Below are 57671 nucleotides of genomic sequence, written 5' to 3'. Positions count from 1 at the left end.
TTGTTATTAGAGAAAATGGAAATGAGTATGGCATCGCCCCAATTTTTCCGTTTGAAGCCAATCCAGAGAAATGGATATTAAAAAACCTCAATCATTTACGAGTTACCTACTCAGATGGAAGGGAAGTAGCCTATAAAAAAGAAATTACCCCACTACTGGCTAAAGTAAAAGAGCTCCGTGAAAAAATACATTTAGGAGGAGAGTTTCTATACTTCAAAGAACAGCCTATACAGTTAGCGATGTATAAGATTTGGCTAAACTATGATAATAAGTACACGACTTTTTTAAAAGAAGAAGCTCAGAGTATAAAAACAGCCAATGAACTTGCTTTAAGAGATTATAAAGAACGTTTTGGAAAAGTAGTAGAAGAAAATAGGCTAGCAAAAAAACGCAAAAAAGACAAAATACAATTAGGGGTAGGAATCTCTGTAGTAGCTTTTTTGTTTGCAATACATATAGATTGAAAAAGAATAAGTTATGAGATATGAAGAATTTGATACAGTAAGTCCACAAACAGGATTATCGGGATGGTTTGACGGTTTTTGTCCCTCTAATAAAATAGCAGATGATTTAGTTAGAAAGTCAAGAGGAACCTGGGGACAACAAGCGGAGTGGAAACGCAAGATGGATGCCTTAAAAATTGGTCCACAGCAAGCGGAGTGGGAAAGTCAGAAAGAAGAAGTACGAAGATTAGATCGTGAGTTAAAAGAAGAGCGAAGAAATTTAGAACAAGAACGAGAGATCTCTTTAGCATTAGGACTCGGAGCTTGGTGTAATGGCGCGGTTAGTCGTCGAAAAAAAGCAGAAGAATCATTAAGTGTAGCAGAAAAAGCCTTAGGAGAAATCAAAGGGGCCTTTGAACTGTTAGAAAAGCAACAAACTGAAGGTATCAAAGAAGCTTCTGTGCTTATCAAGGAGAACCAGCAAAAGCTAGCTTTAATCAAACAAGAAATAAAAACGATTAAAGTCAAGATTGAAGTTTACAAAGCCAAACGAGATAACCAGCAACAAAACTTAGCTACTACTACACAGGAGAAATCAAAAGCAAAAAAGGCAAGTATTGTAGGGAAAGTAACAGAAAATGCACCTCTAATTATAGGAGTAATAGCCGTTGTAGGGGCAATTGTCTATGTGAAGAATAATAAGAAAACAAAAAGAACCAAGGCAGTTGTTGCTTAAAAAAGAAAGATTGATATGAGCATTTTAAAAACATATATGATGATGGGCGAAGATTCGGGGCTTGGAGGCTTTGATATTGGAACCCCAAGCTTTGGAGGAGGAGATACAGGATTTAATGGAGGCACAGGAATTTCTATTGATATCCCCGACTTTGATTTTGGAGGTGGTTCAAGTAGTAGTTCAGGTAGTTCCAGTGACTCTAGTAGTTCCAGTAGTGGAGGAGGCTTTTTTTCAAACATCACGCTAAACGGATTATTAGGAACACTCTTAAAAGGAGGCGCTACCTGGGCACAGATAGAGGCCGCTAAAAATGGTAAGAATGTATATGTCCAAGGATCAGGAGGTCAAAAGGAAAATATTACGCCTATGCTTATCTCAAAATTAGAGGAACAAGCAAAAGCGCAACAAACCACGGTGAACTCTTTAATGACCATGATGCAGGCACAAATGGTGAATAACAATACCCCTAAAGAGAAAAAAGACAAAACCCTTTTATATGTAGGTATTGGTGTTGGAACCCTTGCATTAGGAACCATTGTATATATGATAACAAACAAAAAGAAAAAGTAAAAATCATGACAAAACAAGAATTAAAAAACACGTTGTTAAGTTCATTTTCAATGACAACCGGAGGAATGGCCTCTAGAGTTATTGCAGAAAAATTGCCAATTAAAAACAACCATTTAAAACGAGGCTCATTAGTGTTAGTAGGACTTTTAGGAGCCTCAGTACTAGATAGAAAGTCTTTAGGGAAATCGGTGGTAAAAGATATGGCTTTAGGTACGGTGGTTACTCAGGCAGGCTACTGGATAAAAGAAGCCTTAGGAGAAAATGTAAAAGAAGGCGGGCTCTTTAAAACTGCTTTAGGAAGTCCCTCAGGAGATTGGGACAACCCAATACACTTAGGGAATCAGCAATTTTTATCAGGCTATGATTTTATACCAGATCAGTATGTAGAGGATATCTCTTTTGAACCAGTAGAGGAGTTCTCAGCATAAGTAACAAAAACAATAATCATTTAAAAATTAAAAAAAGAGAGATGGTAAATTTATTATCAAACAAGGAAGAGTTTTTAAGAGTTCAAGGATTCTTAAACAATAAGAAATCAAAAAAGAGATACGATTGGAATATTGGATCTATGAAATTAATGCCTACAGAATTGTATGCAAATAAAGAAATTACTGTAGGAGGTGGGAAAGTTGCTTTACTAAAAGGATCTTCAGTACGTTTAACGGGGACGACTAATTTTGATGGGAACAAATTAGAAGATGGTAGAATAGCTGTTATTGATGGAGTGGCGATTCATATTGCTATCGGCGATAAAAATAAGCCATCTCATTCAGTAGACTTCACTAAAAACGTATTACCTCCAGCCTTTAACTATGCAAACTTAACGTTGAAGCAAAATGATGAAGTTTTAATTAAGTTACCAATTACTTCTATTTTAAATGGAGCAGAAGGATTCGATGGAAACTACAGAGATTTAGGAGCCTACTCGTTGATCTTAGATAAGCATGCAGTAGAATTAGAAATTGAGTTTCCAGATGATGTTACTCCTCCTACTTTAGATGCTGGTAAATCGATTCATGTATCTACCATCTTTAGAGGTTTTGAGACCTATATCAAAAGATAATTAGAGCCAGTATTAATTTAAAAACTATGCACAAAAAATAAAGTTTGTGCATGGTTTTCTAATCTTTTTACCATGAAAAAAATATACCATAGAACTAAGATAAATGAGGTTCTGTTAACACCAGAAGATATTGTTGTTACGGGTGGAGATCCCTTCAAACCTTATCTTAAAAATCATGTCATAGATTCTCTGCCAGCAGGAAGATGTACAGGAGTCTATTTTAATGAATATCCATTTTCAGGTGGAGCCCCTTCAGGTCCTCCTAGTACTCCAAGTAGTGTTGCATTGCCTTTTATGTGGTCGAATACCGATATCAGTATTACTGACTCAAAAGGAATAGAGATTACTAGAGAAACGGATATTAGAGATTACCACCATAAAGCAGGAGGCTATATTGAAGGCTTCAAAAAAATAGACTTCTTATCCAATGACGAAACGATTCGTATCGATTGGCATACCCTTGGAAAGATGCCTGTATGTGGAGAGTTTATTTTTTTAATAGAACAAGAAGATTGTGAGTGTAAGTAAAAAAGCATTCTACGTGGCTGTTCCATATAGCAAGAACTTTGAGATCAATATTTCAAAAGTAAATAAAGGTTGTGGAGTGTACCGGTTAGAAGTGTTTGTGCCAGTAGAGAGTGTTCCACTTGTTTTAAAAGATGGATCCGGTCAAATTATAAGAGCTGATCATTCTTGTTTTGTTCTTGAAAGTACTATCCCGATCACAAACGGAATCTTAAAGTTCGAATTCCAAGAACAGACCAATTTAAAACCCAGTCAATCCCAAAAACAAGCAATCGTAAGGTATTTATATGTTCAATAATCAAAAGCTAGTAGAGGTATTAAAAGCGCATTTAAATGGTACCAGTTCTAATGCAGTGCATGCTATAAAAGTAGCGTGTAATGGCATAAAGCTGGCTAAAAAATCAGGAACTCGTCGTTTTGCTTTTACCAAGAATGATATTGAACAGAAATACGCTACACTACCTGCTTTTTTGGAAGAACTACCAGTAAAAGGATTTAAAGAAAATGTACAATTTACCTTACTTAAAATGTACACCAGGGATAACAAAACCACCTATCATACGGTAGCACAACTAACGGAGAATTTAACAGCAGAAAACATGGAATCTAAATCACCTACTATGAATCATTATAGCACACCCACACCTCAAATGGTACCACAAGGAGGGATGAACTTTTTAGGAGCCCCTGAGTTTATGAATAAGATGGTAGATGCAGATCGGGTAAATGATTATAAAAAGAGACTTAGTGATTTAGAGGAAGATTTAAAAAACCTACGCTCTGATAATAGAGGCTTACGAGAAAAGAACAACTCTTTAGAAATTCAATTAGCCACTTCCAAGGATCGTGAAGAATTACGAATTGAGCGTGTGAAGATGGATGTTAAAGGATGGCATGAAAGTCCTGCGTTTGATAAAACAATGGAAGCCTTAGGTGGTATTATTCCTAAAGTACTAGAGGTGGTACAATCTAAAAACCAAGTGCCAGCTCAATTAGGAAATCCAAACCTAACACTATCTCCTACAAAACAAGGCTTTCTTGAAAAAATACAATCAGAAAGCATCACCGATCAGCAGATAGGCCTGTTTAATTATTTACTGTCTAATTGGAATAAAAACTTTGTAGATAGCGTACTAGCATTAATAGAAAAGAAAGAAAATCATGAAGATTCAGAATAAAAAAGAAGCAATAAAAAAGCTAGAAACCTTACCAGATAAGGTACTAATACGATTGGCTGAACTAGCGCAAGAACCTAAGGCATTGGCCTACTTTTCATGCCCATTAAAATACGGAGCAGTGAAAGGATTCTTGAAATAATTGATTTGCTATGAAAAGGAAAAGCAGTGTGTCGAAAAGAGTTGGGAAAGTTGCTACTAAAGAAAACGCAAAAAAAGCAGTCAAAGAAACCGGTGCTTTTATAGAGAAGAATCAAAAGCAGTTATTGTATCTCGGTGGGGCTATTATAGTAGGCTATTTCGGGTATAAAATCTATAGAGGAATCTACAAAGGAGCGGAGGCTGTAGGAGATATTTTAGAGAATCCAGAAGTAGATACTATAAAAACGGAGCTAGTTGTTGATCCTAAAAATGTAACCATTACAAAAGCCCAGGCTGAAGTATTGGCAAAATCGTTATTAGATGCTTTTAACTATACGATTCTTTTTGGAAGTCCTTCTTCAGATAAAGGAAAAATTAACCAGGTGTTTGATACTATCAAAACAGGGGATGACCTGCGATTAGTTCATAAAGCATTTGGTTTTAGAAAACGAGCAATGGGAGGAACACCAACTTCTTATACAGGTAAAAAATTATCGAGAGCTTATGATTTAACCTACTGGTTAAAAGAAGAAGTACCTGGTTGGTTAAATGGAAGTTTGTATAGAAAGATAGAAGGACGATTTAAAACAGCAAATATCCCATTCTAAGAAAGGGGTATTAAAAAATAAAACTGATGAAAAAAGAAACCAATTTACCAATCTACGGACTCGCAGGCATGGCATGTCCTACAAAAGTAAGTACCAGTACAGAGGAGTTTGATACAAATTTAAGCAGAACAGAAAAGCAATGTGGATGCTCCTTAAATAGTCAAACTATTAAATACGCAATAAAAAAAGCACCAATGACAAAAAGAAGAAGAATTGCAAGCTCACAAATAATCGATAGTGTAACAGGAGAACATTTTCCAGCACAAACGGTACATGTTCAAAACACAACTAATGGCGAAGCTGGTACTTTAAATCCAAACGGAGCTTTTTCCATTCTTGCAGAACCAGAAGATGAGTTAAAAATAACGCATATCGGTTACAAGACTATTTTGATTAAAGCAATCAATTTAAAAGCGAGAACAACTCTACATGAAAACTCTGAGGAGTTAGAAGGTGTTGAAATTACTTCAAGCCCTAAGAAGAAAACAAACAATGCTCTTATAGGTTTGGGTTTATTGGCAGTGTTTGGAATTGCCTATGCAACGGCAGATGACAAAAAGAAACCAGTAAAGAAAACAAGTTAATGGCTGTTTTTGTTAAAGAGAACTGGCAGGCTATTGTAAATACGATAGGTGCTATTGTCATTTTCTTTTTGGGTTGGAAAACACGCAAAACAACTGCTAAAGAAGTAGAGTTTCTAGCCTATAAAAAGAAGCTTGAAACCTATGAAATGGAGTTTGAGATGAAAACAGAGATGTTGGAAAACTTAAAGAAAGATTATGAAGATCGTTTTGCATTTATAGAAAGTCATTTAACCAAGGTCAAGGAGATAAATAAAAAACTGCGAAACATAATTGAGGGACAAGATAAAATGCTCTCTAAATATGAGCAAAAACTTAAATCATTTGAAAATGCTTAAAAAAAACATGTATACAGTCCTTGTCTTTTTAATGATTATTGGATGTGGTTCAGTTAAGAGAGAGTTAGTAAAAACTGCTAAAGTTGAAAAAGACACGCTTAAAGTCGTTCATAAAAGCGAAAATATTAAAACGGTGAACCAGTCTATTAATGACCTGGTGTTTTTACCGGTGTCAGCTGGAGATAAAAAAGTAGATAGTTTACTGGCTACCCTTTTTGCCAATTTTAAAACCTATAAAAGAAGTGGTGCTAATAGTTATAATATTGAGTATAATAAAAAAGCGAAGGGCTTTGAGATTAGGAGCAAAATCGGAAAGACAGCAGATGTCCTGATAAAAAAACAAGATACAATTGTTAAGATACAAACCAAGGTAATAGTTAAAGAAAAAGAGGTGCTAAAAATACGGTACCGTATTCCTTTTTGGAGCTGGCTAGTATTTATAATTTGTATCGTGGGCGTTTATCTTTTATCAAAACTAAAAGTGATATAAGATGAAGAGTCGTACACTTTTGTTTGTAGGCGCTGGAATAGCTTTGGTGTCCTTAACTTCTTTTACCATAAAAAAGAAAGCACAAATAGAAAAGGTTATTGATAAGCTACAGTTTAAAATATCAAGTGTAAAAAACCTTCGTCTTTCTTTTAAAGAAATAGGAGTAGATATTGGCATTCAATTGATCAACCCAACCAGTGAAGATTTAACGATCAACACAGGGTTTATAAAAGCAAAAGTGATCCGAGTGTATGAAAAGTCAAGTGGAAAGCTACTTGCTTTTTCTAATTTGAATACCCACAAAATAGATCTTCCTAGTGGTGGATCTTTTGACTTACCACCAGCCCATATTAAAATCCCAATCATAACTGGAGCCCAATTATTATTAAGTGAGCTTAAAAAGAATAACAAAGAAGCAATCGCCAAGAAGTTAGCTTTTGAACTTGATATCACAGGGCTAGGATTTACAAAAACCATAAAATTTTAAAAAGAAATGGCACGCTATGAATATTTTAAAGCCTCTTTAGACCAGGCCGAAGGAGAGTATCAAAAATTAGAGAAAGATAAAGGAAACTATAACTCATTAAAACAATTAGTAGGTACTAATCATGGTATTTCAGCAAGGTTTTATGAAAAGGTAATAGGTCAACCTCCCACTGAACAAGATATGAGGAGTATTACCAAGCTAGAAGCTCATGTACTTTTTAAAAATGAATTTTGGGACAAGGTACGAGCTGACGAAATAGAAAGTCAGGCCGTAGCTGAAGTAATTGCAGATCACGCCATAAACGCAAACCCTAGAGTAACGGCTAAAATAGTTCAAAGAGTCTTAAACAGATATTTTGGTAAGAGTTTGACAGTTGATGGCGCTATTGGTTTTAAAAGCATTGAGGCAATAAATTCTGTAAATGAAACAAAGCTCTTTGAAAGAATTGCCCAGGAACGATTGGCCTATTACAAACGCTTATCAGATTTTCAATATTTCGGTAAGAGTTGGACAGGTAGAGTAGTGGCTTTAGGAAGAAAGTTTGGTATTGAGGTTAAAAAAAAAAGAATGTAGCGATTGTGCTAGGTGTACTGGGAATAGCAATTGCAGGTTACTTTATCTATAAAAATTCGAATGATTAATGATAACAACGAAAAAGTTTGAAGAACTACACAACAAAGAAGTTGAAAGAACCTATTTAATTTCTTTGTTAGAACAGGCTAGAAAAGAAAATAACAGAAGCGTTGTTTCAAGAATTTCTAAAATACTAAAGGACAATCCAAGTGTTGAACTATTTCGAATTTTTGTAAAAAAGACAAAGAACCAGGTACCTATAAAAAAGAAACGAACGGCTGTTAAAAAGGAGCTCGTGCCAATGGAGTTTTTGGCAGGACTTGATTATATAGAAGCGGATGATTCAGAGCTTGCTACAGGACTTGGAAAACCTGTTACTCCAGAACAGGTTTATAAGATGATCACTGAAAAGGTGATCAAAGGAGTGGAGAAAGCTAAAGGAAATCCTTCAATGCCTTGGGATGAAAGCTTTCTTGCCTCTGGAGGGTATTTAATCCCTCATAACTATTCTACTAAAAAAGCATACCGAGGCGTTAATATTCTACTGCTAAAAAATGGGAATCCCTATGCAGGGTTTAAGAGTCCTTATTTTCTAACCTTCAAACAAGTTCAAGAGTTAAAAGGAAAAGTAAAACCTAAAAGTAGGGGGTTAGAAGTTATTTATTTCACTCGACTATTCACCTTTAGTAACCAGGATAAAAAGCAAAGTTTCTCTACTTATAAAAAACAAAAGATGATCACTTTTTTAAAATCAAAAGGCTACAATGCAAACCAATTTGATTTACTAGTTAAGGTGATTCCTATTTTGAAATACTACAAGGTTTTTAATGCAGTAGATATTGAAGGTATTGATTTTGGATTAAAGAATTTATCAGCATTAGAAAAAGCAAAGCTTGGATATGTACAACCTAGTAAAGCAAGACACGATGATACAAAGAACACACTAGCGGAACTAATCATTAAAAACTTACCTACGCCAAAAATAAGTATCAAACACCAGGGAAATAGTGCTTATTATACTTCCAATGAAGATGCAGTGTACATGCCTAAATTTGAATCTTTTGATTCTGCGAATGATTATTACCGTGTACTATTCCATGAACTAATTCATTCAACAGGGCACATCAATAGATTAGATCGAGAACTAGGACATAAGTTTGGATCAGTGAAGTATGCAAAAGAAGAATTAATTGCAGAATTCGGATCTGTTTTTCTATCGGCGCAGGCTGGTATTTTATGGCATACCCATGGCGATCATGAAAAGTATATTAAAAACTGGTTATTGGCCATCTCTTTAATGCAAAAAGACAATACGTTACTTATGCGAAGCGCAACCAAAGCGCAAAAAGCAGTTGACTATCTATTACAAGTAAATAGTGAAGGAGAACCAAAGTTTTATGAAGAATTAAAAAAGGAGGTTACAACTCAAAAACCAAAACCAAAACCAAAAGAGAAGCCCAAACAATTAGTCCTGGCGTTAAATGGTATTTCTAAAAAATCGGAAACTATCGCATTTAATAAGCAGCTGTTGGAAGCTTCAAAAAAAGGCTATACCAATGACACTATTTTTATTTTAGGAACTCCAAATGGGATCCTAAAAAAACACATTGAGAACTTTATTATCTCTTTTGATGGGAAGACTTTACGTACAATCATAAAAGAAACTTCTAAGAATACCATAAGCTGGAACCATTTAATAGATCTACCAGATTCTATGAATAATCCACTGGCTATTTTTAAAGGTAAAACTTCAGGCTATGTTGTATTAACTGAGATTAAAGAAACGAGTAAAAAATCTTTACTAGTTGCAATACATATCTCTAAAGAATTAAAGCTTACTAAAATTACCAGTATCAATGGTACTTCAAGCTTATATAAAAAATGGATTAACCAGGGACTAGATTTATACATTAGTAAAAAAAGTAAGCTCTATAATTACCAAAAGCCACAAAAGAAAGAAACAGCTCCTTCATTAAATACTCCAGCGGTTGCTATTCAAAATATTGTTGTAGAAGAAAAAACGGAAATACCATGTGAAGAAATAGAAACCGTAATTGAAACAATACCTGCAGTAAAAGAAATTATTCCTGGTCCAACCCGAAGAAGTTCTTTGGCCAGTAAACGAGAAGAACGCAAAAACAAGGTTCAAGAATACTACACGATTTCAGATACAGCAATTGCTAGTTTTTTAGGGAAGATAGAAAGGAAAGAAAAAGAGAGTGTGGTAATTACCCTTACTGGTGGACAAGGATCCATGAAGACTAGATGTGCTTTTCGCTTTATGAATGCCTTTGCACAAAATTACAAGGTTGGGCATGCTAGTATTGAAGAGCACCCTGAAAGTACTTTATACTGGAATAAAGTAAACGATTACATAAACAATGTAGCACTAAATAATATTGAAAACCCTGAAATTGGAAGTAGTTCAGATTTAGACCAGGTAATACGAAACAATGATGTAATTATCATTGATAGTTTTGCTAAAATGCAGGAACTAGAAAAAGGGTTTGAAGTAGATAAAGATTTGCGTAAAAAGTATGATGGTAAACTCTTTATTGTAATATTTCAGCAAACATCTGATGGTAAAATGAGAGGAGGTACAAAGTCTCAATATGATGCAGATATTGTATTATTTACAGAAAAATTTGATGATTACAAACACAACTTTGTGTATGCTGATAAAAACCGTTATCAAAACCAAGCTTTAAATGAATTGAAGTATAATATTTATAACGGGGTTATTGTAAATGAAAATGAAGCTCTTGAAAATGATCATCAAGAGCTAGTTTTAAATGATGGTGAGGTGGAGTTTTAACGTGAAAACAATAGTTATAAAATGGAAAAAAATCGACTTGATGTTATTATTACAATTCAAATTTTAACCCGACATTAAAGTTATAATCATAAAATTTGTTAGAAAATTCTTTTTTTAATAAATAATCATAAGTTAATTGAAAAAATCCTTTTAAATTAAAGTACTTAAAAGTGAAAATATTATAATCGATACCTAAAGAAGGAGAAATACTACAAAATTCATTTATTTTATCATTATTTTGCTTATAGTTATAAAAGTTTAGTGCTAAGCCAACAAATGGTTCAATTTTCTTATCAAAGTATAAAGGAAATGTATAAAAAGAGTTTATTTCATAAGTAGAAGAATTACTTATTTCATAATTTTTAAATTCAAATCTATCAGGAATAAATAAAGGCATAGTGATTCCAATTTGAAAATTTTTAGTAATATTCGCTAATGTTGATAAATACAATCCCTTAGTTTTTTCTAGAGCTACTTCTTTAAAGGAAGAAACCCTAAAAGCCAGTTTTATTGAAAACCCACGACGTATATATAATTTGTGAGTTAATTTTGTAACATCACTTAATATGCTATCTATACCTAAAGTATAGAGGAATAATTTTTTTTCAGTTTTCTTACGAGGAAAATTGAAAAAAGTTTTATGTTTTATTATATAACCTCTGTTAGTAGAGCTATCTATTTTTACTAATTTAGTTAAGTGTTTTTTATGTCTATAACCAAAGTATTTATCCCCAAGAGGTTTATTAGAAATAATTAAGTTGTTTTTTAAGAAATTTAGTGAGTTTTCTGAGCTAAAATAAATATGTCCTATTTGGTTTCTCTTAGGATGTTTATTTCTCATTGAACCTTTATGTATACTATATATAACTGTATCCGTAGTTGTTATTTTATTAGGCTTTTTAACAGTTTCTAGATTAACAATAATTTCCTTTGAGTAGCTTACGCCATCATAAATTTTAAAGCCTATTTTAAAAGGCCCTTCTTTATCGATATAAATATTTTGTCTTGAGGAGTTGGCTTTTAAACTTAATTTATTAAAAGTTTGATATTTGTCTCCTTTTCTAGGGATGTTTCTCCAATAATAGATTATTTTTTTAGAATCTGTATCACCTGAATTTGTACCATCAAGAACTAAATATTTATTTAAAGGTATCTTAATTTTGGAGTTATTTAATATTATTTCATCGAATATTCTTAATTCTGAAATTGGTCTTTCATTGCTTCCTTTAAATAGCCTATCGATTGCATTTTTTATTTCAGATTTGTAGTTTGCTTTTTTTGGATTAATAAAAAAATTTTCGACTTTGATAACTTTATCTGATATGTTAAATGGTGTGTTTTTTTTAGAGTTTATAGTTTTGTATAATTGAAATTGAAATTCAATCAATTCTCCAAGAGTATTAGTTTTTACTGTTAAGAAGTAGTTATAATCTTTTAATATTTGAAATATTCTTTTTCTTATTTTTTTTTCAGTATCGCTATAAAAAATTCCTAACTCTTCATTTTCTGGTTTCTGAATTTGAATTAGCTTACTAAGTTCTGCTTGATATTTATTATCAGCTATAAATCGATTAAACGAATTTGTTGCCCTAAAATACTTATTTGATGTTTTAATGTTTTTAAGATTCTTGACTGTGTTTTCTATAAAAGGTTGAAGGAATCCTTCACCTTCTGAATAAATAAGAATTGAAAGAGGTTCTTTTGATGCTTGAGCACTTAGAGTGACATTCTCAATAAAAAAAATAAAAAAAATAAATATTAATTTTTTATACATTGGGTGATTTTATTAGAAAATGTATTTAAATTAAGATCAACAATAGCTTCTATATTTTTTTGTATATTACTATTAATGGATTCAATAGAGTTTGGTCTCATACTTTTAATTTTTAAATCTTTATAATTATAACAAATGTAATTATTAATTAAAATTTTAATATTACCTCCTGTATAAATATATACATTAGTATCTTTAGATAATAATTTGATTTGACCTGTATAGGTTATTTTAATTTTATTAGATGAATTACTTCTGATTTTAATGTTACTACTTCTCTCTATGGTTTTTATTAATTTTAAGTTATTTACAATGTTTATTGAGTAATATAGAGAGTTAGGTATTGTTTTTTTTGGTGCTATCTCTTTTATTGTGTTATTGTATTTCGTTACGGAGTTACTATTAATTGTGTTGTTTATTATTACGGGTGAATTATTAACCGTATTTCTTAGAGATACATCTTTTTTTTTAAAGAAAAAAATATAAATTGTAATTAGACTAACTAATATTCCAAGTATTAGTCCTATTTTTTTTAATTTCTTAAATAATATTTTCTTATTCTGTTTAGAGTTACTAGATATTGATTCTTTTATTTTTTTCACTTATTTAGTTTTTATCTAAAAATTTAATTATCATACCTCTTTTATTATCAGTAATTAAGCAATCTAATCATACATAAATTTTAAAGGTAAATTGTTGCTTACAAACTTCCTTGTTCTTGATATGTCATGTTAAATTATTTATTAAATATTCTATTTTATCTTTTGTTCTATAAACGCCAAATTTTATATTTAGCGGACTTTGTTAATATTCACAGAACTTTCGGTTTAGCACAAACGCCCTATGTTTTTTATACATTGTTAGGCACTGTTAGTCTTTCAACACATCTTTAAACTTATTAATAAGAATTTCAGAAGGAAGTTGATATGGTATTTCTCGGTGAGATATAGCAGTTAATCTCTCAGTCAGTCTGCGATTTACAAGCTCTAAACCATATTCATAATCTCGAATATTTGTTTTTTTATATTTATTTAGTTTAGTCAAATGTGAGTCTAATATTTCTCTAAAATTCTTATCCTTTTTCTTTAAATGAGGACTCCATAAAATCATTGTATCAATATCAATTACTGTTAAGCTTTTAATATTAGATGGATTATACTTGTTTTCTAATCTGCTTTTTGCTGATTCTAAATACCATTGATTTAACCTGTAATTTATACCTAAAGATTGAAAAATTCTATCGTGAACTAATAGAATAGGATAAATTTTCAAATTTTTATTTTGGTTTACGTAATTGTCAAACCTAAAATTTCCACTAAGTAATTCTTCAATCGTGTTTATAAGTTGCCCAATGCCGACTTTATGATTATTATCTCCTAAAAATTTTTGCTTGAGTACTTTATTAATTTTTTCAATATCACCAGAAGATTTAATTGATTTAGCAATCCAAACATCTTTATTTTCAAAAATAAACACTCTATTATTATGTCTTAAATAATAATCAGGTTCACCGTCTAATTCATTTTCAGTCTCATTTTTTTTAATAAAGTATCTTTCATAGAAAATTTCATCTAAGATGTTTTTCATAAGGAAATTTTCAGAAAACTCTTTATTGAAAAAACCTAAAAAATCTCCAAATTGAGATGTTAAATTTTCATCAGCTTCGTAGATTTCTTTTATTTTGTATTTAGTACTTCTATAAAATTTATCGACTACATAAAAATAATTTATTATAGAATAAGTTTTATCCTCTAACTTGTATAATGGGTTAATTTTAATATAAGTGAAATCAACGTCTGTATTTATATCATCCGATATCATAGAATTAATGAATTTTTCAGACTCATTATTATCTACTTTGAAGATATAATTATTGGTGGTTTTTAGTTCTAGTAATTTTCCAAACAAATATTTCATTTCTTTAAAGAAATCTTTTTCATTGTTGGTGTTAAAAGATTGTATTAATGAAGTTTTTAATTTTTCAAATTCTTTTTTTGAATTTAAAAAATTAAACAATTGTTCAACTTTTACTATAGTTGCATAAAGTGATTTTAAAAATTCAATATCGTCATTTTCAAAAATTGCTAAATCAGATATAGGAAAAGAAAATATTATACTATAATCAACTAGTTTTTCATAGTTAACTTCTGAAGTATTATTAAGCACTTGACTTCTATTAAGTTCACTATTTATTATAAGAAAAGCTTTAAATATGTTTATTTCATCATCATCAATTGAGTTATTGTTATTGTTTTCAATTAAAGAGGCTTTATTTGCTAAAATTAATTCTGATAATTTTAAAGAGCCTTGCTGCGAAATTACTTCAGGTTTATCTCTAATAGATTGTTTTTTGGTGTATTCAAATACTCTATTATATATATCTTTTGCGACTTCGGGATTAGAGAAAAAATTATCAAAATTTGGCAGGCTTTTAGTATTAAAAAAACCAATTATTTTTAATAAAGTCTCGCTGGATACTTTAGCTAAGTAATATAAAATATCTCTTTCTTCTTCTTCGGGGAAGATATATTCAAATTCTAATCGAATTGTAATTTTCATATTAAAAGATTGTGAATAAATTTATGAATAATTAATAATAACCCGTTTAGTTTTTTGTAATAGTGCCTAACGTGTTTGTATATGGTTTGTTGCGTGTTTCAATCACCTAATTTAGTAAATAATTACCGACCAAGAAAGTCCGCGAGGACTTTCGTAAGTAAGCAAAAAACCAGCAATAAATTATATACGGTGTTGTACACAGTTATATTGCTGCTAATCTCTTGTTCAATTTTTCAAAAGTAATTCCACCTGAATGTTTAATTTTCAAGTAATGATTTATAATAGGATTCGATATTCTCATTTCAGATTGGGGAAATGCATTTAGTTGAAATAAGAAAGCTGCAATTGTTAACTCTCCAAATTCTAAAATGTAAATACCTTCTCCAAATTCTTTAAAACTTATATAGCTATCCTTTTTACAATTAAAAATTATGCACTTCTGATTTATTACAATAAAATCAAATTGATATTCTCGTTTTATTTTATTTTTCTCATAGAATGCAACTGCTTTTTCAATAAGTAAGCTGTAATCTTTATAGGTTTTATTCGAAAAGATTATTGCAGGTATTTTTTTAGAATTATTTTTATATTTTTCAGTGTATTTATTTCCGAAATCTAATAAACTCGTGTTAACTCGAGTTAATTCCTTTACTGATTTTATTTGAGTAAGTGATCGCTCTATTTCAGATTCTGAATTCAAACTAGGTTTTAGTTCAATAGCAACATCAACCCCATCTGCTAAAATGATTGAAAATTGAGATTCATTAGTTGTTGTATATGGGTGACTTGGATTAAGTATTAAGCAATCTATCGACATACTATTACCTCCATAACTATCCCTTATATTTCCTTTTGCAACTCTGTATGGGAATGGGAAATACTTTTTCAGAAAGATAGTTAGTGCGTTTTCTCTTCTATCAGAAACTTCTTGAGGCGTACCTTTGCCTTCAATACTGGCTTTTTCGAAAAGATGATTTATTTCTTTTCCTTCAAACTTTAATAATTCAATTAGTGTGCTCAATATGCAGTTTTTTTTGGTAATTGTGTACAACTCGTTATATAGAGAACAAAGTTCTCGTTTATTTGGTTATAGTTCCGGATAAAAGGAACTTTAGGTAAATATATAAAGGGTATCTATGGTTACTTTACGGGTATCCATAGTTCTTTATTTTTAGTAAGTATATAGCCTAAAAAATGTAGAGATAACAATATAGTGTTCTAACAATTTTTTATCATTACCAAACGTAAGAAATATAATTGTTTTTCGCAAAGTGAAAATCAATGATTTTTGCTGGTTAAACAATTGAGAAAATACAACTTATTAACAAAAGTGTGTTCAAACATATTTTTGTTTTAATTTTGCAATATGTTTGCATTGGTTGATTGTAATAATTTTTATGCTTCCTGCGAAAGGCTATTTCGTCCAGATTTAAATAATAAACCAATCGTTGTTTTAAGTAACAATGATGGTTGTGTTATTGCACGTTCAAACGAAGCTAAAAAGTTTGGTATTCCAATGGGAGCTGTAGCTTTTAAATACAAGCCAATTTTTAAGCAACACAACATTCATGTGTTTAGTTCTAATTATCCGCTATATGCTGATATGAGTGAACGTGTAATGAATATACTACAACAATACACTCCTGATATTGAAATTTACTCTATTGATGAATCTTTTTTAAAGTTTGATGGCTTTGAAAAGCATTTTAATATTAGAGAGCATTGTTTAGAAATGAAAGATTGTGTAGGAAAATGGACCAGTATTCCTATTTCAATAGGTGTTGCACCAACCAAAGCATTAAGTAAAGTAGCAAATAGAGTTGCTAAAAAGTTTCCTACACAAACAAAAGGAGTTCACATTATAGATTCTGAAGAAAAACGAATTAAAGCACTTAAATGGTTAGCTATTGAAGATGTTTGGGGGATTGGAAGGCAATATGCTAAAAAGCTTCGTGCTTTGAATGTGAATACGGGGTATGATTTTACTCAATTACATCCTGATTGGGTGAAGAAAAATATGAGTATTGTAGGTATGAGGCTTCAAAGAGATTTGAGTGGTTTGCAAACATTGGAATTAGATGAAGAGGTAAAAGATAAAAAGAACATTGCTACTACACGTTCTTTTGCTAGTGATTTAATGAAGTTTGATGATATTAGAGAACGAGTTTCAACATTTGCTGTAGAGTGTGCTAAAAAGTTACGTAAGCAAGGTTCGTATTGTGGGTATGTAATTGTTTTTATTTCTACCAATAGGCATAAACAGGATGCGCAACAATATTCAAAGAGTACAGTAATTACGCTTCCGTATGCTTCAAATATTAATAATGATTTAAATACCTACGCTATTTTAGGATTAAAACGTATATTTAAAGAAGGTTATAAGTATAAAAGGGCAGGAGTGATTGTTGGAAATATTACACCAATGACTTCTCAGCAATTAACAATATTTGGTAATGAAGGGTATAAAATGCAACCGTTAATGAGTGCCATTGATAAGATGAATACCAAATATCATAAAGATGTTATAAAAATGGCAACTCAAAATCCAAACCGTACCTGGATCATGAGGCAGGGGAAGTTATCACCCAATTATACTACACGATTGAAAGATATAATTTCTGTAAAATAATGTGTTATCATATTTCAAATACTAAAAAAGTGCCTAGAAAATTAGAAGATAGATTCAATGCTACTTTTGAATATCCTGAAGCGTATGAGTCATACTATCATTTTAATGGTTGGGAAACAAAAAACTTATACATCATTCGTCAAGAAGATCCTGAAACAATAGATTTTGCTTCCTGGGGTTTATTACCTTCTTATTACGATTTATCAAAGCGTTCAGAGTTTTTACGAAAAACAAATACGCTAAATGCAACACGAGAACGTTTATTTGAAAGTCAATTGTATAGTCAGTTTATAAATTGGCAACGTTGTTTAATAATTGCAGACGGATTATATGAGCCACATAAAGATCCAGGAGTAAAAGGATCTATTCCTTATTATTTTCAAATGGAAAATCATCAGTTATTTGCATTTGCTGGAGTATATAGTGTAATTGATGATGGTATTAATCCGTTATATTCAGCAAGTTTAATAACTACGGAAGCCAATCCGTTGTTTAAAAAAATTCATAATTCACCAAACTCAAAAGGGAGCTATCGTATGCCATTAATACTTGATCAATCCGATGAATATGAATGGCTTCATTGTGATGATAATCAAGATACGATTAAAACCCTATTACATACGTTCACTAAAAATGAAATTGAAGCTTTTTCAGTTTCTCAAGATATTTTCAAAAGAGTTGATAGTAATAGAAGTGATATTTTACAGCCTGTTAGTTATTAGGTGTATTATAAATTATATTTGAACGGCTTTGGCTAAGCTGCGTTTTAATGCAGTTTAGGTGTTGTTGTAAGTAGTTCTATATTTTATATTTTTTCAATTAATTTCTAATATTTGTTCAGCACTTTACTTTTTTATACAGGTCAATTTCGGAATTATGAGCGTTTATATTAGAAATTTTAATCTCGTAGCAATCTCCAACTTTAACATTCATATTATATATTTCTACTGATTGGTTATATTTAGTTTCTTTAAAAACATAATAATATAAGGCTACATTTTTTCGAGAAGTCCCTCCTTTTTTAACATTTAGTTTGACTTCAGTTATTTTTGCACTTGATATTGAATAATCACTGTAAAGCTCCTTCTTTCTTTTATCAGCAAAATAGAAAATAACAGAAAATAAAACTATAATCAGTATTCCTCCAATTAAGATACTTTTCTTTCCGTCAGATAATTTATTATAAAATTCCATTTAGTGTACTTTTTCAATTCTAATTTTAAGTGCTACAGAGTAACGGTTTCGGCTATGAGTAGTTGCGTGGGTTAGCACTTAACTTAGCAAGTACACACCAAACTGATAATCCGCGAGGATTTTCAGAAGTAGGCGAGAACAAGCAATTACTTATAGCCATTGTTGTACCCAGTTTTTATTTTTTTAGTTTCATAAATTCAGTCGCATATCTTTCTGCAAGTTCTCGACTTGTCTCAATAGAAATTGTCTCTTTGTTGTAATTCGCTTTGTTAGTCCAATTGTATGAACCGTGAATCACAGTTTTTAAATCAATTATGCAGAATTTGTTATGCATAATGTTTTCATACATCCCCATTTTTTTAAATCTTTTTGTTTCAAAATGTTCTTCATAATTGAAACCCCACTTTCGATTAATCTCATCATCAAGGACAATCACTTGAACATTTATTCCTTGATTTTTCTTTTCAATTAATTTGTCAAAAAGTGGTTTGTTAGTGAACCAAGCAACAGTTACCCAAATTGTATACTTTGCCTGGTCTAAAGCGTCTAAAATTTGCTGTTGAATTTCCTCAAAATGAACTTCAACTTCGATTTCATCAGGAAGTTCCTCTCCAACAATAACATAAGTTCCTGAAGAGTTGTCTAACTTGTAGTTGTCGTGTTTTATTATTCCATTAATTTTTCCAACTGCCGAATCTATATCGGGATTTTCAACTTCTGAATAAAACCTTTCGTCAGCGAAAGTCAACAGTAAGCTTGAAAGTGCTTTTGTTCCATTAAATTCCGTTAACTTGTCAATTACATACTGATTTCGGCTTGCATTATTCGGAAGTCCACCATCTTTCCATTTATAAACATCTCTTGCTCCAAAAGAATTGAAAAATTCCACCAATTTTGGACCAGATTTATACTGTGTCAATGGGTCGTCTCCAGAGATAATTGTTCTTATGGCATTTATACTATGTTCTGATAGTTTCATTGTTGGTTCTTAAATTGGGTACAACTCGTTATATAGATAACAAAGTTCTCGTTTATTGGATTATAGCTCCGGATAAAAGGAACTTTAGGTAAATATATATAAAGAGTTTAAGGTTACTTTATGGGTATCCATAGTTCTTTGTTTTTAGTACGTATACAGCCTAAAAAATGTAGATATAGCAATTGAGTATTCTAACAATTTTTTGTGTTTCAAATTTATAAAATAATTAGTTAATCTTCCTAAAAAAAACAGCTAAAAGGGGGCAATTTGCTTACTGAGTACAAAATCCCCGCACCCCATAGTACAAATTTCAAGGTTAAATTTGTACTGTTCTCATGTTTTGTATCGGTGTTAGTTTATTGATTTTCAGTGTTATTTATTGTGTTTTTCTTATTGGAGAACAAAGGGAACAGTTTTTTCAGAAATAATAAAGCTATTATGTGAAAGTTTTACAAATTAACTACCTAAATTAATAATGTTGTCCATTTTGTTGATTTCTTCATTTAATATTGAATCAACTATGTGAACATAAATCATTGTTTCTCGAATATTAGAATGGCCTAAGTTTTTTTGTAGGTTTTCAATTCTTCCTCCAGAAATCAGGTAATTAGTAGCAAAAGTATGTCTAGCAACATGAAAAGTTAGGTGTTTTTTAATGTTGCAAGCTTTAGCTATGCATTTTAATTCTCTATTAATATGTTCATTGGTGTATTTTCCATTAAATACATTTTTATAGTTGATGAATTTTTTAGCGGACTGATTTAATTTGATTTTTTGAAACTTTCCAGTTTTTTCAGATTTGAAAGCTATGAAGTCACCAATGATATTGTCAATAGTTGCGTTTTGAATATCTGAAATTCTTAATCCAGTAAAGCATGAAAATAAAAATCTATCTAAAATATTTTTACATGATTCTGAAATAAATTTAGATTCTCTGTATTCGTAAAGGGTTTTTATTTCGTCCTTATTTAAAAAGGTTCTGTCTCCTTTAAAAGATTTTACAGTAATGTCTTCATAGCTAAGAGCAGTTTTAATTCCTTTTTTATTTGCAATGTGTAAGTATTTTTTAAAATTCTTTAATGTGGTTTGTATAGTTGTGTCTTTATTTTTTAAAACTTTTTTGCAGTAAACTATAAGTTCAGTAATTAAATCTTCATTTATATCATTGAATAAAATCTCCTGTTTAAACTTTTTAAGTTTTGTTAATGTTGAAAATTGCTGTCTATAGGTACCAGGTTTTAAAATATGCTTTTGCTTTTCTATTTCTTTTTCGCAAAATTTTATAAAGTCAACTTTCGAAGTAGGGTTTGTTAAATCTTCAATTAGTCTTTCAAAGGTTAAGTAGGTTTCAGATAAACGATAGCTTACTGCTATTTTATTAATATCTGCTTTCTTTTTATTTATGTATAAGTTGTAATCTTTTACAGTTTGAGATGTTCCTTTTACTAGTTGTTTACGCTCATCAAACATTTTTGGTTGTACAAAAATGTCTAAAGGAATCTTTTTTCTTTTGCCGTCTAGGAAGAGTTGTATGTATAAAGCGCACGTTCCGTCTTTTCTAACGTAGTCCTTTTTCATGGCTATTCTATATCTGAGTGTCCCACTCATTTTTATTGGGGAATTTAATGGGGAATTTTGGGGATAGAATAACGCTTGCATAGGTCTTTTTTAAAAGTAGAATTTGTTGTAAAAAGTTAAAAGCGAAGATCTTACACGTTTTATAGTGTAATTTCTTCGCTTTAATTTTTGTTATTTGTGACCTCGACAGGATTCAAACCTGTAACCTCTTGAGCCGTAATCAAGTGCGCTATTCAGTTGCGCCACGAGGCCGTCGTTTTGCGGGTGCAAATATACAATTCTTTTACAGTTCTAAAAATTATTTTTCAATTTCTTTTCGAAAATTTTCAATAATTTTTTTAGATGCCTCAATATCAGTATTAAAAATGTGAAGCTCAACAACATCTCCTGTAGCTCCAAAACCTGCTAATCTTCCAGATTCTCGTTCGTTTTTAATAATTGAGGGTATTTTATTGTCTTCTAATAATTGAGCAAGTCTATTCACTAAGATTGCTGATCCGGTAAAAATAGAAATATGTTCTTTCATAACTTAAGGTGTATTTAGTTTAACGAATTTATTGTAACGTAAGCTCTCCATCCAATAATAGCTAATTGTAATTTTGAAGCCTTTGTAATGTCTAGCTCTTTTTTGGTAAAAGAAGGTAAGATAATTTTGTTAAGCTTGGCTAGTTGTTTAAATAATTGTTTTTTCATTAGTTAGTTGATTTCATATCAAAAATAATGAAAATATAATTGTAAATAAACAGGACGATCTAATTCGTCCTGTTGGTATTTGATTCCTTTTCTTTTTTTATTTCTTTTCCATCATTTTCTTAGCTAGCTCAGCGCCAATTAATGATTGTAGCAAATTCCCACTGTTTCCGTCTTTACTTCCTTCAATATATGTAGAAGGTAATTTTAAATCTTTTATCTCTTTAGCAACTCCCACTGCAGTTTTATATTCCCATTCAGCTCGTTCCTGAGGAGTTAAACCCGCACTTACTAGTTTTGCATTTTCATAGTATTGCGCATCGGCAGCTACTTTTTTACTTTTAGCTTTGAATTGTTCAACTTCATATTGTTTCTTTTCTTTTATTAAGTTGAATCCAGCTACTTTAGCTTGAGTTTCAGCTTCGATGGTTTGTTGAATTTGAATTTTTTCTAATCTAGCTCTTTCTTTAGCTTTCTCAGACTCTCCTTTAGCAACTTCTTTTTTAGCTCTATAGTATTCACGCTCTGCTTGTTGTTTTTCAAGTTGAGTTTGTGCTACCTCATTTTTTTGTAAATCTAAACGCTCGTCAAAAGATTCTTCCCAGTCAATACCTGTTACTTGTGCTTGGTAAATTTTTAAACCATATTGTTTTAAGGTGTTAGAATTGTCTCTGGCAATACTACCATCTGAGTTTCTTTTGATTCTAAACTTTTTTTGTTTACTTGATTTTCCTACATTAATCTTTCTGATAGTAGTTGTATCTCCAACAATTTCATTCGTGTTTTCAGATTCATAGTATTGTTCTACTTGGTACATTCCATTTTCTAATTGATCCCTAAAATATCTATCGAAGTCTGAAGCCTGACCTGAAATGTAATCTTGAGCATCCATTAGTTTGCAGGTGTTTTTTATAGCAGCATCAATGTTTGGTAAAACTCTACCGTAAATTAATTTTGATTCGCTTCTGTTTCTGTCTGCCATGTTTAAAAAGACTTTTTCGTCGTTGATATTGACACCTACAATAACTGAAGTGCTAATTTCTGCTTTAATTGCATCGCTGAATTCCCACTTTTGAGCCTTCCTGTTGTATATACCTTGGCTACTTTTTGGTAGTTCTACATCATCTTTTAAAATAACATCTTTTATAGATGTTTCATAAGATAGTGGTATGATTCTACCCCACCATTTTAATTTTAATCCTTGTGTGGTAATCATTTTATCACCACCAGAAACAAATTGTACTGCATAGGCTGTACCAGCTTCTGCGTAAAAGAACATTCCAGTTATAATACTCAATAAGATTCCGAGTAATGTAAATTGGATACTTCTGTTGGTGGTGAACCAATTTAAGAAGCCGTCTTTTTTAATAATTGATTTTAAAATAAGGGTGAGTAACCCAATAATAATTAATAATATTCCTAAAAATGTTAGCATAATAATAGTGTGTTTAATAGTTAATTAAAATAAGTACTGAATAAGTTGAATTATAAAATTTACTGCTGAGACAATTAAATTTAAAGCAATAGTTATCATTTGTTTTTTTAGTGGTTTTAGTTAATAAAAGTTGATTAATTCCAGAATTGTTTTCTCAATATATGAGAAAGAGAATCACATCACCAAAAGTTTCAATACGATTTAATCAATTTGAATTTATAATTAAAGTTAAAAAATAATATTAAGTTTTAATATGTAGTCTAATATTCTACAGAGTAGTTTGTTTTGTTAATATTAATGTATGTTTATTGTTTTAATGTGTAATTAAATAAAGGGCGTTTTTTGTGTGTTTTAAAAAAGTAAAGGAAAATGTGTTGTTAAAGAGAGGTGAAATGGTGGTTTTGATTTTTGTGATTTGAAATAAAACTTTTTTTATTGAGAATTAGAAAGATAAAAAAAGAAGCTTTTAAGCATGTAATATCTGTTCGTAATTTAGATGTCAAAACCCTATCTTCGCACAAAAAATAATTTATGAGTATTCTATATATTGTTATTGGATTAGTTTTATTAGTTCTTGGTGGGAACTGGTTGCTAAAAGCTGCAGTTGGCTTATCGCTAAAATTGAATATACCTAAAATTGTTATTGGTATGACGGTTGTTTCTTTTGCAACATCAGCACCAGAATTGATAGTAAGTATTAAATCTGCATTAGATGGAGCTACAGGTTTAGCAGTTGGTAATGTAATAGGTTCAAATATTGCAAATATTGCGTTAGTGTTGGCAATAACAATAATTTTATCGCCTATAGATGTTCAGAAGAGTTTTTATAAAACAGATTGGCCAGTAATGATGTTTGCTTCATTGTTGCTATATGTTTTTATTGTTAATGATAAAACAATTCAAACATATGAAGGAGTGATTTTATTTATTACCTTAATAGCGTTTTTGGTGTACCTTTTACGTTTTCAAAAGCAAGCTGTAGTTGATGAAATGCCTGAGGATGATGAAGAATTACCGCTATTTAAAGTAGTACTTTTTTTAGCTTTAGGTGGATTAGGTTTATGGGGAGGATCAGAGTTATTAATTGATGGAGCAAAAACGTTGGCAAAAGGATTAGGGGTAAGTGATGCTGTAATTGGTGTAACGGTGGTTTCTGTAGGAACAAGTATTCCTGAATTAGCAGCTTCTGTTATTGCAGTTATGAAGAAAGAAAAGGCAATTTCTTTAGGGAATTTAATAGGATCGAATGTGTTTAATATTTTGGCAGTGTTAGGAATAACAGCAATGATTACTCCTGTAGAGGTTAAGCCAGATTCATTAAGTTTGATTACTAAGGATATTTATTGGATGTTAGCTATTTCATTTGCGGTGCTTCCGTTAGTTTTTATTCCTAAAGGTATGAGGTTAGGATGGAGAGATGGAGTGTTGTTGCTAATTACTTATGTTGTGTTTGTGTATTTAGCAATTTCGTAAATTGTAATAGTTGAAGAAGTGATGTAATGAATGGAATAGAGAACTATATAGGTTTTATTGTTGCAGGGCTTTTAATGAATATAACTCCAGGGGCAGATACTGTTTATATAATTACCAGGAGCGTTGCTCAAGGAAAAAAAGCAGGTATTTATTCTGTTTTAGGAATTGGAAGCGGAGCTGTAATTCATGTTGTATTTGCTGCTTTGGGATTATCAGTAATATTAGCAAAATCAGTAATTGCTTTTACAGTTATTAAGTGGGCTGGGGCGGTTTATTTGATTTTTTTAGGTGTAAAAACCCTTTTAGATAAGTCAGGATTATTTGATAATCAAAAGGTAGATTTTGAGAAGGTAGATTTATTGAAAATATATAAACAAGGCTTTTTAACGAATTTATTAAATCCAAAAATTGCAATATTCTTTTTGTCCTTATTACCTCAGTTCATAAAAGCAGAACATACAAATAATGTACTACCTTTTTTAATTTTAGGATGCACCTTTTTATTAACAGGAACCATTTGGTGTCTTTTCTTAGTGCATGCTGCTTCTTTTATGACAAACAGGTTAAGAAGTAATCAAAAGATAGGTAAGGTAATGAAAAAAATAAGTGGATATGTATTTATTGGTTTAGGGCTTCAGTTGTTAATGAAGAAAAATTAATAAAGTTTCATAATACTATAAAAATAAAACACCTCGCAATTTGCGAGGTGTTTTATTTTTATAGATAAAATCTAATTTAGATTTTTGCACTTTTAACAGTTTTAATAATTCTTCCAGCAATTTTATAAGGATCACCATTAGAAGCAGGTCTTCTGTCTTCTAACCATCCTTTCCATCCTTTTTCAACAGTAATAATAGGAATACGGATAGAAGCTCCACGATCAGATACACCGTAGCTAAAGTCAGATACGTGAGCAGTTTCATGTAAACCAGTTAAACGCTCATCATTATTAGCACCATATACATCAATGTGCTCTTCAGTAACAGGCCTGAATGCTTCACAAATAGCTTCGTAAGTTTCTTTAGAACCACAAGTTCTTAATGTAGTGTTTGAAAAGTTAGCATGCATACCAGAACCATTCCAATCACCTTTTACTGGTTTAGGGTGGTATTCAATGTAATAACCATATTTTTCAGTTAATCTATCTAATAAATATCTAGCTACCCAAATTTCATCACCAGCTTTTTTTGCACCTTTAGCAAATAATTGGAATTCCCATTGTCCAGGAGCTACCTCTTGATTAATTCCTTCAAAGTTTAATCCAGCGTCAATACATAAATCAGCATGTTCTTCAACAACATCTCTACCCCAAGTGTATCTTCCTCCTACAGAACAATAGTATTTTCCTTGAGGACCAGGGAAACCTCCACGTGGGAAACCTAAAGGTAAATCTGTTTTAGAATCCATTAAAAAGTACTCTTGTTCAAATCCGAACCAAAAATCAGAGTCGTCATCATCAATCGTAGCACGTGCATTAGATTCGTGTGGAGTACCATCAGCATTTAAAACTTCAGCCATAACTAAGAAACCGTTTCTTCTAACAGGATCTGGGTAAATTGCTACAGGCTTTAATAAGCAGTCAGAAGCTCCACCAGACGCTTGTTCTGTTGAACTTCCATCAAAAGACCATACTGGACAGTCTTCTAATTTACCACTAAAATTATCTTCAACCTTAGTTTTGCTTCGCATATTTTGGGTTGGCTTATGACCATCTAACCATATATACTCTAATTTAGATTTACTCATGATTTTTAATTTTGATATTACTGTTGTATTGTTTTACGATGCAAAAATGAATATTTTTTTAATTACCCCCAAATTTTACAGGGGTAAATTTTAAAAATTAACTATAATTTAATTTTACCCCTATTTTTTTAGGGGTTTGTTTGTTTTTAAATTAGTATTTTTGAAAAGTATTAAAAAAGGATAATATATATGTCGGCTATTCGGTTTAATGCGTTAAAGGAAACGCTTAATAGAGGTTCAGTTATTGTTAAGGAAAAAAGTAAACGTTCTGAGCTATTTGGTAAGAATGTGTTTAATGAGCAAGCAATGCGTCAATATATGACGAAAGAAGCTTATCAAAGTGTAATGGATGCAATTGAGTACGGAACTAAAATAGATAGAAAAAAGGCAGATCAAATTGCAGTTAGCATGAAAGATTGGGCGCTTTCTAAAGGTGCTACTCATTATACACATTGGTTTCAACCTTTAACAGGAGCAACAGCTGAAAAACATGATGCTTTTTTTGAAACAATAGAAGGAGGAGGAGCTATGGAACGTTTTGATGGAGGTCAACTAGTACAACAAGAGCCAGATGCATCATCGTTTCCTAATGGAGGAATTAGAAATACTTTTGAAGCTAGAGGGTATACAGCTTGGGATCCAACATCTCCAGCTTTTATTTACGGAACAACATTATGTATTCCAACAGTATTTGTAGCTTATACAGGTGAGGCTTTAGATAATAAAGCTCCTTTATTAAGAGCGTTACAAGCTGTTGACGAATCTGCAACTGCAGTTTGTAAATTTTTTGATAAAAATGTAACTAAGGTAAATGCAACATTAGGTTGGGAACAAGAATATTTTTTAATAGATAAAGCTTTAGCAGCATCTAGGCCTGATATAATGATGACTGGGAGAACTTTGTTAGGGCACTCTTCAGCAAAAGGGCAACAATTAGATGATCATTATTTTGGATCGATCCCTAGTAGAGTAATGAATTTTATGCGTGACTTGGAACAAGAATCTATGTTACTTGGTGTTCCTGTTAAAACAAGACATAATGAAGTTGCTCCTAATCAGTTTGAGTTAGCACCTATTTTTGAAGAAGCAAATTTAGCGGTAGATCATAATTCATTATTAATGGATGTGATGGAAAAAGTATCTCACCGACATCATTTTAAAGTGTTGTTTCATGAAAAGCCATTTGCAGGTATTAATGGATCTGGAAAACATAATAACTGGAGCTTGTCTACCAATACAGGTGTAAATCTTTTAAGTCCTGGGAAAACTCCCATGAAAAATCTACAATTCTTAACTTTCTTTGTAAATACGATAAAAGCAGTTCATGATTATGAAGATTTAATAAGAGCTTCTATTGCAAGTGCAAGTAACGATCACCGTTTAGGTGCAAATGAAGCACCGCCAGCTATTATCTCTGTATTTATTGGTTCTCAGTTGTCAGAAGTCTTAGATGAGTTAGAGAATGTAACGAAAGGGAAATTATCGCCTCAAGAAAAAACAGATTTAAAATTGAATATAGTAGGTAAAATACCTGAAATATTATTAGACAATACTGATAGAAATAGAACATCACCATTTGCTTTTACTGGAAATAAATTTGAGTTAAGAGCTGTAGGGTCGTGGTCAAATTGTGCAGGACCAATGACAGTTTTGAATACGATTATAGCAAAGCAGCTTAAAGATTTTAAAACTGAAGTAGATAGTTTGGTAGATGCTAAAAAATTAAAGAAAGATGAAGCTGTGTTTAATGTGTTACGAGAATATATAAAGGCATCAAAAAAAATACGTTTTGAAGGTGATGGGTATGGTGACGCTTGGGAAAAAGAAGCAAAGAAACGAGGATTGAGTAACAACAAAACAACACCAGAAGCTTTAAAAGCAAAGATTTCAAAAAAAGCAATTGCTCTTTTTGAAGAAATGAGAGTAATGAATAAAGTAGAGGTTGAAGCACGACATGAAATTGAACTTGAAGAATATGTAAAGCGAATACAAATAGAAAGTAGAGTTTTAGCTGACGTAGCAAGAAACCATGTAATACCTACGGCAATTCAATATCAAAATACATTGATAGAGAATGTAAAAGGGTTGAAAGAAATATTTGGAGAAAGTTTCGAGAAATATGCAAAAGAACAAATAGAATTAATAAAAAAAATATCAAACCATATTGCTGAAATTAATTCTAAAATAGAAAAAATGACAGATGAAAGAAAAGAAGTAAATAAATTAAAGGGACAAAAGAATGCTGATGCTTACTGTAATAAAATTAAACCATATTTCGAAGAAATCAGGTATCATGCAGATAAATTAGAATTATTAGTAGATGATAATTTATGGCCACTAACTAAATATAGAGAATTATTGTTTACAAGATAATGAACAGCCTAACAGTATATAAAAGAACCAATTCTGATAACAACCATTTTCTTTATTTAGTAAAGGAATTGGATGATTATTTAACTGGAATTAATGGAGAAGATGACTCTTTTTTTAGGCAATTTAATAGTATGGATAAATTACAAAATGTAATTGTTGCTTATTTTAATGAAATTCCTATTGCTTGTGGAGCATTTAAAATGCATAATAAAACTACAATTGAGGTTAAACGAATGTATGTTAAACATGAATGTAGAGGTAAGGGGATTGCAACTGGCATTTTAAATGAATTAGAAACTTGGGGAAAAGAGTTGGGATATAAAGCTGCAATTCTAGAAACTAGTAATATTATGAATGATGCATTAACTCTATATATAAAAAATGGATATATAGTAGTGCCTAATTATGGTCAATATAAAGATGTTGAAAGTAGTGTATGTTTTGAAAAAGAGCTGAGCTAAAAATTATAGATTAATGAGCAATGCTGTTTATGTTACAATTTTTTTAAAAGAACATTGGAAGAAAGTATCGGATATTTATAAAGAAGGAATTGAAACTAAAAATGCTACTTTTAGAACTAAAGTTCCTGATTGGGAAGAGTGGAATGATCTGCATTATGAGCATTCCCGATTTGTAGCTGTAGAAAATAAAAGAATTATTGGTTGGTGTGCTATAGCTCCAGTTTCTAATAGGTATGAATATAGAGGTGTTGCTGAGGTTAGTGTTTATGTTAAATTGGATGCAGTTGGTAAAAAAGTTGGAAGTTTATTAATGAATACTTTGATAAAATCAGCAAATAAAGAAGGTATTTGGACTTTGTATTCTAGTTTATTTCCTGAAAATATAGCTAGTATAAAACTACATGAGAAAAATGATTTTAGATTAATTGGTTTTCGTGAGAAAATTGCTCAATTAGATGGTGTCTGGAGAGATACTGTTTTGTATGAACGAAGAAAAAAAAGTAAGGAAAACTAAAAAAGGTCCCCTACTACAAGAACCTTTTAGTAATTTATATCATAATAAAACCTACTACACTTTTTATTATAACAATAATTAAAGCTAAGTTAGTAAATATCAGTGTTATAAAAAATAGGGAAAAGCCCTGAATATAATTTAGGGATAACCATTAGGTGAATACTCAATTACCCTGAGTTGATATATTTAAAATGTTTTTTTAGTCCTTTAAGTATGGGCTGGGTAAAAAAAGAAAAGAAGTAGTCCCCCAGGAATTCTTCTTTTCTTAAATGCTAAATATCTATTTATAATTTAAATTACATTATAAATATAGTTTAATAAGCAAGTTTAATTTTAAGAATTAGTTGAAATGTAAGTTTTTGTAGGTGAGTGGCGATTTTAACTTTTATAATTTGTTATTAAATGAAAAACTTATTTCTTTTTTAAACTATGCATGTTGTTTTTTACGATAAATATTAAAATAGTATTTACTTTGATATTTACCTGTTTTTAAAGTAATTTCGCACCCACAACACAACAATATATTACCATGAGTCAAGAAGTTTCTAAAAGATACGCACAGCGAGGAGTTTCAGCGTCTAAAGAAGATGTTCATAATGCTATTAAAAATATAGACAAAGGATTATTTCCAAAGGCGTTTTGTAAAATAGTGCCAGATTATTTAACGAATGATGATGATTATTGTTTAATAATGCATGCTGATGGTGCAGGAACTAAAAGTTCATTAGCCTATATGTATTGGAAAGAAACTGGTGATATTTCTGTATGGAAAGGAATTGCTCAAGATGCACTTATTATGAATATTGATGATTTGTTATGCATTGGTGCTACTGATAATATAATGTTGTCTTCAACCATCGGACGTAATAAAAACTTAATTCCAGGCGAGGTAATTTCTGCAATTATAAATGGTACAGAAGAATTAATTTCTGAATTAAAAAAGTTTGGTGTAACAATACATTCTACTGGAGGGGAAACCGCTGATGTAGGTGATTTAGTACGTACTATTATTGTTGATTCTACTGTAACAGCTCGTATGAAAAGAGAAGATGTTATTGATAATGCTAATATTAAAGCTGGAGACGTAATAGTTGGTTTAGAGTCTTTTGGACAAGCAACTTATGAAAAAGAGTATAATGGAGGTATGGGAAGTAATGGTTTAACTTCTGCTCGTCATGATGTTTTTCATAAATATTTAGCAGAAAAATTCCCTGAAAGTTTTGATGCTTCAGTTCCTGCTGATTTAGTGTATTCTGGAAATACTAAACTAACTGATAAAGTTGAGAATTCTCCAATTGATGCAGGTAAATTAGTACTATCTCCAACTAGAACTTATGCTCCAATCATTAAAGAAATAGTTTCAAAATACAAATCAGATACTATTCATGGAATGGTTCATTGTTCAGGAGGAGCACAGACAAAAATTTTACATTTTTTAGATAAAAATCATATTGTAAAAGACAATATGTTTCCAATACCACCATTATTTAAACTAATACAAGAACAATCTAAAACTGATTGGAAAGAGATGTATCAAGTATTTAATTGTGGACACAGAATGGAGTTATATGTATCTCCTGAAATAGCAGAAGATATTATAGCTATTTCTAAATCGTTTAATGTAAATGCGCAAATTATAGGTAGAGTAGAGGCCTCTGAAACCAAAAAATTAACTATTAAAAGTGAGTATGGTACTTTTGAGTACTAGTAAAAATTTATAAATGATTAAAAAAGAGCCTTGTAATAATAATTATATGAGGCTCTTTTTTATTATTCAGTCCTTTAAATATGAAAAAAAATAATTAATATAATTAACGAAGCCCTTTTAATCTATAGCAATGAATGTGGGATTGAATTAATGATAGACAAAAGTTTTATTAAAGATCATGATTATTATATGCTTTTTGGTTATAATTCAAAAGAATATTTAACTACAGGAGATTTTTCAGAATCAATATTAGGAAATTACCCTTTAATACTTGATAAGAGAAATTTGAATGTTTATAGAGTTATTGATCTTTTGAATGAAGAAATTGTTTTGGATAAGATGATAGAGTTAAGTTTAGTGAAGAAAATTTGCCCCCCTGATGGTACTAGTCTGTCTGAGTGATGTTAATACTTAAAAATACTAGTGGTAGCACGAGGAATAGATGTTAAGTAAAATAGTATGTTGATATAGATGAGCAATTACCTATTGATTTTTCTGGAGACTTAAGGTTAAAATATCTCAAATCTTAACAGTTTATAGATTTAGATCTTTATAAATTAAAGTTTTTGAGTGATGAAGAGTCGTTAGTATATATAAACTCTTTAAACTCTAATGTTAATCAATATCCTTTATCTAATTTAGACAAAGGATATGATGATATTTTTACTAAGATTTTTTTTTATACAATCATTGAAAATTAAACATGTTTTTTAAGTAAGCTATTTTTGGGTTTTCTTTATTAATAATTATTTCATATTCTTTATCAATTTTGTATTTAGAGCAATTATTAATATAAATACTTCTATTGTATTTTTTTCCTAGGTAATTATATTTGAATTCAATTTTGTTAGGGATGTATGGTTCTTTTTTTGTAACCCTTGCAGTGTGTTCTTCATAATCGTTAATATCTTTTATAATTGGGGTAGTCAGTATGATTTCACATATTTTTGGATTGTCTTTAGAGTACTTAACTTTGTAATGTTCATTGCTATAAAGTATGAGTGAATTGCTATTGGAGTATGTATGTTTTTTCTTATTAACATAATATTCAAACTTATTTCCATTTATTTTACTAAGAGTTTTACCTATAATTCTTGCTTTAGTTATGCCAAAGTTAGATTTCAAAAGATCTTTCTTTTCTTTTTCTAAGGAGTTTTTATAGTAAAAAAAAGCAAAAAGTATTGTAGCTGAAAAAATGATTTTAATTATGGTTTTCTTTTTTTCTTTAGGTGATAAATTATCTGGTTTTATTAACTTTTTCATTTTTATGAGGTATTATAAAATAGATTGAATTTTACATTTAGTAATAAAGGAATAATTAGTTTTTTGAGAGTGTTTATTATCGCTATCATCTATAATTAAAACTTCTTTAAACTTCTGTAACAGTTCCGTATCACTAAATGTACTCTTTGTCTTTTACTGTAAATTACTATTTATAATATAATCGATAGAAACATAAAATACATCATCCAAGTGTTTTGAAAAGTCAGTAAGAGACTGTATGTCTTTTATTTCAGGTCTACTTATCGGTGAATATGAATCCTCAATTTTAGAAGCTAAATCATTTTGAGATGGATTAGCTTTTTTACGAAGTTCTTGTAATTGATGCCCTAAAGTCATTAATCAAATGCGATATTATTTATTACAAAAATAACAAAAGCAAAGTCTAAAACACTGTTGTAAAACTCTTATTGTTGATAATATTAATACTTATAAAATTTATTTAATTATGCCTTTTTAAATATATTTTGCTACATGTTAATGCTAGTATGTCTGAGTGAGGCTACTACCAGTATTTATTAGTTACAATAACGAGTAAGAAAGAACAGTAATTAATTTAAAAAAATAATAGAGCTACATTTTAAGAAATCATAGGGTATATTTATTCTTAATAAGAACACCTTAAAAACTAACGTTTTTAAACCTCTTTTTATCCATTTCTAATTTTGCATAATTTAGGAATAGTAAAAGAGTTCCTACAACTACAGACACATCTGCCATATTGAAAAGACCAGTATGAAATGCACCTAATTTTAGGTGCATAAAATCTGTTACAGAGTTGTATAAAATCCGGTCATATATATTTCCAATACCTCCTCCAATAATAAAAGAAAAAGCAATTAGATTTAGTTTTGTATTCTCTTTTTTACTTATTATATGAAAAAACATCAAAATTAATGTTAGAAGGGGTAGGATTTGTAAGATGATGATTTTTAATTTTGGAGGTAAGTTTTGACCTAAACTCATTGCTGCTCCGGTATTCTCAACTTTTGTAAGAATAAAATTATCATTTATAACTTCAATGATTTCATTTTTTTCAATTTCAACCCTAGCTTCTTCTTTGGTAATTTGGTCGCAACTAATATTACTAATAATGACTATTAGAGAAATAAATATTTTAAGTAGTCTGTTCATTTTTTTATTATTAGTAAAGTATTAGTAGAAATTAACGAATTTGCTCTTTTATATTAAGTAGCAATATACTTAATAAAATATAATAGCGGTTTGAGTATAGACCTAAATCGCTATTATATTATTTTTATACTTTGTTAGTTTCTACCAGCAATAACACCTCCATCAATATCCCAGATAGCTCCTGTAACCCAAGATGCCTTATCAGAAAGTAAGAATAAAATACTATTTGCAACGTCGTTAGGAGTTCCGTTTCTTCCAATAGGATGAAAGTTATTAAAGCCTTCCAAAGCTTTTTCAGCCTCTTCTTTTCCTCCAAAAACACCATGATAAACTGGAGTGTTAACAACGGCTGGTGATACTGCATTTACTCGGATATTATCATCAGCTAATTCCATAGCTAAATGTTGAGTTAAAGAATGTAAACCGGCTTTTTGCATTGAATAAGCAGATGAAGGAGTAGCTTTTACAGCTTGCTTAGCCCACATTGATCCTACATTTACAATAGAGCCTCCGTTAGTATCTTTCATCTTTTTAGCAGCGCTTTGAGTAATGAAGAAGAAACCTCTATTTAAATCTAAATAAGAGTCATAATCCTCTATGGTATGTTCAAGAAATGGCTTTGGTCCAAAAATTCCTGAAGCATTCACAAGATAATCTAAAGTATTTAGAGATGTGATTTTTGGTATCAACGTTTCTACTTCATCAATTTTTGAAATATTTACTGAATGTTTAATAAGGTTTGGAGCATCAGCTACTTTATCTACATTTCTTCCTACAATGTGTACTGTTGCACCAGCATTTAAAAGTGCATTTGTAGCTGCATTACCTATTCCACTTGTTCCTCCGATTACTAAGGCTACTTTGTTATTGAATTCTTTCATTTTATATGTGTTTTTAAATAATTAAAATAAGACAGACAGGTCTGTCTTGTGTTGTGTAAATTTTTTTACGATATGATTTTTGAACAAATATTTTTAGCCTCAATTATAGGCCAATTAGATTGATGCAAATGACTTTCACCTACAGCACTTTCGTAAAGTAGATATGTTTGTTTAGCAATAGAGTTCATATCTTTCTCTACGATACTTTCCATATTGTTTGCTAATAAGTCAAAAATTAATTGAATAAAAGCGTTTTTTTGATTTTGTATTTCGTTTCGAATTACTGTATTATCTATAGGGATTTCTGAAACAGTTTTAATGCACCAACAACCGTTAAAATCTTTGTCATTAAAAAATAACTCAAGAAAATCAAAAATAGCAAGTACTTGATTTTTTCCTTTAGGTTTAGATGAAGTGTAAGCTTTAATATCTGTAATAAAAGTAGTGTTTTTATACCTTAGATATGCTAAACATATTTCCTCTTTAGATTTAAAATGATTATAAAGAGTTGCTTTAGCTATTCCTGTTTCTGAAATAATTTCGTTTATTCCCGTTGAATTATAACCATTCTTATAAAATAATAAGGAGGCGGTTTCAATAATTCTATCTTTTATTTGAGAGCGTTTCACAATGCAAATATATAATAAAAAAACAACAAACAGACAAGTCTGTCTTTTTTTTGTTTTAAAGCGTATTTGATTTTTTCATTCTAATTACTTTTTGATTAGATTCTTCATGAAAATATTCTTTAGTTTTCTTAAATCCATATTTTTCATAAAAAGGCCTACCAATTTTATTGTGTTCAAAAACTTCAACTTCTAGTTCTTCATGAATTTGTTCAATATGTTTTATTAATAATGTACCAATACCTTTTGAATGAAATTCAGGATTTACAAATAATCCACCAATTTCATTTTCTACCATTGATATGAATCCAACAATATTATTAGCTTCAGTATAAACCCAGGTGTCAGAGCCAGGAAGATACATTTCTGTCATTGCTTTTTTTACTGTTTTTGTAAATTCTTGAGTTAAAAAAGGATGCGCAATAGAAGAAGCATGTTCCCAAATATTTACTAGAATAGGGATTTCATTTTCATTATATTTTCGTATCATTTATTTGATGTTTTTGTATTTATTTAATAATTCTTGCTTAATCATTTCTATAGGGTATTTATTAAACACTGATAAATAGTTTAATGCTATTCCATCAATTTCTGCAATAAAAATATAAGTTAGCATAGTACTTCTTTCTTGTGATATTTGGTCAAATATGTTTTTAACCGAGTTGAATAAAATGCTAGCTCTTCTTTCTATCTGCTTACTTAATATTTTTTTCGTAGATGGTTGAAACATAATATTCAAGTTAAATTGAAATAAGTGTTTGTTTTGATGTAATTGTGTAAATATTGTTTCTATTAATTGTTGTAATTGAATATTTGGAGCTATTAATTTTTTAGTTTCCATGTTCATTTCTATCATTTGATCAGTAGTTTGAGTGAAAATCTCTATTAATATCGATTCTTTTGATTCAAAATGATGATACACTAAACCTTTTGATACGTTAGCTGCAGAACAAATATTTGCAATTGATGTGTTTTCGAATCCTTTTTCAGCAAACAATTTTGTAGCTACTTTAATTACATTATCTTTTTTAATACTCATAATCTTAAAACCGACTGTTCGGTTTGTAAAAATACTGAAATTATTATAAAAAAAAATATGTTATAGTATGTATTAAAAAGAATTGTTTAAATACTATGTAATTTACTTTATAAAACTAAATATACCATCTAAAACCCCACCACTGCTTGAATATTCTCCCTTTTCTCTTGTTTGAATCCAAATGTTTCCTTTTCCTTTTATAGAAAAAATAAAACCTTCACCACTTGTAATAAGTTCTTTAACTCCTCTTGAAATTGTTTTTACTTCAAGTTTATCTTCAAAAGCAATAAGAGCATTTTCATCTATAAAAATAGGTTTTTCTGAGTCTATTTCTTGTTTGATAATTTTACCATAGCCTTTTAAAAATAATTGTCCACTTCCAATAGTCTTTAATTTAAGCCCGTCATTTAGTGTGCTTTTCCAATCTTTTTGCTCTAATTTAATTTCTAAATTAATTGTTCTTGCAAAGTGTAAATCTGGTTCAAATAAAATTGGATTATCTTCAGTAATGTCAACTTTAAATATCTCAGAATTATCTTTAGTAGACAATGCCATTTTTAAATTTTCTTTTGCAGTATATATATTATAAGTTAAACTTTTACCACCAAATATTTTAGCAATCCAATTTTTGTAGTTTTTGGCTTCAATTTTATTCTCAAAAGTATATTCTCCATTACAATATATCAAACTTCCTTTTTCAGTTATAAGTTTTTCATTTTCATTAAATTCAATTGCTAAATATGAGCTTGGGTATTCAGATATTTCAAATTTCATATTTATTTGACGCAAGTTTTATACAGGTGTTACGTTAATTTTTAATAAGTTCTTCGTTTTACCAATAGGAAAATAATCATAAAAAAACACTTCTTATTTTAAGTAAGAAGTGTTTTTAATATTGTATTAAAATTATTATGGGTATTAACTATTTAAAAATGTTTTTAAACCGTCATAATTACTAATTTGAAAGGCACTTTTTTCTTTATCAATTACAGATTTAATTTGCTCAGGAATTGCTACTTGAGTATTAAGTGTGTTTTCAACGACATCTAAAAATTTAACAGGATGAGCAGTTTCTAAAAAAATACACAAATCATTTGGATGCATTTTTTGATGCTCTTTTGAACCTAAATACCCAACTGCACCATGAGGATCCGCAACATATTCACTTTTCTGATAGATTGACTTCATTGCTTTACGAGTTTGCTTATCAGTAAAAGAGAATGAAGAGAATGCATTTTTTAAAGCTTCAATATTGTTTTCAAATAACTCTTGGATACGTATGAAATTACTTGGGTTACCAACATCCATAGCATTAGAAATGGTTGCTTTTGAAGGTTTAGGTTCATAAACTCCATTAATTAGATAATTTGGAACAGTATCATTTATATTAGTTGAGGCTACAAAATGTTTAATAGGTAAGCCTAACTTTTGAGCCATAATACCTGCACAAATATTACCGAAATTTCCACTAGGCACTGAAAAAACAACTTCTTTTTTTTGTTTGTATACTTGTTTATAGGCAAAGAAAAAATAAAACATTTGCGGTAACCAGCGAGCAACATTTATAGAGTTGGCAGAGGTTAAAATTGGGGTGATGTCTGTATCTAAAAAAGCTGTTTTAACCATGTCTTGACAATCATCAAAAACACCATCAACTTCTAAAGCAGTAATATTTCGCCCAAGCGTAGTTAATTGTTTTTCTTGTATATCACTAACTTTTCCACTTGGATATAAAATAACTACGTCTACTCCTTTTACACCTAAAAAACCATCGGCAACTGCTCCTCCAGTATCTCCTGAAGTAGCTACTAATACTGTTAATTTATTATTGTTGTCTCTATTAAAATAGCCTAAACAACGAGCCATAAAACGAGCACCAACATCTTTAAAAGCCATTGTTGGACCATGAAAAAGTTCTAAAGTGCTAACATTTTCTTCTATTGGCACAACAGGAAAATCAAATGATAAAGTTTCTGAAATAATTTGTTTTAATACATCTGAAGGAATTTCATCACCAACAAATTGTTTAATAGCTTCGTAAGCAATTTCTTGATTAGTATAGTTATCAATATTATCAATAAAATCTTTTGATAAAGGGGTAATGTTTTCAGGGAAATACAAACCTCTATCTGGAGCTAATCCGTTAACAACAGCTTCTTGAAAGCTTACGTTAGGTGATTTTTTATTAAGACTATAATAGTTCATTTTTGTGTTGTTTGTGTGTTGCATTGCATGTAGCAATGTAGTTTTTTTACAATATTATTTTGTTTTTTACCGTCGAAATAAATTCGATGATAAATAGTAAATCATTTTATTTTGATTCTAAAATTCGAACACCTTGCGTATTTATTTTTGATGAAAATAAAGTAAAGTCTATTTTTTTATCCGCATATGAATTTTGTATTGCACTCTGCACATTTTTTGAAGTTTCTTCTCCTTTACATAAGGCAAAAATAGTTGGTCCAGATCCTGAAATACCAGCACCTAAAGCACCAGCTTTAATAGCTTCGCTTTTAACTAAATCAAAATGAGGAATTAAATGCTTACGCGCAGGTTCAACAATAACGTCAGTTAATGAATTACTTATTAATTGGTAATTATTGGTATATAAACCACTAACTAATCCACCTACATTTGCCCATTGAGTTACAGCACTTTTTAATGGAACTTTTTCAGGTAAAACTTCACGAGCATCTTTTGTTTTTACTTCAATTTGTGGATGAATTGCTACTAATTGTAATTCATCAGGCACTGGTAATTTTATAATATCTAAAGGTTCGTAACTTCTAATCAGCACAAAACCTCCATAAACAGCTGCTGCAACGTTATCGGCTATAGGAGTTCCACAAGCAGCTTTTTCTCCCAGCATAGAGAATTTAGTTAACTCTAAATTAGTAAAAGGTTTGTTTAATAATTCATTTATACCAAAAGCAGCCCCTGCTGAGCTAGCAGCACTACTACCTAAACCACTACCAGGAGAAAACCCTTTATGCATAGTAATTTCAATACCAAAATCAATATTATGCTTAGTTAACATAGCCAAAGCAACTACACCAGCAGCATTTTTTGTTGGATCTAGACTTAAACCCTTAGCACCAGTAATCTGTGTTATTTTTACTCCCTTTGTTGACGTTTTTGTAAATGTCATTTCATCACCCATGGTGTCTACAGCAAATCCCATAGAGTCAAATCCGCAGGAAACATTAGCAACGGTAGCTGGAGCAAATATTTTTATATATTTCATTTTTTTGCAATTAAAAACAAGTTGGTATCAGTATTTGTAATTCCTTCTTGGTATAATTTTCTTCTATTTTGAAAATTATTATTTATTAATGATTCTACTAAATAAGTTATATTATGGTAGGTGTCCATTTTATCATTTAATTATTACCTATTCTAATAACATCAGCAAAAATCCCTGAGGCAGTAACATCAGCACCAGCTCCAGCACCTTTTATAAGTAAAGGATTTATTGGATATCTGTCTGTAAAAAATAATACGATATTATCACTTCCTTCTAGGTTATAAAAAGGATGATCTGAAGGGATGTGCTGTAATCCAACTTTTGCTTTTCCTTCTGAAAACTCTGCTACATATTTTAAGCGGCAACCTTTATCATTTGCTTCTTTGAAAATTTCCTGAAAATGAGATTCAAATTCAGTTAAACTAGTATAAAAATCTTCATTATTAGTAGTGTTTAAACTTTTTTCAGGTAAGAAAGAGTTATTTTCTATATCAGATAATTCCAGTTCATAACCACTTTCACGAGCAAGGATTAATATTTTTCTAGCTACATCAACTCCACTTAAATCAATTTTAGGATCTGGTTCGGTGTATCCTTGTTTTTGTGCATCTCCTACAACATCATGAAATGTAGATGTAGCGTTAAAGTTATTAAAAACAAAATTTAAACTACCAGATAAAACTGCTTGTATTTTATGAACTCTATCACCAGAAGCAATTAAGTTTTTCAATGTGTCTATAATAGGTAACCCAGCTCCTACATTGGTTTCAAATAAAAATGGAGCGTTGAATTTTCTAGATACTTCTTTTAGTTTTTTATAGTTTTCTAAATCAGAAGCACAGGCTATTTTATTACAAGTTACTACTGCAATATTAGTGCGCAAATAATTTTCATAAACTTCTGACACTTCTTTATTAGCTGTATTATCTACAAAAACAGAGTTACGAAGGTTATAAGTTTTAGCTCTATCAAAAAAATCATTTAATGTAGCAGGCTCTCCTTTTGCTAATACTTCTTTCCAGTTATTCAAATCAACACCATCAGTGTCAAAAGCCATTTTTCTTGAATTAGCAATACCAACAACACGAATATTCATTTTTAAATGTTCTCTTAAATATTGTTGTTGTTGGTGTATTTGAGCTAAAAATCGCTCACCTACATTACCAACACCAGTCACAAATAAATTAAGTTGTTTTATTTTTTCTTCAAAAAATTGCTCATGCAATGTATTTAATCCTTTTTTAGCATCATTACTATCAATTACGGCAGAAATATTTTTTTGAGATGCTCCTTGAGCAATAGCTCTAATATTTACATTGTTTTTACCTAATGCACTAAACATTTGTCCGCTTAATCCTTGATGGTTTTTCATGTTGTCACCTACCAAAGCTAAAATAGCTAGTCCTTGTTCAATAATTACAGGTTTTACCTTACGACGTTCTATTTCAATTTCAAAAGCGTTATTAATTGCTTGACTAGCTCTTTCTGCATCTTCATCATATATACCAACACAAATTGAGTGTTCAGAAGATGCTTGTGTAATTAATACAATATTGATGTTTTGGTTAGAAAGTGTTTCAAATAAACGTTTTGAAACTCCCGAAACTCCAACCATTCCACTACCTTCTAGTGTTAAAAGAGTAATGTTTTCTATATGACTAATTCCTTTTACTAGATTATTGCTTTTTGCTTCTTTGGTAATTAAAGTACCAACATTATTAGGATCAAAAGTGTTTTTAATAACAATAGGAATTTCTTTTTCTAATACAGGTTGAATCGTAGGAGGGTAAATTACTTTTGCACCAAAATGAGAAAGCTCCATAGCTTCCTGATACGATATTTGTGGTATTGGAAATGCTTGTTTTACAACACTTGGATTTGCCGTAAACATACCACTAACATCTGTCCATATTTGTAGTTCGTTTGCATTCAAAGCTGCAGCATAAATAGCTGCTGTATAATCAGAACCACCCCTACCTAAGGTAGTTGAAAGTCCACTTTCTGTTTTGGCAATAAAACCAGGTAGAATAGTTATTTGATGAGGGTTTTGATTAAAATACTCTTGAGTGTTTTTATTAGTTACCACAAAATTTACTTGTGCTTTATCAAAAACATTAGAAGTTCTAATAAGTTCTCTACTGTCTTTATAAGTTGCATCTAAATTGTTTTTTGCTACTTCAGAAATAATGTAAGAAGATAATAGTTCTCCAAAACCGCTTATAGTTGCCATTGTTTTTGGTGTAACTTCTTTTAGTAAAAAACAACCTTCTAATAAAGTTTGTAATTGGTTAAATAAGGTATTCACTTTTTGTGAAACTTTATCTTGTTCACTTTTGTTTACTAGTTCAGTAATAACCAGTAAATGGTGTTGTTTAACCTCCTTAAAAAGATCAATGTAATTAACTTCATTACTTGCAGCTTTATTAGCAGAAGCTATTAACTTATTTGTTGTTTTTCCAAAAGCAGATACTACTACTGCTACTTTTTCTTTAGCAGCTGTATTTGATACTATTTGAACTACTTTGGCAATGTTTTGACTGTTGGCTACTGATGAACCTCCAAATTTTAAAATTTTCATTTTAAAAGGTATAAAAATATTTGATTATAGAATTTTAGTTGTTATTTATCTTTTTTCAATTCTTTTGAAAATATAAATAGGACCTAATAGATTATATGTATAAAGAAACCCCCTAAAGGGTAATAGTAATTGTAGTAGAAATTGTTGTTGTGCCAACGAAAGATACCGTAGTAGTAAACTCGGTATTTAGAATAGTAATATTTCTTTCGTTAATTAACATCGGGTCAAATATATATAAATGTTTTTTAATTATTTACTTAGTTGTTTAAATTTTTCTTGAATAATTTGTGAAACAGATTTGTTTTCTATTTTACTTTCAAGCCAAGAAAGAATATCTAGATATAAAAATGCTCTTTTTTCATAAGGGTGGTGTTCAAAAACTTTTAGACGAGTATGGATTTTTTTAAACTCATTTTTTATTTGATGAGGAAAAACATCTCCTAAAGCTTTAATTGAAGAAATAAATTCTTTTTGTACTTCTTGTAAATTTTCCATTTTTAGTAAAAAACGATAGGTATCTTTAAATTGTATTTCTAGGTAATAATCTAAACCAGATTCATAATGAGCAATTAAACTTAAAATTCGTGCAAAACATTGCAGGTCTTCAGCAACATGTAAATTTTTTGACTTAATAATTTTATTTAAATACAGGATACAATTTTTGTTATCACCCATACCAAAATATAAACAGGCTATTTTATAATACAGTACAACAATGTGATGATTATCTAATAATCCTTTGTATTCTTCTATTTTATTGGTAATAATATCTACTAAATATTCACCTTCTTTAAAAGTCCCTTCTAAAAAATGTAAGTGTAATAAATTAGCATAGTAGTATTGGAAAATAAGAATTTCTGTATTACTGTTTTTTGGAATGGTTTGGTTTTTAATTCCCTCTTCAAACAAAGCAAATTCTTCTTTAAATTTATTGAAATGTTTAATGAAAAATAAACTTTCAAGTAAATAATTAATTCCCTTTAAATAAAAAACAGGGTGTAATAAAATGTTTTTAGAATCCGATTTAAATAAAGACACCCACTTATTTGCATGTTTGTAACTTAATAAAAAGTCTTGAGTTAAAAAACTATGCCACAAATTAGCTTTATATAGCCATAGTTTCTCTCTAAAACCAAGAGTTTTAAAATCATATTTTGGTAACCTTGAATCAAAATAGTCATTAACTTTTTTTAATTCTTCATCATTTCTAACGTATCCAGTTTTAAGTAAAATTCCATACAGTTGTAATGATAAATTTGAAAGTTTACTAGTTATTACATTTTGTTGACTTAATTTTTTGGCTTGAACAGTAAGCTCATCAGCTCTAGTATTAATACTTCGCGTAATGTATTGACTTTCTATAATTTTTTCAAATTCAACTATTTCATAAGCTATATTTTTCTCTTCACTATCAATAGCCATGTTTTTGGCTTTCTCTAAAAGCTTTAAACTTTGTTTATATAGCCCTTTTAAATATAATACTGTAGCAAAATCTAGTTGTTCTCTAATTTGTATTCGAATATTTTTATGAGCAGGATTTAAGCGTAAACTTGTTAATATTTGTTTGTATAAATGTGCTTTTAAGTTAGATAGTTGTTGTTTACTAACTACACCACTTTTTATAATAGCCTTTTCATCATAAGTTTTTTGCTTTTCTAAAATTTTAAAAAGAGCAAAAAATTTTGCATCAACATTACCTCCTAAACGCCCAATATATAGGTTGAATTGACGTTTTTCAGATTTAGATAATGACTTTATTAAAATAAAAAGTGAGTCACTTTGTTGATTGATTGATGTAATTGTTTTACTCATAAATTACTGATATAGAGTATTTTGCGCTGTTTTTTGTTTGGTTAAGTTTCGTAAACAACCTTTTTAAAAAGGGTTGTTTAGAAAAACCAATATATACATTTGATTTTATAATAAGACAAAAGATTTTATATTATGCGAAATGATAAAGTCCAAATTTTCGATACTACATTAAGAGACGGAGAACAAGTTCCAGGATGTAAATTAGATACTAAACAAAAGCTTATAATTGCTGAAAGATTAGATATCTTGGGTGTTGATGTAATTGAGGCTGGTTTTCCTGTTTCTAGTCCTGGTGATTTTACATCAGTAAACGAAATAGCTAAATTAGTTAAAAATGCTTCTGTATGTGGATTGACTAGAGCTGTTAAAAAAGATATAGAAGTAGCAGGAGAGGCTTTAAAAGTAGCTATTAAACCAAGAATTCATACGGGTATTGGTACTAGTGAATCACATATTAAGCATAAATTTAATATTTCTAAAGATGAAGTGATTTTTAGAGCAAAAAATGCTGTTGCTTACGCTAGAAATTTTGTAGGTGATGTTGAGTTTTTTGCAGAAGATGCAGGAAGAACTGATAATGAGTTTTTAGCTAAAGTTTGTGAAGAAGTAATTAAATCAGGAGCAACGGTTTTAAATATTCCAGATACTACAGGGTATTGTTTACCAGAAGAATATGGTGAAAAAATTAAATACTTAAAGGATAATGTAAAAGGAATTGAGAATGTAATAATTTCATGTCATTGTCATAATGATTTAGGACTTGCAACTGCAAATTCTATTGCTGGAGCAATCAATGGAGCACGTCAAATTGAATGTACTATTAATGGTATTGGTGAACGTGCTGGGAATACAGCTTTAGAAGAAGTTGTAATGATTTTAAAGCAACATCCATATTTAAATTTAACTACAGATATTGATACAAAATTATTATACGATACTAGTATAATGGTTCGTGAAAAAATGGGAATGTTTGTACAGCCTAATAAAGCTATTGTAGGAGCAAATGCTTTTGCTCATAGTTCAGGAATTCATCAAGATGGAGTAATAAAGAATAGAGAAACGTATGAAATTATTGATCCAGCAGAGGTAGGAGTTACTGAAAGTGCTATAGTTTTAACTGCAAGAAGTGGTAGAGCTGCTTTAGCATATAGAGCTAAAAAAGTAGGGTATGAGTTAACAAAAATTCAGCTTGATACTGCATATAAAACATTCTTACAATTTGCAGACAGACAAAAAGAAGTAATAGATGAAGATATTCATCAAATAATGAAACAAGTAAATAAATTATCAAAAGTAGCATTAGCCTAATGGGAAAAACATTATTTGATAAAGTATGGGATGCGCATGTAGTTGATACTGTACAAAATGGACCTCAAGTTTTATATATAGATAAACACTTAATTCATGAGGTAACAAGTCCGCAGGCTTTTAATGAGTTAAAAGAGCGTAATATTCCAATTGCAAGACCAGATAAAACGGTTGCAACTGCTGATCATAATACACCAACGGTAAATCAACATTTACCTATAAAAGATGAATTGTCTAGAAATCAGTTAGAGCAACTAACTAAAAACTGTGAAGAAAACAACATTACGTTATATGGTTTAGGGCATAAGTATAATGGAATAGTACATGTTATGGCGCCTGAATTGGGAATTACCCAACCAGGAATGACAATGGTTTGTGGTGATAGTCATACATCAACACATGGAGCTTTTGGAACAATTGCATTTGGTATTGGAACAAGTCAAGTGGCTCAGGTATTTGCAAGCCAATGTTTGTTACTAGAGAAGCCTAAAAGTTTACGTGTAAACGTAAACGGAAAACTTAAAAAAGGAGTGTTACCTAAAGATGTGATTTTATATGTTATAGCTAAATTAGGAACAAACTCTGGAACAGGATATTTTTGTGAATATGCTGGAAATGTATTTGAAGAAATGTCAATGGAAGGCCGTATGACAGTTTGTAATATGAGTATTGAAATGGGAGCCAGAGGAGGTATGATTGCACCAGATGAAACTACTTTTGAGTATGTTAAAGGTAGAGAGTTTGCTCCTACAGCTGAAGGGTTTGATAAAAAAGTAGCGTACTGGAAAACATTGAAGACTGATGAGAATGCTGTTTTTGATCAAGAATATACCTTTGAAGCAGAAGATATTGAACCAATGTTAACTTACGGTACTAATCCTGGAATGGGAATAAAAATATCAGAAAATATTCCTACCAATAATGATGATTCATTTGAGAAATCATTAGATTACATGGATTTCAAAAAAGGTAAAAGTTTATTGAATACGCCTGTTAATTACGTATTTATAGGAAGTTGTACAAATTCTAGAATTGAAGATTTTAGGGTAGCTGCAAACTATGTGAAAGGTAAACAAAAAGCATCTAATGTTAATGCGTGGTTGGTTCCAGGTTCACAACAAGTAGCTAAGCAAATTCAAGAAGAAGGGCTACAAAATATTTTTGAAGAAGCAGGTTTTCAAATGCGTCAGCCAGGGTGCTCAGCATGTTTAGCTATGAATGATGATAAAATCCCAGCTGGTGAGTATTGTGTGTCAACTTCTAATAGAAATTTTGAAGGTAGACAAGGTCAGGGAGCAAGAACAATTTTAGCAAGCCCTTTAACTGCAGCCGCTACAGCCGTAGAAGGAAAAATTATAAACTTTACAAAATATTTAAATTAATGGAAAAGTTTGTTAAACTAATAGATACCGGAGTACCATTACCTACTGAGAATATAGATACAGATCAAATTATTCCTGCTCGTTTTTTAAAGGCGACAGATAAGAAAGGGTTTGGAGATAACGTATTTAGAGATTGGCGTTACAACAAAGATGGTAGTAAGAATACAGATTTTGTTTTAAATAAGTCAAAGTATAGTGGAAGTATCTTAATAGCTGGAAATAATTTTGGTTGTGGGTCAAGTAGAGAACACGCTGCATGGGCATTATCAGGTTATGGTTTTAAAGTTGTTATAAGTAGTTTTTTTGCTGATATTTTTAAAGGAAATGCTTTAAATAACGGTATTCTACCAATTCAAGTTTCAAAAGAGTTTTTAAAAGAGTTATTAGAAAAAGTAACTAGAAATCCTGAAGCTAAGATTATAATTGATTTAGAAAATCAATTATTGAAAACATCAATAGATACTATTAAATTTGAAATAGATCCTTATAAAAAGGTATGTTTATTAAATGGATATGATGATATTGATTTTTTGGTAAGTAAGAAGAAAGAAATAGAAGTTTTTGAAAATAATTTAGTTTAGAAATAACCATTTTAGTACCTTTTTAATGTAAAAGAGATTAAAATTTTTTATAAAAAAATAATAATGAAAGTAAATATAGCAGTAATACCAGGAGATGGAATAGGACCTGAGGTAACAGCTCAAGCAAAAAAAGCATTGAATGCAGTAGCAGATGTTTTTGACCATACATTTTTGTATAAAGAAGCGCTTATGGGGGCTTGTGCTATTGATGAAACAGGGAATCCTTTACCTAATGAAACAGTAGCTTTATGTAGGAAATCAGATGCTGTTTTATTTGGAGCAATCGGTGATCCTAAATATGATAATGATCCAACAGCTAAAGTACGTCCTGAGCAAGGTTTGTTACGTTTACGTAAAGAGTTAGGGTTGTTTTGTAATGTACGTCCAGTAAAGGCATATGATAAATTAATTCAAAACTCTCCGTTAAAAAGAGAGAGAATTGAAGGGACTGATATTAGTATTTTTAGAGAATTAACTGGAGGTATTTATTTCGGTATAAAAGAGATTAGTGAAGATGGTAAAATTGCTTTTGATGGTTGTTCGTATTCAGTAGAAGAAATAGAAAGAATTGCACATTTAGCTTTTCAAGCTGCACAAACTAGGCGTAAAAAATTAACATTGGTTGATAAAGCAAATGTATTAGAAACATCAAGACTGTGGAGAAAAACAGTAACTGCTTTAGCTGATCAATATCCTGATGTAGCTTTAGATTTCTTGTTTGTAGATAATGCAGCAATGCAGTTAATACTAAATCCAAAACAGTTCGATGTAATTTTAACCGAAAACTTATTTGGTGATATCATTTCTGATGAAGCTAGTGTAATTGGTGGTTCTATAGGTTTATTAGCTTCTGCTTCAGTTGGAAAAGAAAATGCTTTGTTTGAGCCAATTCATGGTTCTTTTCCACAAGCAAAAGGAAAAGATATAGCAAATCCTTTAGCTTCTATTTTATCAGCTGCAATGCTATTAGAGCATTTAGGATTGCATGAGGAAGCAAAAACTATTGATAAAGCGGTTCAAAAATCGTTAGAATTAGGGGTTACTACTGAAGATATTAATCCAGAAAATCCATTTTCTACGAGTAAAGTTGGTGATTTTATTTCAGATTATATCCAAAATCAAGATGATACAGATTTTAACTTCCAAAATGTTCATATGGGACAGAGTACTATAATATAATCTATTGTTATTTTAATCAAATGGCCGTTTATAGAAATATAAGCGGCTTTTTTTATTATAAAAATTCCTGTGTTCATGATAGTTTTTCCTTAGCTCATAAGAATGATGTTTTTTCAAAACTACTAATCAAATACTTTTGAAGTGTAAAACAGATAAAAATATTTAAAATGAATACTAAGAAAGAACTACTATTTTTAAGAACATTTGCAGTTAGCATTTCACTTGCTATTGGTGTAGTAACAACACTAGCTTTTAAAAGTAAAAAAAACACTCAATTTGATACTATTGATGTGAAAAAAATCAATATTGTAGAAGATGATGGTACTGTAAAAATGTTAATTACGAATGCCGCAAATTTTCCTAGCGAAGGAGATAGAGTTAATGGACGAGTTTACCATAAAAGAACAAAACGAGCAGGCATGTTGTTTTACACTGAAGATGGAAAAGAGTGTGGTGGATTTGTTTATGATGGGAAAAAAACTAAGAAAGGGCATAGTTCTGGACTATCACTAACATTTGATCAGTATGGAGGTGACCAAGTAATGCAATTAATAACAACAGATACAAAAGTTGGGGATAAAAGATATAAAGCAGGACGATTAGTGTTTAATGACCGAGGTGATTATGAAACACAAGAAAATGTGATGCATATAAATAAAGAACTTAAGGAAATAAAAGATAGAAAGAAACGTAAAGAAAAATACGAAGAGTATAGAAAGAAAGGCTTGTTGGGAGGTGTTCCAAGAGTAGCTCTAGGGCAAACACCAGGAAAGCAAAACGGATTGTTTTTATACGATGATAATGGAAAAACTAGAGCGAAGTTTATAATAGATAGTAATAATAAAATTAAGCTTGAAGCTTATGATGAGGTAGGAAACGTAGTAAGTACTTGGCCAGAAGAAAAATAAAATAAATCATATTTGTAATGAAGCTAACAGTAAAGTTTTTATTACAAATATGATATCTTTGTTGTTATAGATATGAAAATAAAAACAAATTTTTTAAGAGAGAATAAAGAATTTCTAATTTTTCTGTTCTTCTTTAGTTGGTTGTTTATTTTAAAAAATCAATTTGGAATTTCAAATTCTTGGGAAAATTTCACTTTTCATACTGATGCCCCATTTTGGTTCTTTTTACAAGCTATTTTTATTTTTTTATGGGTGTCTTTTATAAAAAAACGTATAGCTAATAATTCAACATTACAAGCCTCATTACTTAGGAAGTATTTACTGTTTTTTAGTATTGGCTTATTCTCATATATAGTGTTGAGGAATATTTTTGGTTTATTAATTTCTTTACTTTTTGATACTTATTCTAGAAACTTTGGGTCTTTATATTTATTGATTTATAAAAATATAGGTTCAGCAATAGATTTTATGATTTTTGGAAGTTTTTCTTTAGTATACTTATATTTTAAAGAAAACAGAAAATTTCAAAAACAAGTAAATGACTACGAAATTAGTAGAGTGAAAAGTGAAGTTATTCAATTAAGAACACAATTGAACCCTCATTTTTTATTCAATAATTTAAATGTTTTAGATTATTTAATAGAAGAAGATAAAAATAAGGCTAGTGTTTTTTTAAATCATTTTTCTGAACTATACCGTTATAGTTTAGTAAATTCTGACAAAGAAATAGTTTTATTACAAGATGAACTTGCTTTTTCAGAAGGCTATTTTGAATTGATGAAAGTAAAATATGATGGATATTATTTTTTAAAAATAGATGAAGAAGTAAAAGCTTTAAAGGCTGAATTACCACCGTTTTGTATACAGGTTTTAGTTGAAAATGCTATAACGCATAATAGAGGGACCTCTAAAAAACCAATTTATATAAACATTAAAGCTATAGAAAATGGAATTAAAATAATTAATAATAAAATAGCTTTTAAAAATAAACCAAAGGGCAATGGAGTAGCTTTGAAAAACATGATTAAACAATTTAAATTACTTACTAAAGAGCCTATTCTTATTGAGGATAATACTGAGTGTTTTGAAATAAAAATCCCGTTAATTAATTTAAATAACTATGATTAAAGTAGTATTGGTTGAGGATGAAATGCCAGCCAGAAGAAAGTTAAAAAAGTATATTGAAAAATTAAAACATCCAGTAGAAATTATAAAAGAGTTAGAAACTTTAGAGGATGTTTTAACATTTTTTATAAATGAACCAGAAGTAGATTTAATTTTTTCAGATATAGAACTTCTTGATGGAAATGTTTTTGATGCATATAAAAAATTAGAACTAAAATCACCTATAATTTTCTGTACTGCTTATAATCAATTTTGGTTGGATGCTTTTGAAACTACTGGTATTGCATATTTATTAAAGCCATATTCATTTGATCGTTTTGAAAAAGCATTGGAAAAATATTTTATACTTAATACAGGTACAGCTTCTGAACTAAAGAATAATGATTTATTGCTGAAGCTAGATTCTTATTTTAATAGAAATATTGAGGAAACTAAAGTTTTTCAAGATCATTTTCCTGTAAAAACATCGAAGTATACTTACTTTTTGAAAGTAGAAGATATTCTATACTTTCAAGCAGATTATGGTGTTGTATTTGCTTTTGATAAAGAAAATAAAAAACATATTTTAAATCAAACATCTTTAAAATCGTTAGAAGAGATGGTGGATTCTAAAAAGTTTTTTAAGATAAATAGAAGTGAACTTGTTAGTAGGATTTATATTGAAAAAATAAGCAGATATGATAAAAATAGTATTGCCATAAATATATTAAATAGTAAAACGATTTTGAAAACAAGTCAAAATAAAACTGCAGAATTTAATAGTTGGTTAGGGGTTTAGTTTTAAATTAAACATTTATTGATATTGGTTAAATAAATGGCATTATCGTTGTATGATCTATAATAGATAGATGTTTATTTATAGTAGTGCCGTAAAACCGCAAACGTTGTATTCAAAACAGTTTGCGGTTAATTTTTTTGATTTTATGTTTGGCTATTACGCGTTTACTTTTGAGTAATCGACTAAAAAGTTAATAGTTTTATTATAATCAAGTGGTTGAACATGTTTAGTAAAGCTAGCCCAGTTTCCTGTAACCCAACAACGGTAATATTCAACGTTCCATCTTAAATTATATGAAACGGAATCATTAAACACACCTGATGTTTCGTCTACCATCCAAACAGAAGTACATACAGGTTGAAGGTTTTTCTTGGCTAGATTAGGAACTGATTTTACTTGTCCTTTTTTCATAAATGGGCTTTTGAACATGTCCCACATAGAATTTTTTGTCTGTGATAGTTGAAAAGTCCAGTCTGCTTTTTTTCCACTAGAATTATTAGTAATTTCAAAATCTTTAATTGTTGTTGATTCTGAGCTACCTATAGTATAACTTGGTTTAAATGCAGGGTTTTCTGAAATATCAACTCCTACAGTAAAACTACTACTAGCGGTATATGTTGTTTCACCATTTACATTTTTTGGAGATGTTTGATAAGTTGTTATCTTACTGTTATTTAATGGTTCAAAATGTAGATCGATTTTGTTTTGAAAATAGCCTCTATTATAAGTCCCATCCCATTGCATTTTTGTTCCACTAGTAGGATTGAACCCCGCTCCAATAGTATTCATTTGAACATATTTTCGCTTCGGGTTATAAGATGCAACTAGAATAATTTCAACTAACATCTCGTTTTCTGCTTTTTGAGAAGAATCATATAAGTTAATTACGCTATTAAGAGGCACATGATATACTTTGTATTGTCCTACGGGTAAGTCTATTGGTGGAGTAGATAGTCGATTGATAGTTGATGAGGTAAATGTCCAATTTTCTTCTTGAATGTTTTCTTCTATCAAAAGTGCCATTTCTTCAAGATTTAGTATAACTTGTTTTGAATTAACATTCTTTTTGCTTGAAGATTCTACTTTACCTAATGTTTCTTGTGAAGTACCGTTGTTATTTTCAATATTAATAGTTTCTAAAGCAGAAACAGATTGTTGTATTTCACTTTCACTAATTATAGGATTAATATATGTATTGTTTTCATATAAGTGGACAATACTTAATTCAGCACTAAAACCAATTCCTAAAAAAGTACTCATTAACTCTTTATCTGTTGATTTGTTAATTAGAATAATTGGCTTACAGTTTTTTTTGATTTCATTTTTTTCTTTGTCATCTAATTCAGTAACGTGTGCAAGATCAATAAGTATTGCGTCTGCATTTTTAACAAGTTTATTGCTAAACTCTTTAATTTCAAATAATTTACCTAATGATTCTTTTATAGGGTGGTTTGTTTTACCAAGTAATAATAAATAGTTCATTTTTTTTTGTTTAATAGTTAGTCCTTACTATTATGGTTTTTCAGGATGTACCTCGTTTTTAATGTAGTCTCGGAGCTCTACTTTTAGTTTGCATTAAAAAAATAATAGCGCTATTAGTTTTTTTCTACGGTAAAACTACTTTTTAAAGTATCAAGAAGTAAATCAAATGTTGTGAAACAGTTTTTATATGTTGTAAAAAGGAATAAAGAAGGAATGGGAATTATTAGATTTAATGATGAATTCTCTAATTCCGTTTGGGGTTTAAAGTTTTCTAATATTATTATTTAACTCAATACCTTCCTATATTAAAAAGGATAGAATATAAATTTACTCTAATCAAGAGGATGTAACAAAATAAATAATTAATCGTCTCAATTTATAACAACAAGTTAATTCTCCATCACTGAAGAAGAAATAGGGAGTTTTAATTTTGCATTTGTGTTATATATAGAGCACATACTTCAGCTTTTATGGCTGAAGTATGTGCTCTTTTTTTGAGAGTAAGTAAATTAATTAATAATAAAACCAAAAACCTAAAAACATGAAACAAGTATTCACATTTTTAATTGTAATTTTTATAACTATTACAATAAAAGCACAAGAGTATTCTTTTATTCCTAAAGATTTGAAAGAATTACCACTTGAAGAATTAATGAAAAAAGGACCACCTGAAAATTTAGATTTAGTATTTTATGAAGACGGAACAAAAACAACTTTAAAAGAAGTGATGCCGTTAATTATGAATGGAATAGTGCTTCCTAAAATGTTTGTAGATAATAACAATAATTACAAAGCTCTAGTAATTGTAGGAGGAAGGTATTCTTTTTTACCTAAAGGTTTAAAGCCCATTTCTTCTGAAGAGTTAATGCGAAGAGGGTTGCCTAAAAAAATAGCACTAATTTTTTTAGATGATGGAACAGAAATTACAAAAAGTACTGCAAAAGAGCTAATAAATAACGGTAAGGCTATGCCTCAGATGTTTGTTGATAAGAATGGAGCTTTCAAAGCCTTAGTGTTACTAAAGTATAAAGACACATCAGATCCATACAAGGATATTAAAAATCCAACTGGAGAATTAGCGAAAAACTTTTCAATAGAAACAATAGATGGGAAAAAATATAATCTGAATGATTTAAAAGGTAAAAAAGTAGTTTTGAACTTTTGGTTTATAAGTTGTAAACCATGTGTTGATGAAATGCCTTCTTTAAATAAATTGATAGAAAAGTATAAAAATAATAAGGATGTGATTTTTTTAGCAATAGGTTTGGATAAAAAATCATCAATTAAAGAATTTTTAAAAATAACGAAATTCAATTATCAAATAGTAGCAAGTGGCGATGAAATTAGTAATCTTTATGGTGTTGAGGTGTATCCAACTCATTTTGTGATTGGGAAAGATTCAAAAATAGAGTATTTTGCTATTGGAAGCGGAGATCGTATTATAAGAAAAATTGAAAAAGCAATTAATAATAAATAAACTTTAAGTTTTATCTAAACAAAAAACCATAGTTAAAAACTATGGTTTCTTGTTTAGATGTCTTTTAAATATTTATTTAAGTTTAGATTAACTTCATTTATAAAGTTCTCATTTTTGTACGGATTTCATCTAAACATAAATTATTAATACTACCATGATGACTATGTTTTTTAGAGGTGTCAGGAATATAAGTTCCATTAGTTACTTCTTTACCTATTTTCTGATAGGCTTCTCTAAAACTTTGTCCATTTTCAATTAAGGTATTTATATTGTCAACAGTATATAAGTATTTGTATTTATCATCATTTAAATCTACGTCTTTCACTATAATTTGTTGAATAGAATAATCGAAAATGTCTAAAATGTCTTTAGTTTCTTCGAAACCAAGTATCATGTTTTCCTTAAGGAGTTGATAATCTCTATGGTAGCCGCTGGGTAGATTATTTGTTATTAGTACCATTTCTGTATGGAGGGACTGAATTTTATTGCATTTTCCTCTAATTAGTTCAAAAACATCTGGGTTTTTTTTATGTGGCATAATGCTACTGCCTGTAGTTAACTCATCGGGAAAGGAGATGAAATCAAAATTTTGACTCATGTACAAGCAAATGTCCATAGCAAAACGAGCAAGCGTATTACTTAAGCTTCCCAATGCCATAGCTATTGTTCTTTCACTTTTACCTCTGCTCATTTGAGCGGCAACTACATTGTATTTTAAGGTAGCGAATTCTAGTTCTTCAGTAGTAAAATTTCTATCAATCGGAAAAGAACTTCCATATCCAGCTGCCGAACCTAATGGATTTTGATCTACTGTTTTTAGTGCCGCATTTATAATATATAAATCATCAATTAATAATTCAGCATAAGCTGAAAACCACAATCCGAATGAGGAAGGCATGGCTACTTGTAAATGAGTATATCCAGGAAGAGTCTTAGTTTTATATGTGTCAGCTAACTCTAGCAACGTGTTAAAAAGAGTTTTAACTTTACTAGAAATAAACTGTAAATTGTTTTTATAGTATAAATGTAATGCCACTAAAACTTGATCATTTCTAGATCTAGCTGTATGTATTTTTTTCCCAACTTCTCCACAAATTTGCGTGAGGTCAAATTCAATTTTAGAATGAACATCTTCAAAGTTTGAATCAATTTTAAATGTTTTTTCTTCAATTTGTTGTTGTAAAATATTCAGTCCATCTACTAATAAGTTTAATTCTTTTTTTGTAATAAAATTAGTTTTTGCAAGCATTTTAGCGTGTGCTAAAGAAGCTTTAATATCGTATTTTGCTATATGTATATCTATTTCTCTATCATTTCCTACTGTGAAATTTTCTATTTTTTTATCTATAGATAGTCCTTTGTCCCAAAGTTTCATTTTTTATATAATTACGTTATTTAATAATTCAATATATAGCTGTATACCTTCTTCAATTTCATGTAAATAAATATATTCATCAGCTGTATGCGATCGTTTACTATCTCCTGGGCCTAATTTTAAAGAAGGACAATTTAATACTGCTTGATCAGATAATGTTGGAGAGCCATAAGTGTTTCTTCCCAATGAAATACCTGCTTTTACTAAGTCATGGTCAATCGGAATAGAAGAAGAATTCAGGTTTAGGCTTCTAGGCTTTATAAAGCAAGGCGCATTTTGCACTAAGTATTCGCTAATTTGTTTGTTCGTGTATTTATCATTAACTCTTACATCAATCACTAGTTTTACATTAGCAGGTACTGCATTATGTTGTTTACCAGCATTTATTTGAGTAACGGTTAGTTTGACTTCTCCTAATGTATCAGATTTCTTTTCAAAAGATAAATTTTTAAACCATTGTAAAACTTCTATGGTATTATAAATTGCATTATTGTTATTAGGATGTGCAGCATGACTAGGAGTTCCCTTAATTTCAGCATCAAAAACAACTAACCCTTTTTCGGCAATAGCTAATTGCATTAAAGTAGGCTCACCAACAATTGCTACATCAATTTTTGGTAAAATTGACAGTAAACTATTTAATCCGTTTGAACCACTACTTTCTTCTTCGGCAGTGCCAGCAAAAATGATATTATATTTTAAATTTTCTTTTAAATAAAAATAAGTAAAGGTTGCTAGTAAAGAAACTAAGCATCCACCAGCATCATTACTTCCTAAACCATATAGCTTCTCATTTTCAATGATGGCCTTAAAAGGATTTTTTGTGTATCCGTTGTTGGGTTTTACAGTATCATGATGTGAGTTTAATAATAAGGTAGGTTTTGATTTGTTAAAGTGTTTGTTTAATGACCAAACATTGTTAACAGTTTTAGTATAAGGAATATTAAACTCGTGAAACCATTTTTCTATTAATAGGGCAGTCTTATCCTCTTCTGAAGAGAAAGAAGGTGTTTCTATTAAATTTTTAAGCAATTCAATTGCTTTTTTTATAAGTTCTTGTTTCATTATATCTTTATAGATGTATGTGTTGTATTTTCTTTGAAAAGCATATCAGAATTACCTACACTGACTTTAGTAACCTTGTTATTAAGGGCATGAAAGCAATTATCTAGCTTAGGAAGCATACCTTTAAATATTACTCCTTGATCTTTAAGTTTAGTGTATTTAGTAGAATTAATGTTTTCTATAACTGAATTCTTGTTATTAATGTCAGTCAAAACACCAGGCTCTTCAAAACAATAGTAAAGTTCTGTAATATATTTAGTTGATAGCGCAATGGCTATTTCAGCAGCTATGGTGTCAGCATTTGTATTTAATAATTGTCCGTTTTTATCGTGAGTAATTGCACAGAAAACAGGAGTTACCTGATTATTAATTAATAAAATTGGAATTTGCGTATTTACTTTAATGATATCGCCAGCAAAACCATAATCTATAGGTGAAGAAGAGCGTTTTGTAGCTTTAATTGTATTTCCATCTGCACCAGTAAAACCCATACTATTTGTATTGTTAGCCTGTAGTTTTGCAATAATTTTCTTATTGATTTTACCAGCATAAACCATTGTAATAATATCTAATGTTTGAGCATCAGTAATTCGTCTTCCGTTAATCATGTTAACAGGAGTGTTCATTTTTTTAGCTAAATCTGAAGCAGATTTACCACCACCATGAATTAAAACTTTAGGACCTTCTAGTTGTGAGAAATTATAAAGAAAGTTATGCAAAACCTTTTCATTATTGATGATATTTCCTCCAATTTTAAT

At 29.9% G+C, this 57671-nt stretch carries 59 protein-coding genes and 1 tRNA gene (2 of these 60 running past the window's edge); 32 read left to right on the top strand and 28 right to left on the bottom strand.

Annotated elements, in window-relative coordinates; all coding sequences use genetic code 11:
• The 15 genes from ACKTTQ_RS13545 to ACKTTQ_RS13475 all read left to right on the top strand — a co-directional run.
• Positions 1-464, top strand: partial view of a hypothetical protein gene (locus tag ACKTTQ_RS13545; RefSeq protein ID WP_408049502.1) — the final stretch only. Its footprint begins 1063 nt before the window's first position; the window shows 464 of its 1527 coding nt (coding positions 1064-1527); its start codon lies beyond the left edge, outside the window; it ends in the stop codon at positions 462-464.
• A 13-nt stretch (positions 465-477) separates the two neighbouring features.
• A complete protein-coding gene (locus ACKTTQ_RS13540) occupies positions 478-1179 on the top strand; it encodes a hypothetical protein (protein WP_408049501.1) in 702 nt (233 codons plus the stop codon).
• Positions 1180-1215: 36 nt separating this feature from the next.
• Complete coding sequence (locus ACKTTQ_RS13535) at positions 1216-1749, top strand: hypothetical protein (protein WP_408049500.1); 534 nt, start codon at positions 1216-1218, stop codon at positions 1747-1749.
• A gap of 5 nt (positions 1750-1754) precedes the next feature.
• Complete coding sequence (locus tag ACKTTQ_RS13530; RefSeq protein ID WP_408049499.1) at positions 1755-2177, top strand: hypothetical protein; 423 nt, start codon at positions 1755-1757, stop codon at positions 2175-2177.
• Between the two features lie 41 nt (positions 2178-2218).
• On the top strand, positions 2219-2812 hold the full coding sequence (locus ACKTTQ_RS13525) for a hypothetical protein (protein WP_408049498.1): 594 nt from the start codon (positions 2219-2221) through the stop codon (positions 2810-2812).
• A 72-nt stretch (positions 2813-2884) separates the two neighbouring features.
• The gene (locus tag ACKTTQ_RS13520; RefSeq protein ID WP_408049497.1) at positions 2885-3340 is read left to right on the top strand and encodes a hypothetical protein; all 456 of its coding nucleotides are present in this window, start codon (positions 2885-2887) and stop codon (positions 3338-3340) included.
• A gap of 284 nt (positions 3341-3624) precedes the next feature.
• On the top strand, positions 3625-4515 hold the full coding sequence (locus tag ACKTTQ_RS13515; RefSeq protein ID WP_408049496.1) for a hypothetical protein: 891 nt from the start codon (positions 3625-3627) through the stop codon (positions 4513-4515).
• On the top strand, positions 4499-4654 hold the full coding sequence (locus tag ACKTTQ_RS13510) for a hypothetical protein (RefSeq protein WP_408049495.1): 156 nt from the start codon (positions 4499-4501) through the stop codon (positions 4652-4654). The genes ACKTTQ_RS13515 and ACKTTQ_RS13510 overlap by 17 nt, the downstream gene beginning before the upstream one ends.
• A 10-nt stretch (positions 4655-4664) precedes the next feature.
• The gene (locus ACKTTQ_RS13505) at positions 4665-5261 is read left to right on the top strand and encodes a hypothetical protein (RefSeq protein WP_408049494.1); all 597 of its coding nucleotides are present in this window, start codon (positions 4665-4667) and stop codon (positions 5259-5261) included.
• Between the two features lie 26 nt (positions 5262-5287).
• Positions 5288-5845, top strand: coding sequence for a hypothetical protein (locus tag ACKTTQ_RS13500; protein WP_408049493.1), 558 nt, complete (start codon positions 5288-5290; stop codon positions 5843-5845).
• Positions 5845-6180, top strand: coding sequence for a hypothetical protein (locus ACKTTQ_RS13495; protein ID WP_408049492.1), 336 nt, complete (start codon positions 5845-5847; stop codon positions 6178-6180). Before ACKTTQ_RS13500 ends, ACKTTQ_RS13495 begins: the two co-directional genes overlap by 1 nt.
• The gene (locus ACKTTQ_RS13490) at positions 6146-6670 is read left to right on the top strand and encodes a hypothetical protein (protein ID WP_408049491.1); all 525 of its coding nucleotides are present in this window, start codon (positions 6146-6148) and stop codon (positions 6668-6670) included. The genes ACKTTQ_RS13495 and ACKTTQ_RS13490 overlap by 35 nt, the downstream gene beginning before the upstream one ends.
• Before the next feature lies 1 nt (position 6671).
• On the top strand, positions 6672-7157 hold the full coding sequence (locus ACKTTQ_RS13485; RefSeq protein WP_408049490.1) for a hypothetical protein: 486 nt from the start codon (positions 6672-6674) through the stop codon (positions 7155-7157).
• A gap of 6 nt (positions 7158-7163) precedes the next feature.
• Positions 7164-7730 carry a glycoside hydrolase family 108 protein gene (locus tag ACKTTQ_RS13480; protein ID WP_408049489.1) on the top strand — a complete coding sequence of 189 codons (567 nt, stop codon included), beginning with the start codon at positions 7164-7166 and terminating at the stop codon, positions 7728-7730.
• 67 nt (positions 7731-7797) lie between these two features.
• Entirely contained in the window at positions 7798-10545 is a 2748-nt protein-coding gene (locus tag ACKTTQ_RS13475) for a zincin-like metallopeptidase domain-containing protein (RefSeq protein ID WP_408049488.1), read from the top strand.
• 49 nt (positions 10546-10594) lie between these two features.
• Here ACKTTQ_RS13475 and ACKTTQ_RS13470 read toward each other — a convergent pair whose 3' ends face one another.
• From ACKTTQ_RS13470 to ACKTTQ_RS13455, 4 genes are all read right to left on the bottom strand, one after another.
• Positions 10595-12319, bottom strand: coding sequence for a hypothetical protein (locus ACKTTQ_RS13470; protein ID WP_408049487.1), 1725 nt, complete (start codon positions 12317-12319; stop codon positions 10595-10597).
• Positions 12304-12921 (bottom strand): hypothetical protein, encoded by a 618-nt coding sequence (locus ACKTTQ_RS13465; protein WP_408049486.1) that lies wholly within the window; start codon positions 12919-12921, stop codon positions 12304-12306. The genes ACKTTQ_RS13470 and ACKTTQ_RS13465 overlap by 16 nt, the downstream gene beginning before the upstream one ends.
• A gap of 268 nt (positions 12922-13189) precedes the next feature.
• A complete protein-coding gene (locus ACKTTQ_RS13460; protein ID WP_408049485.1) occupies positions 13190-14878 on the bottom strand; it encodes a hypothetical protein in 1689 nt (562 codons plus the stop codon).
• Positions 14879-15080: 202 nt separating this feature from the next.
• Positions 15081-15899: a DUF6602 domain-containing protein gene (locus ACKTTQ_RS13455; RefSeq protein ID WP_408049484.1), complete on the bottom strand. Its 819-nt coding sequence runs from the start codon at positions 15897-15899 to the stop codon at positions 15081-15083.
• A gap of 345 nt (positions 15900-16244) precedes the next feature.
• On the opposite strand from ACKTTQ_RS13455, the gene ACKTTQ_RS13450 reads away from it, so the two are divergent.
• Together ACKTTQ_RS13450 and ACKTTQ_RS13445 are read left to right on the top strand one after the other, a co-directional pair.
• Positions 16245-17507, top strand: a complete 1263-nt coding sequence (locus ACKTTQ_RS13450; RefSeq protein ID WP_408049483.1) for a Y-family DNA polymerase — start codon at positions 16245-16247, stop codon at positions 17505-17507.
• Positions 17507-18229, top strand: a complete 723-nt coding sequence (locus ACKTTQ_RS13445; RefSeq protein WP_408049482.1) for an SOS response-associated peptidase — start codon at positions 17507-17509, stop codon at positions 18227-18229. The genes ACKTTQ_RS13450 and ACKTTQ_RS13445 overlap by 1 nt, the downstream gene beginning before the upstream one ends.
• Before the next feature lie 115 nt (positions 18230-18344).
• Here the strand turns inward: ACKTTQ_RS13445 and ACKTTQ_RS13440 are convergent, their stop codons facing one another.
• The 7 genes from ACKTTQ_RS13440 to ACKTTQ_RS13410 form a co-directional block, all read right to left on the bottom strand.
• On the bottom strand, positions 18345-18701 hold the full coding sequence (locus ACKTTQ_RS13440; protein WP_408049481.1) for a hypothetical protein: 357 nt from the start codon (positions 18699-18701) through the stop codon (positions 18345-18347).
• Between the two features lie 175 nt (positions 18702-18876).
• Positions 18877-19680 (bottom strand): phospholipase D-like domain-containing protein, encoded by an 804-nt coding sequence (locus ACKTTQ_RS13435; protein ID WP_408049480.1) that lies wholly within the window; start codon positions 19678-19680, stop codon positions 18877-18879.
• A 456-nt stretch (positions 19681-20136) separates the two neighbouring features.
• Positions 20137-21288 (bottom strand): site-specific integrase, encoded by a 1152-nt coding sequence (locus ACKTTQ_RS13430; protein WP_408049479.1) that lies wholly within the window; start codon positions 21286-21288, stop codon positions 20137-20139.
• A gap of 148 nt (positions 21289-21436) precedes the next feature.
• A tRNA-Arg gene (locus tag ACKTTQ_RS13425) sits at positions 21437-21510 on the bottom strand.
• A gap of 46 nt (positions 21511-21556) precedes the next feature.
• The gene (locus ACKTTQ_RS13420; RefSeq protein ID WP_093870403.1) at positions 21557-21784 is read right to left on the bottom strand and encodes a putative signal transducing protein; all 228 of its coding nucleotides are present in this window, start codon (positions 21782-21784) and stop codon (positions 21557-21559) included.
• Between the two features lie 14 nt (positions 21785-21798).
• Positions 21799-21951 (bottom strand): SsrA-binding protein, encoded by a 153-nt coding sequence (locus tag ACKTTQ_RS13415; RefSeq protein ID WP_113785518.1) that lies wholly within the window; start codon positions 21949-21951, stop codon positions 21799-21801.
• A 97-nt stretch (positions 21952-22048) separates the two neighbouring features.
• Positions 22049-23383: an SPFH domain-containing protein gene (locus tag ACKTTQ_RS13410; RefSeq protein ID WP_113785519.1), complete on the bottom strand. Its 1335-nt coding sequence runs from the start codon at positions 23381-23383 to the stop codon at positions 22049-22051.
• Between the two features lie 531 nt (positions 23384-23914).
• Here ACKTTQ_RS13410 and ACKTTQ_RS13405 point away from each other — a divergent pair.
• Positions 23915-24856, top strand: coding sequence for a calcium/sodium antiporter (locus ACKTTQ_RS13405; protein ID WP_093870406.1), 942 nt, complete (start codon positions 23915-23917; stop codon positions 24854-24856).
• A gap of 26 nt (positions 24857-24882) precedes the next feature.
• Entirely contained in the window at positions 24883-25515 is a 633-nt protein-coding gene (locus ACKTTQ_RS13400) for a LysE family translocator (RefSeq protein WP_093870407.1), read from the top strand.
• 76 nt (positions 25516-25591) lie between these two features.
• Here the strand turns inward: ACKTTQ_RS13400 and ACKTTQ_RS13395 are convergent, their stop codons facing one another.
• A complete protein-coding gene (locus ACKTTQ_RS13395) occupies positions 25592-26602 on the bottom strand; it encodes a glutamine synthetase beta-grasp domain-containing protein (protein WP_093870408.1) in 1011 nt (336 codons plus the stop codon).
• 189 nt (positions 26603-26791) lie between these two features.
• Between ACKTTQ_RS13395 and ACKTTQ_RS13390 the strand changes: the two genes are divergently transcribed.
• The 5 genes from ACKTTQ_RS13390 to ACKTTQ_RS13370 all read left to right on the top strand — a co-directional run bounded on the left by ACKTTQ_RS13390 (position 26792) and on the right by ACKTTQ_RS13370 (position 32060).
• Positions 26792-28975: a glutamine synthetase III family protein gene (locus tag ACKTTQ_RS13390; protein ID WP_093870409.1), complete on the top strand. Its 2184-nt coding sequence runs from the start codon at positions 26792-26794 to the stop codon at positions 28973-28975.
• Complete coding sequence (locus ACKTTQ_RS13385; protein WP_408049478.1) at positions 28975-29436, top strand: GNAT family N-acetyltransferase; 462 nt, start codon at positions 28975-28977, stop codon at positions 29434-29436. Before ACKTTQ_RS13390 ends, ACKTTQ_RS13385 begins: the two co-directional genes overlap by 1 nt.
• A gap of 13 nt (positions 29437-29449) precedes the next feature.
• Positions 29450-29950, top strand: a complete 501-nt coding sequence (locus ACKTTQ_RS13380; RefSeq protein ID WP_408049477.1) for a GNAT family N-acetyltransferase — start codon at positions 29450-29452, stop codon at positions 29948-29950.
• Between the two features lie 529 nt (positions 29951-30479).
• Entirely contained in the window at positions 30480-31658 is a 1179-nt protein-coding gene (locus ACKTTQ_RS13375) for an AIR synthase related protein (RefSeq protein WP_408049476.1), read from the top strand.
• A 150-nt stretch (positions 31659-31808) separates the two neighbouring features.
• Complete coding sequence (locus ACKTTQ_RS13370) at positions 31809-32060, top strand: hypothetical protein (protein WP_408049475.1); 252 nt, start codon at positions 31809-31811, stop codon at positions 32058-32060.
• 285 nt (positions 32061-32345) lie between these two features.
• Here the strand turns inward: ACKTTQ_RS13370 and ACKTTQ_RS13365 are convergent, their stop codons facing one another.
• The 12 genes from ACKTTQ_RS13365 to ACKTTQ_RS13310 all read right to left on the bottom strand — a co-directional run bounded on the left by ACKTTQ_RS13365 (position 32346) and on the right by ACKTTQ_RS13310 (position 44253).
• On the bottom strand, positions 32346-32921 hold the full coding sequence (locus tag ACKTTQ_RS13365; protein WP_408049474.1) for a hypothetical protein: 576 nt from the start codon (positions 32919-32921) through the stop codon (positions 32346-32348).
• Positions 32922-33074: 153 nt separating this feature from the next.
• Positions 33075-33278: a hypothetical protein gene (locus ACKTTQ_RS13360; RefSeq protein ID WP_408049473.1), complete on the bottom strand. Its 204-nt coding sequence runs from the start codon at positions 33276-33278 to the stop codon at positions 33075-33077.
• A 282-nt stretch (positions 33279-33560) separates the two neighbouring features.
• Positions 33561-34073 carry a signal peptidase II gene (gene lspA / locus ACKTTQ_RS13355; RefSeq protein ID WP_408049472.1) on the bottom strand — a complete coding sequence of 171 codons (513 nt, stop codon included), beginning with the start codon at positions 34071-34073 and terminating at the stop codon, positions 33561-33563.
• Between the two features lie 134 nt (positions 34074-34207).
• Positions 34208-34954 carry an SDR family NAD(P)-dependent oxidoreductase gene (locus ACKTTQ_RS13350; protein WP_408049471.1) on the bottom strand — a complete coding sequence of 249 codons (747 nt, stop codon included), beginning with the start codon at positions 34952-34954 and terminating at the stop codon, positions 34208-34210.
• Positions 34955-35019: 65 nt separating this feature from the next.
• The gene (locus tag ACKTTQ_RS13345) at positions 35020-35583 is read right to left on the bottom strand and encodes a TetR/AcrR family transcriptional regulator (protein WP_113785527.1); all 564 of its coding nucleotides are present in this window, start codon (positions 35581-35583) and stop codon (positions 35020-35022) included.
• 55 nt (positions 35584-35638) lie between these two features.
• A complete protein-coding gene (locus tag ACKTTQ_RS13340; RefSeq protein ID WP_408049470.1) occupies positions 35639-36070 on the bottom strand; it encodes a GNAT family N-acetyltransferase in 432 nt (143 codons plus the stop codon).
• On the bottom strand, positions 36071-36619 hold the full coding sequence (locus ACKTTQ_RS13335) for a TetR/AcrR family transcriptional regulator (protein ID WP_408049469.1): 549 nt from the start codon (positions 36617-36619) through the stop codon (positions 36071-36073).
• A 102-nt stretch (positions 36620-36721) separates the two neighbouring features.
• Positions 36722-37393, bottom strand: coding sequence for an AIM24 family protein (locus ACKTTQ_RS13330; RefSeq protein ID WP_113785530.1), 672 nt, complete (start codon positions 37391-37393; stop codon positions 36722-36724).
• Between the two features lie 144 nt (positions 37394-37537).
• Positions 37538-38824, bottom strand: coding sequence for a threonine synthase (gene thrC, locus ACKTTQ_RS13325; protein WP_408049468.1), 1287 nt, complete (start codon positions 38822-38824; stop codon positions 37538-37540).
• 106 nt (positions 38825-38930) lie between these two features.
• Complete coding sequence (locus ACKTTQ_RS13320) at positions 38931-39863, bottom strand: homoserine kinase (protein ID WP_093870424.1); 933 nt, start codon at positions 39861-39863, stop codon at positions 38931-38933.
• A 136-nt stretch (positions 39864-39999) separates the two neighbouring features.
• On the bottom strand, positions 40000-42441 hold the full coding sequence (thrA, locus tag ACKTTQ_RS13315; RefSeq protein ID WP_408049467.1) for a bifunctional aspartate kinase/homoserine dehydrogenase I: 2442 nt from the start codon (positions 42439-42441) through the stop codon (positions 40000-40002).
• A gap of 249 nt (positions 42442-42690) precedes the next feature.
• Positions 42691-44253 (bottom strand): hypothetical protein, encoded by a 1563-nt coding sequence (locus ACKTTQ_RS13310; protein WP_093870426.1) that lies wholly within the window; start codon positions 44251-44253, stop codon positions 42691-42693.
• A 132-nt stretch (positions 44254-44385) separates the two neighbouring features.
• Between ACKTTQ_RS13310 and ACKTTQ_RS13305 the strand changes: the two genes are divergently transcribed.
• The 7 genes from ACKTTQ_RS13305 (at position 44386) to ACKTTQ_RS13275 (ending at position 51514) form a co-directional block, all read left to right on the top strand.
• Positions 44386-45561: a 2-isopropylmalate synthase gene (locus ACKTTQ_RS13305; RefSeq protein ID WP_093870427.1), complete on the top strand. Its 1176-nt coding sequence runs from the start codon at positions 44386-44388 to the stop codon at positions 45559-45561.
• On the top strand, positions 45561-46943 hold the full coding sequence (leuC, locus tag ACKTTQ_RS13300; RefSeq protein ID WP_113785533.1) for a 3-isopropylmalate dehydratase large subunit: 1383 nt from the start codon (positions 45561-45563) through the stop codon (positions 46941-46943). Before ACKTTQ_RS13305 ends, leuC begins: the two co-directional genes overlap by 1 nt.
• Positions 46943-47524 carry a 3-isopropylmalate dehydratase small subunit gene (gene leuD, locus ACKTTQ_RS13295; RefSeq protein ID WP_093870429.1) on the top strand — a complete coding sequence of 194 codons (582 nt, stop codon included), beginning with the start codon at positions 46943-46945 and terminating at the stop codon, positions 47522-47524. Before leuC ends, leuD begins: the two co-directional genes overlap by 1 nt.
• 63 nt (positions 47525-47587) lie before the next feature.
• The gene (gene leuB, locus ACKTTQ_RS13290; protein ID WP_408049466.1) at positions 47588-48703 is read left to right on the top strand and encodes a 3-isopropylmalate dehydrogenase; all 1116 of its coding nucleotides are present in this window, start codon (positions 47588-47590) and stop codon (positions 48701-48703) included.
• A gap of 167 nt (positions 48704-48870) precedes the next feature.
• The gene (locus tag ACKTTQ_RS13285; protein WP_408049465.1) at positions 48871-49611 is read left to right on the top strand and encodes a hypothetical protein; all 741 of its coding nucleotides are present in this window, start codon (positions 48871-48873) and stop codon (positions 49609-49611) included.
• Positions 49612-49683: 72 nt separating this feature from the next.
• A complete protein-coding gene (locus tag ACKTTQ_RS13280; RefSeq protein ID WP_408049464.1) occupies positions 49684-50739 on the top strand; it encodes a sensor histidine kinase in 1056 nt (351 codons plus the stop codon).
• On the top strand, positions 50732-51514 hold the full coding sequence (locus tag ACKTTQ_RS13275) for a LytR/AlgR family response regulator transcription factor (protein WP_408049463.1): 783 nt from the start codon (positions 50732-50734) through the stop codon (positions 51512-51514). The genes ACKTTQ_RS13280 and ACKTTQ_RS13275 overlap by 8 nt, the downstream gene beginning before the upstream one ends.
• A gap of 156 nt (positions 51515-51670) precedes the next feature.
• Here ACKTTQ_RS13275 and ACKTTQ_RS13270 read toward each other — a convergent pair whose 3' ends face one another.
• Positions 51671-52996, bottom strand: a complete 1326-nt coding sequence (locus ACKTTQ_RS13270; RefSeq protein ID WP_093870433.1) for a hypothetical protein — start codon at positions 52994-52996, stop codon at positions 51671-51673.
• Positions 52997-53537: 541 nt separating this feature from the next.
• Here ACKTTQ_RS13270 and ACKTTQ_RS13265 point away from each other — a divergent pair.
• Complete coding sequence (locus ACKTTQ_RS13265) at positions 53538-54473, top strand: peroxiredoxin family protein (RefSeq protein WP_408049462.1); 936 nt, start codon at positions 53538-53540, stop codon at positions 54471-54473.
• 97 nt (positions 54474-54570) lie between these two features.
• Here the strand turns inward: ACKTTQ_RS13265 and argH are convergent, their stop codons facing one another.
• The 3 genes in view from argH to argB are tightly spaced (at most 3 nt apart) and all read right to left on the bottom strand, a layout consistent with a single transcriptional unit that may run on beyond the window.
• On the bottom strand, positions 54571-55848 hold the full coding sequence (gene argH / locus ACKTTQ_RS13260; RefSeq protein WP_093870435.1) for an argininosuccinate lyase: 1278 nt from the start codon (positions 55846-55848) through the stop codon (positions 54571-54573).
• Between the two features lie 3 nt (positions 55849-55851).
• Positions 55852-56913: a M20 family metallo-hydrolase gene (locus tag ACKTTQ_RS13255; RefSeq protein ID WP_408049461.1), complete on the bottom strand. Its 1062-nt coding sequence runs from the start codon at positions 56911-56913 to the stop codon at positions 55852-55854.
• A protein-coding gene (gene argB / locus ACKTTQ_RS13250) for an acetylglutamate kinase (RefSeq protein WP_408049460.1) crosses the window boundary here: on the bottom strand, positions 56913-57671 show its 3' portion. It continues 18 nt past the right edge of the window; 759 of the gene's 777 nt are visible here — the last part of the coding sequence; its start codon lies off the right edge, out of view; it ends in the stop codon at positions 56913-56915. The genes ACKTTQ_RS13255 and argB overlap by 1 nt, the downstream gene beginning before the upstream one ends.

The sequence above is a fragment of the Tenacibaculum halocynthiae genome (genome assembly GCF_964512825.1).
Classification (GTDB): Bacteria; Bacteroidota; Bacteroidia; order Flavobacteriales; family Flavobacteriaceae; genus Polaribacter; species Polaribacter halocynthiae.
Note: the sequence above shows the minus strand (reverse complement) of the source record. Positions and strands in the feature narration are given on the sequence as shown.

Coding starts and splice junctions, on each gene's coding strand:
- ACKTTQ_RS13410 (WP_113785519.1), bottom strand. CDS start 23,383: ATGCTAACATTTTTAGGAATATTATTAATTATTATTGGGTTACTCACC.
- ACKTTQ_RS13495 (WP_408049492.1), top strand. CDS start 5,845: ATGGCTGTTTTTGTTAAAGAGAACTGGCAGGCTATTGTAAATACGATA.
- leuC (WP_113785533.1), top strand. CDS start 45,561: ATGGGAAAAACATTATTTGATAAAGTATGGGATGCGCATGTAGTTGAT.
- ACKTTQ_RS13435 (WP_408049480.1), bottom strand. CDS start 19,680: ATGAAACTATCAGAACATAGTATAAATGCCATAAGAACAATTATCTCT.
- ACKTTQ_RS13525 (WP_408049498.1), top strand. CDS start 2,219: ATGGTAAATTTATTATCAAACAAGGAAGAGTTTTTAAGAGTTCAAGGA.
- ACKTTQ_RS13420 (WP_093870403.1), bottom strand. CDS start 21,784: ATGAAAGAACATATTTCTATTTTTACCGGATCAGCAATCTTAGTGAAT.
- ACKTTQ_RS13510 (WP_408049495.1), top strand. CDS start 4,499: ATGAAGATTCAGAATAAAAAAGAAGCAATAAAAAAGCTAGAAACCTTA.
- ACKTTQ_RS13360 (WP_408049473.1), bottom strand. CDS start 33,278: ATGACTTTAGGGCATCAATTACAAGAACTTCGTAAAAAAGCTAATCCA.
- ACKTTQ_RS13305 (WP_093870427.1), top strand. CDS start 44,386: ATGCGAAATGATAAAGTCCAAATTTTCGATACTACATTAAGAGACGGA.
- ACKTTQ_RS13310 (WP_093870426.1), bottom strand. CDS start 44,253: ATGAGTAAAACAATTACATCAATCAATCAACAAAGTGACTCACTTTTT.
- argH (WP_093870435.1), bottom strand. CDS start 55,848: ATGAAACTTTGGGACAAAGGACTATCTATAGATAAAAAAATAGAAAAT.
- ACKTTQ_RS13280 (WP_408049464.1), top strand. CDS start 49,684: ATGAAAATAAAAACAAATTTTTTAAGAGAGAATAAAGAATTTCTAATT.
- ACKTTQ_RS13470 (WP_408049487.1), bottom strand. CDS start 12,319: ATGTATAAAAAATTAATATTTATTTTTTTTATTTTTTTTATTGAGAAT.
- ACKTTQ_RS13430 (WP_408049479.1), bottom strand. CDS start 21,288: ATGAGTGGGACACTCAGATATAGAATAGCCATGAAAAAGGACTACGTT.
- ACKTTQ_RS13285 (WP_408049465.1), top strand. CDS start 48,871: ATGAATACTAAGAAAGAACTACTATTTTTAAGAACATTTGCAGTTAGC.
- ACKTTQ_RS13340 (WP_408049470.1), bottom strand. CDS start 36,070: ATGATACGAAAATATAATGAAAATGAAATCCCTATTCTAGTAAATATT.
- ACKTTQ_RS13370 (WP_408049475.1), top strand. CDS start 31,809: ATGATAGACAAAAGTTTTATTAAAGATCATGATTATTATATGCTTTTT.
- ACKTTQ_RS13255 (WP_408049461.1), bottom strand. CDS start 56,913: ATGAAACAAGAACTTATAAAAAAAGCAATTGAATTGCTTAAAAATTTA.
- ACKTTQ_RS13270 (WP_093870433.1), bottom strand. CDS start 52,996: ATGAACTATTTATTATTACTTGGTAAAACAAACCACCCTATAAAAGAA.
- ACKTTQ_RS13335 (WP_408049469.1), bottom strand. CDS start 36,619: ATGAGTATTAAAAAAGATAATGTAATTAAAGTAGCTACAAAATTGTTT.
- ACKTTQ_RS13350 (WP_408049471.1), bottom strand. CDS start 34,954: ATGAAAGAATTCAATAACAAAGTAGCCTTAGTAATCGGAGGAACAAGT.
- ACKTTQ_RS13400 (WP_093870407.1), top strand. CDS start 24,883: ATGAATGGAATAGAGAACTATATAGGTTTTATTGTTGCAGGGCTTTTA.
- ACKTTQ_RS13395 (WP_093870408.1), bottom strand. CDS start 26,602: ATGAGTAAATCTAAATTAGAGTATATATGGTTAGATGGTCATAAGCCA.
- ACKTTQ_RS13450 (WP_408049483.1), top strand. CDS start 16,245: ATGTTTGCATTGGTTGATTGTAATAATTTTTATGCTTCCTGCGAAAGG.
- ACKTTQ_RS13500 (WP_408049493.1), top strand. CDS start 5,288: ATGAAAAAAGAAACCAATTTACCAATCTACGGACTCGCAGGCATGGCA.
- ACKTTQ_RS13540 (WP_408049501.1), top strand. CDS start 478: ATGAGATATGAAGAATTTGATACAGTAAGTCCACAAACAGGATTATCG.
- ACKTTQ_RS13520 (WP_408049497.1), top strand. CDS start 2,885: ATGAAAAAAATATACCATAGAACTAAGATAAATGAGGTTCTGTTAACA.
- ACKTTQ_RS13275 (WP_408049463.1), top strand. CDS start 50,732: ATGATTAAAGTAGTATTGGTTGAGGATGAAATGCCAGCCAGAAGAAAG.
- ACKTTQ_RS13535 (WP_408049500.1), top strand. CDS start 1,216: ATGATGATGGGCGAAGATTCGGGGCTTGGAGGCTTTGATATTGGAACC.
- ACKTTQ_RS13415 (WP_113785518.1), bottom strand. CDS start 21,951: ATGAAAAAACAATTATTTAAACAACTAGCCAAGCTTAACAAAATTATC.
- ACKTTQ_RS13365 (WP_408049474.1), bottom strand. CDS start 32,921: ATGAAAAAGTTAATAAAACCAGATAATTTATCACCTAAAGAAAAAAAG.
- ACKTTQ_RS13515 (WP_408049496.1), top strand. CDS start 3,625: ATGTTCAATAATCAAAAGCTAGTAGAGGTATTAAAAGCGCATTTAAAT.
- ACKTTQ_RS13330 (WP_113785530.1), bottom strand. CDS start 37,393: ATGAAATTTGAAATATCTGAATACCCAAGCTCATATTTAGCAATTGAA.
- ACKTTQ_RS13485 (WP_408049490.1), top strand. CDS start 6,672: ATGAAGAGTCGTACACTTTTGTTTGTAGGCGCTGGAATAGCTTTGGTG.
- thrA (WP_408049467.1), bottom strand. CDS start 42,441: ATGAAAATTTTAAAATTTGGAGGTTCATCAGTAGCCAACAGTCAAAAC.
- ACKTTQ_RS13265 (WP_408049462.1), top strand. CDS start 53,538: ATGAAACAAGTATTCACATTTTTAATTGTAATTTTTATAACTATTACA.
- ACKTTQ_RS13530 (WP_408049499.1), top strand. CDS start 1,755: ATGACAAAACAAGAATTAAAAAACACGTTGTTAAGTTCATTTTCAATG.
- lspA (WP_408049472.1), bottom strand. CDS start 34,073: ATGAACAGACTACTTAAAATATTTATTTCTCTAATAGTCATTATTAGT.
- ACKTTQ_RS13390 (WP_093870409.1), top strand. CDS start 26,792: ATGTCGGCTATTCGGTTTAATGCGTTAAAGGAAACGCTTAATAGAGGT.
- ACKTTQ_RS13490 (WP_408049491.1), top strand. CDS start 6,146: ATGAGCAAAAACTTAAATCATTTGAAAATGCTTAAAAAAAACATGTAT.
- ACKTTQ_RS13380 (WP_408049477.1), top strand. CDS start 29,450: ATGAGCAATGCTGTTTATGTTACAATTTTTTTAAAAGAACATTGGAAG.
- ACKTTQ_RS13475 (WP_408049488.1), top strand. CDS start 7,798: ATGATAACAACGAAAAAGTTTGAAGAACTACACAACAAAGAAGTTGAA.
- ACKTTQ_RS13405 (WP_093870406.1), top strand. CDS start 23,915: ATGAGTATTCTATATATTGTTATTGGATTAGTTTTATTAGTTCTTGGT.
- ACKTTQ_RS13440 (WP_408049481.1), bottom strand. CDS start 18,701: ATGGAATTTTATAATAAATTATCTGACGGAAAGAAAAGTATCTTAATT.
- leuD (WP_093870429.1), top strand. CDS start 46,943: ATGGAAAAGTTTGTTAAACTAATAGATACCGGAGTACCATTACCTACT.
- ACKTTQ_RS13460 (WP_408049485.1), bottom strand. CDS start 14,878: ATGAAAATTACAATTCGATTAGAATTTGAATATATCTTCCCCGAAGAA.
- ACKTTQ_RS13445 (WP_408049482.1), top strand. CDS start 17,507: ATGTGTTATCATATTTCAAATACTAAAAAAGTGCCTAGAAAATTAGAA.
- leuB (WP_408049466.1), top strand. CDS start 47,588: ATGAAAGTAAATATAGCAGTAATACCAGGAGATGGAATAGGACCTGAG.
- ACKTTQ_RS13505 (WP_408049494.1), top strand. CDS start 4,665: ATGAAAAGGAAAAGCAGTGTGTCGAAAAGAGTTGGGAAAGTTGCTACT.
- ACKTTQ_RS13480 (WP_408049489.1), top strand. CDS start 7,164: ATGGCACGCTATGAATATTTTAAAGCCTCTTTAGACCAGGCCGAAGGA.
- ACKTTQ_RS13320 (WP_093870424.1), bottom strand. CDS start 39,863: ATGAAATATATAAAAATATTTGCTCCAGCTACCGTTGCTAATGTTTCC.
- thrC (WP_408049468.1), bottom strand. CDS start 38,824: ATGAACTATTATAGTCTTAATAAAAAATCACCTAACGTAAGCTTTCAA.
- ACKTTQ_RS13375 (WP_408049476.1), top strand. CDS start 30,480: ATGAGTCAAGAAGTTTCTAAAAGATACGCACAGCGAGGAGTTTCAGCG.
- ACKTTQ_RS13385 (WP_408049478.1), top strand. CDS start 28,975: ATGAACAGCCTAACAGTATATAAAAGAACCAATTCTGATAACAACCAT.